At 30.9% G+C, this 57671-nt stretch carries 56 protein-coding genes, 1 tRNA gene, 2 other RNA genes and 1 riboswitch (2 of these 60 cut by a window edge); of the genes, 54 read left to right on the plus strand and 5 right to left on the minus strand.

Annotated features, from left to right (window positions below; genetic code table 11):
• The 21 genes from ACCQ42_RS04070 to ACCQ42_RS04170 form a co-directional block, all read left to right on the plus strand.
• On the plus strand, positions 1-657 hold the 3' end of the coding sequence (locus tag ACCQ42_RS04070) for a catalase (protein WP_410035469.1). Its footprint begins 1473 nt before the window's first position; 657 of the gene's 2130 nt are visible here — the last part of the coding sequence; its start codon lies beyond the left edge, outside the window; its stop codon occupies positions 655-657.
• A gap of 88 nt (positions 658-745) precedes the next feature.
• Positions 746-1390: a hypothetical protein gene (locus ACCQ42_RS04075; protein ID WP_410035470.1), complete on the plus strand. Its 645-nt coding sequence runs from the start codon at positions 746-748 to the stop codon at positions 1388-1390.
• A gap of 24 nt (positions 1391-1414) precedes the next feature.
• Entirely contained in the window at positions 1415-2263 is an 849-nt protein-coding gene (locus tag ACCQ42_RS04080; protein WP_410035471.1) for a hypothetical protein, read from the plus strand.
• A gap of 32 nt (positions 2264-2295) precedes the next feature.
• Positions 2296-2375, plus strand: a riboswitch (Fluoride riboswitch).
• 43 nt (positions 2376-2418) lie between these two features.
• Entirely contained in the window at positions 2419-3615 is a 1197-nt protein-coding gene (locus ACCQ42_RS04085) for a cation:proton antiporter (protein WP_410035472.1), read from the plus strand.
• Positions 3616-3671: 56 nt separating this feature from the next.
• Positions 3672-4445: an FAD-dependent thymidylate synthase gene (thyX, locus tag ACCQ42_RS04090; protein WP_410035473.1), complete on the plus strand. Its 774-nt coding sequence runs from the start codon at positions 3672-3674 to the stop codon at positions 4443-4445.
• Between the two features lie 74 nt (positions 4446-4519).
• Positions 4520-5221, plus strand: coding sequence for an ABC transporter ATP-binding protein (locus ACCQ42_RS04095; protein ID WP_106460102.1), 702 nt, complete (start codon positions 4520-4522; stop codon positions 5219-5221).
• A gap of 1 nt (position 5222) precedes the next feature.
• Positions 5223-8519: an FtsX-like permease family protein gene (locus ACCQ42_RS04100; RefSeq protein ID WP_106460103.1), complete on the plus strand. Its 3297-nt coding sequence runs from the start codon at positions 5223-5225 to the stop codon at positions 8517-8519.
• A 76-nt stretch (positions 8520-8595) separates the two neighbouring features.
• Complete coding sequence (locus ACCQ42_RS04105; RefSeq protein ID WP_106460104.1) at positions 8596-9165, plus strand: histidine phosphatase family protein; 570 nt, start codon at positions 8596-8598, stop codon at positions 9163-9165.
• Positions 9162-10172: a metallophosphoesterase family protein gene (locus tag ACCQ42_RS04110; protein WP_265212386.1), complete on the plus strand. Its 1011-nt coding sequence runs from the start codon at positions 9162-9164 to the stop codon at positions 10170-10172. The genes ACCQ42_RS04105 and ACCQ42_RS04110 overlap by 4 nt, the downstream gene beginning before the upstream one ends.
• Complete coding sequence (locus ACCQ42_RS04115; RefSeq protein WP_410035474.1) at positions 10165-12021, plus strand: ATP-binding protein; 1857 nt, start codon at positions 10165-10167, stop codon at positions 12019-12021. The genes ACCQ42_RS04110 and ACCQ42_RS04115 overlap by 8 nt, the downstream gene beginning before the upstream one ends.
• Positions 12018-12698, plus strand: a complete 681-nt coding sequence (locus tag ACCQ42_RS04120) for a metallophosphoesterase (protein ID WP_410035475.1) — start codon at positions 12018-12020, stop codon at positions 12696-12698. Before ACCQ42_RS04115 ends, ACCQ42_RS04120 begins: the two co-directional genes overlap by 4 nt.
• A complete protein-coding gene (locus ACCQ42_RS04125; protein ID WP_265212382.1) occupies positions 12698-13225 on the plus strand; it encodes a class IV adenylate cyclase in 528 nt (175 codons plus the stop codon). The genes ACCQ42_RS04120 and ACCQ42_RS04125 overlap by 1 nt, the downstream gene beginning before the upstream one ends.
• 54 nt (positions 13226-13279) lie before the next feature.
• Positions 13280-14206: an aspartate carbamoyltransferase gene (gene pyrB / locus ACCQ42_RS04130; protein WP_410035476.1), complete on the plus strand. Its 927-nt coding sequence runs from the start codon at positions 13280-13282 to the stop codon at positions 14204-14206.
• Complete coding sequence (locus ACCQ42_RS04135) at positions 14199-14627, plus strand: aspartate carbamoyltransferase regulatory subunit (RefSeq protein WP_410035477.1); 429 nt, start codon at positions 14199-14201, stop codon at positions 14625-14627. Before pyrB ends, ACCQ42_RS04135 begins: the two co-directional genes overlap by 8 nt.
• Position 14628: 1 nt before the next feature.
• Positions 14629-15819, plus strand: coding sequence for a dihydroorotase (locus ACCQ42_RS04140; RefSeq protein ID WP_410035478.1), 1191 nt, complete (start codon positions 14629-14631; stop codon positions 15817-15819).
• Positions 15806-16669 carry an orotidine-5'-phosphate decarboxylase gene (gene pyrF / locus ACCQ42_RS04145; protein ID WP_410035479.1) on the plus strand — a complete coding sequence of 288 codons (864 nt, stop codon included), beginning with the start codon at positions 15806-15808 and terminating at the stop codon, positions 16667-16669. Before ACCQ42_RS04140 ends, pyrF begins: the two co-directional genes overlap by 14 nt.
• Complete coding sequence (locus tag ACCQ42_RS04150; protein WP_410035480.1) at positions 16656-17375, plus strand: dihydroorotate dehydrogenase electron transfer subunit; 720 nt, start codon at positions 16656-16658, stop codon at positions 17373-17375. Before pyrF ends, ACCQ42_RS04150 begins: the two co-directional genes overlap by 14 nt.
• Positions 17372-18271 carry a dihydroorotate dehydrogenase gene (locus tag ACCQ42_RS04155; protein ID WP_410035481.1) on the plus strand — a complete coding sequence of 300 codons (900 nt, stop codon included), beginning with the start codon at positions 17372-17374 and terminating at the stop codon, positions 18269-18271. The genes ACCQ42_RS04150 and ACCQ42_RS04155 overlap by 4 nt, the downstream gene beginning before the upstream one ends.
• A 9-nt stretch (positions 18272-18280) precedes the next feature.
• Positions 18281-18853 carry an orotate phosphoribosyltransferase gene (gene pyrE, locus ACCQ42_RS04160; RefSeq protein ID WP_106460115.1) on the plus strand — a complete coding sequence of 191 codons (573 nt, stop codon included), beginning with the start codon at positions 18281-18283 and terminating at the stop codon, positions 18851-18853.
• A 60-nt stretch (positions 18854-18913) separates the two neighbouring features.
• Complete coding sequence (locus tag ACCQ42_RS04165) at positions 18914-19624, plus strand: glucosaminidase domain-containing protein (protein WP_106460116.1); 711 nt, start codon at positions 18914-18916, stop codon at positions 19622-19624.
• Between the two features lie 20 nt (positions 19625-19644).
• The gene (locus ACCQ42_RS04170; RefSeq protein ID WP_410035482.1) at positions 19645-21306 is read left to right on the plus strand and encodes a GlgB N-terminal domain-containing protein; all 1662 of its coding nucleotides are present in this window, start codon (positions 19645-19647) and stop codon (positions 21304-21306) included.
• Between the two features lie 51 nt (positions 21307-21357).
• On the opposite strand, the gene cbpB is transcribed toward ACCQ42_RS04170, so the two are convergent.
• The 3 genes from cbpB to ACCQ42_RS04185 form a co-directional block, all read right to left on the minus strand.
• Positions 21358-21828, minus strand: a complete 471-nt coding sequence (cbpB, locus tag ACCQ42_RS04175) for a cyclic-di-AMP-binding protein CbpB (protein WP_265212370.1) — start codon at positions 21826-21828, stop codon at positions 21358-21360.
• Positions 21829-21924: 96 nt separating this feature from the next.
• Positions 21925-22191: signal recognition particle sRNA large type (ffs, locus tag ACCQ42_RS04180), an RNA gene on the minus strand.
• Positions 22191-22281: transfer RNA gene (locus ACCQ42_RS04185), tRNA-Ser, on the minus strand. The genes ffs and ACCQ42_RS04185 overlap by 1 nt, the downstream gene beginning before the upstream one ends.
• 106 nt (positions 22282-22387) lie before the next feature.
• On the opposite strand from ACCQ42_RS04185, the gene dnaX reads away from it, so the two are divergent.
• From dnaX to ACCQ42_RS04205, 4 genes are read left to right on the plus strand one after another with little or no spacing between them, the layout of a single operon-like run.
• On the plus strand, positions 22388-24025 hold the full coding sequence (gene dnaX / locus ACCQ42_RS04190; protein ID WP_410035483.1) for a DNA polymerase III subunit gamma/tau: 1638 nt from the start codon (positions 22388-22390) through the stop codon (positions 24023-24025).
• Positions 24026-24035: 10 nt separating this feature from the next.
• Complete coding sequence (locus ACCQ42_RS04195) at positions 24036-24371, plus strand: YbaB/EbfC family nucleoid-associated protein (RefSeq protein WP_106460119.1); 336 nt, start codon at positions 24036-24038, stop codon at positions 24369-24371.
• Positions 24371-24976: a recombination mediator RecR gene (gene recR / locus ACCQ42_RS04200; protein ID WP_410035484.1), complete on the plus strand. Its 606-nt coding sequence runs from the start codon at positions 24371-24373 to the stop codon at positions 24974-24976. Before ACCQ42_RS04195 ends, recR begins: the two co-directional genes overlap by 1 nt.
• Positions 24969-25955, plus strand: coding sequence for a substrate-binding domain-containing protein (locus ACCQ42_RS04205; protein WP_410035485.1), 987 nt, complete (start codon positions 24969-24971; stop codon positions 25953-25955). The genes recR and ACCQ42_RS04205 overlap by 8 nt, the downstream gene beginning before the upstream one ends.
• A gap of 115 nt (positions 25956-26070) precedes the next feature.
• On the opposite strand, the gene ssrA is transcribed toward ACCQ42_RS04205, so the two are convergent.
• Positions 26071-26426: a transfer-messenger RNA gene (ssrA, locus tag ACCQ42_RS04210) on the minus strand.
• 147 nt (positions 26427-26573) lie between these two features.
• Between ssrA and ACCQ42_RS04215 the strand changes: the two genes are divergently transcribed.
• The 9 genes from ACCQ42_RS04215 (at position 26574) to ACCQ42_RS04255 (ending at position 39480) form a co-directional block, all read left to right on the plus strand.
• Positions 26574-27707: a glucose-1-phosphate adenylyltransferase gene (locus tag ACCQ42_RS04215; protein ID WP_265236564.1), complete on the plus strand. Its 1134-nt coding sequence runs from the start codon at positions 26574-26576 to the stop codon at positions 27705-27707.
• A gap of 1 nt (position 27708) precedes the next feature.
• Positions 27709-28833 (plus strand): glucose-1-phosphate adenylyltransferase subunit GlgD, encoded by a 1125-nt coding sequence (gene glgD, locus ACCQ42_RS04220; RefSeq protein WP_311530665.1) that lies wholly within the window; start codon positions 27709-27711, stop codon positions 28831-28833.
• A gap of 2 nt (positions 28834-28835) precedes the next feature.
• A complete protein-coding gene (glgA, locus tag ACCQ42_RS04225; RefSeq protein ID WP_410035486.1) occupies positions 28836-30266 on the plus strand; it encodes a glycogen synthase GlgA in 1431 nt (476 codons plus the stop codon).
• Positions 30267-30274: 8 nt separating this feature from the next.
• A complete protein-coding gene (locus tag ACCQ42_RS04230; RefSeq protein WP_410035487.1) occupies positions 30275-32554 on the plus strand; it encodes a glycogen/starch/alpha-glucan phosphorylase in 2280 nt (759 codons plus the stop codon).
• On the plus strand, positions 32517-34424 hold the full coding sequence (gene pulA, locus ACCQ42_RS04235; RefSeq protein ID WP_410035488.1) for a type I pullulanase: 1908 nt from the start codon (positions 32517-32519) through the stop codon (positions 34422-34424). Before ACCQ42_RS04230 ends, pulA begins: the two co-directional genes overlap by 38 nt.
• Positions 34414-36108 carry a phospho-sugar mutase gene (locus tag ACCQ42_RS04240; RefSeq protein WP_265236573.1) on the plus strand — a complete coding sequence of 565 codons (1695 nt, stop codon included), beginning with the start codon at positions 34414-34416 and terminating at the stop codon, positions 36106-36108. Before pulA ends, ACCQ42_RS04240 begins: the two co-directional genes overlap by 11 nt.
• A 94-nt stretch (positions 36109-36202) precedes the next feature.
• Positions 36203-36706, plus strand: a complete 504-nt coding sequence (locus ACCQ42_RS04245; RefSeq protein ID WP_106460185.1) for an FHA domain-containing protein — start codon at positions 36203-36205, stop codon at positions 36704-36706.
• The gene (locus ACCQ42_RS04250) at positions 36699-37967 is read left to right on the plus strand and encodes an FtsW/RodA/SpoVE family cell cycle protein (protein WP_106460186.1); all 1269 of its coding nucleotides are present in this window, start codon (positions 36699-36701) and stop codon (positions 37965-37967) included. The genes ACCQ42_RS04245 and ACCQ42_RS04250 overlap by 8 nt, the downstream gene beginning before the upstream one ends.
• The gene (locus ACCQ42_RS04255; protein ID WP_265236577.1) at positions 37957-39480 is read left to right on the plus strand and encodes a peptidoglycan D,D-transpeptidase FtsI family protein; all 1524 of its coding nucleotides are present in this window, start codon (positions 37957-37959) and stop codon (positions 39478-39480) included. Before ACCQ42_RS04250 ends, ACCQ42_RS04255 begins: the two co-directional genes overlap by 11 nt.
• Here ACCQ42_RS04255 and ACCQ42_RS04260 read toward each other — a convergent pair whose 3' ends face one another.
• The gene (locus tag ACCQ42_RS04260) at positions 39481-40266 is read right to left on the minus strand and encodes an NAD(+)/NADH kinase (protein WP_106460188.1); all 786 of its coding nucleotides are present in this window, start codon (positions 40264-40266) and stop codon (positions 39481-39483) included.
• Between the two features lie 40 nt (positions 40267-40306).
• Here ACCQ42_RS04260 and ACCQ42_RS04265 point away from each other — a divergent pair, with 40 nt between their 5' ends.
• The 20 genes from ACCQ42_RS04265 to ACCQ42_RS04360 all read left to right on the plus strand — a co-directional run.
• The gene (locus tag ACCQ42_RS04265) at positions 40307-41149 is read left to right on the plus strand and encodes an RluA family pseudouridine synthase (RefSeq protein WP_410035489.1); all 843 of its coding nucleotides are present in this window, start codon (positions 40307-40309) and stop codon (positions 41147-41149) included.
• A gap of 274 nt (positions 41150-41423) precedes the next feature.
• Positions 41424-42029 carry a YtxH domain-containing protein gene (locus tag ACCQ42_RS04270; RefSeq protein WP_106460190.1) on the plus strand — a complete coding sequence of 202 codons (606 nt, stop codon included), beginning with the start codon at positions 41424-41426 and terminating at the stop codon, positions 42027-42029.
• Between the two features lie 19 nt (positions 42030-42048).
• Complete coding sequence (locus tag ACCQ42_RS04275; protein ID WP_106460191.1) at positions 42049-42492, plus strand: DUF948 domain-containing protein; 444 nt, start codon at positions 42049-42051, stop codon at positions 42490-42492.
• Between the two features lie 47 nt (positions 42493-42539).
• Positions 42540-43544, plus strand: a complete 1005-nt coding sequence (locus ACCQ42_RS04280) for a LacI family DNA-binding transcriptional regulator (RefSeq protein WP_410035490.1) — start codon at positions 42540-42542, stop codon at positions 43542-43544.
• Positions 43545-43608: 64 nt separating this feature from the next.
• Positions 43609-43869 carry an HPr family phosphocarrier protein gene (locus ACCQ42_RS04285; RefSeq protein ID WP_265212348.1) on the plus strand — a complete coding sequence of 87 codons (261 nt, stop codon included), beginning with the start codon at positions 43609-43611 and terminating at the stop codon, positions 43867-43869.
• 68 nt (positions 43870-43937) lie between these two features.
• Positions 43938-45644: a phosphoenolpyruvate--protein phosphotransferase gene (gene ptsP, locus ACCQ42_RS04290; RefSeq protein ID WP_106460194.1), complete on the plus strand. Its 1707-nt coding sequence runs from the start codon at positions 43938-43940 to the stop codon at positions 45642-45644.
• Between the two features lie 26 nt (positions 45645-45670).
• Entirely contained in the window at positions 45671-46564 is an 894-nt protein-coding gene (locus ACCQ42_RS04295; RefSeq protein ID WP_410035491.1) for a kanamycin kinase, read from the plus strand.
• Between the two features lie 206 nt (positions 46565-46770).
• Complete coding sequence (locus tag ACCQ42_RS04300) at positions 46771-47610, plus strand: YitT family protein (protein WP_106460196.1); 840 nt, start codon at positions 46771-46773, stop codon at positions 47608-47610.
• A 9-nt stretch (positions 47611-47619) separates the two neighbouring features.
• Positions 47620-48417: a S1-like domain-containing RNA-binding protein gene (locus tag ACCQ42_RS04305; protein ID WP_410035595.1), complete on the plus strand. Its 798-nt coding sequence runs from the start codon at positions 47620-47622 to the stop codon at positions 48415-48417.
• Between the two features lie 2 nt (positions 48418-48419).
• Entirely contained in the window at positions 48420-49166 is a 747-nt protein-coding gene (locus tag ACCQ42_RS04310; protein ID WP_106460198.1) for a peptidylprolyl isomerase, read from the plus strand.
• A 9-nt stretch (positions 49167-49175) separates the two neighbouring features.
• On the plus strand, positions 49176-50564 hold the full coding sequence (locus ACCQ42_RS04315; RefSeq protein WP_106460199.1) for a zinc-binding metallopeptidase family protein: 1389 nt from the start codon (positions 49176-49178) through the stop codon (positions 50562-50564).
• On the plus strand, positions 50561-50914 hold the full coding sequence (locus tag ACCQ42_RS04320; protein ID WP_106460200.1) for a DUF1292 domain-containing protein: 354 nt from the start codon (positions 50561-50563) through the stop codon (positions 50912-50914). The genes ACCQ42_RS04315 and ACCQ42_RS04320 overlap by 4 nt, the downstream gene beginning before the upstream one ends.
• Positions 50914-51900 carry a tRNA modification radical SAM protein MnmL/YtqA gene (mnmL, locus tag ACCQ42_RS04325; RefSeq protein WP_106460201.1) on the plus strand — a complete coding sequence of 329 codons (987 nt, stop codon included), beginning with the start codon at positions 50914-50916 and terminating at the stop codon, positions 51898-51900. The genes ACCQ42_RS04320 and mnmL overlap by 1 nt, the downstream gene beginning before the upstream one ends.
• On the plus strand, positions 51863-52291 hold the full coding sequence (locus ACCQ42_RS04330) for a hypothetical protein (protein ID WP_106460202.1): 429 nt from the start codon (positions 51863-51865) through the stop codon (positions 52289-52291). Before mnmL ends, ACCQ42_RS04330 begins: the two co-directional genes overlap by 38 nt.
• Positions 52292-52323: 32 nt before the next feature.
• Complete coding sequence (locus ACCQ42_RS04335) at positions 52324-52869, plus strand: DUF6648 family protein (protein ID WP_106460203.1); 546 nt, start codon at positions 52324-52326, stop codon at positions 52867-52869.
• 1 nt (position 52870) lies between these two features.
• Positions 52871-53827: an RluA family pseudouridine synthase gene (locus ACCQ42_RS04340; RefSeq protein WP_106460204.1), complete on the plus strand. Its 957-nt coding sequence runs from the start codon at positions 52871-52873 to the stop codon at positions 53825-53827.
• An 8-nt stretch (positions 53828-53835) separates the two neighbouring features.
• A complete protein-coding gene (locus ACCQ42_RS04345) occupies positions 53836-54735 on the plus strand; it encodes an ROK family protein (RefSeq protein WP_106460205.1) in 900 nt (299 codons plus the stop codon).
• Complete coding sequence (locus ACCQ42_RS04350; protein WP_106460206.1) at positions 54728-55423, plus strand: response regulator transcription factor; 696 nt, start codon at positions 54728-54730, stop codon at positions 55421-55423. The genes ACCQ42_RS04345 and ACCQ42_RS04350 overlap by 8 nt, the downstream gene beginning before the upstream one ends.
• Entirely contained in the window at positions 55414-56880 is a 1467-nt protein-coding gene (locus ACCQ42_RS04355) for a sensor histidine kinase (protein ID WP_106460207.1), read from the plus strand. Before ACCQ42_RS04350 ends, ACCQ42_RS04355 begins: the two co-directional genes overlap by 10 nt.
• Positions 56864-57671: the 5' portion of a hypothetical protein gene (locus ACCQ42_RS04360; RefSeq protein ID WP_265236593.1), read on the plus strand. Its footprint extends 677 nt past the window's final position; the window shows 808 of its 1485 coding nt (coding positions 1-808); its start codon is at positions 56864-56866; its stop codon lies off the right edge, out of view. Before ACCQ42_RS04355 ends, ACCQ42_RS04360 begins: the two co-directional genes overlap by 17 nt.

The following is a 57671-nucleotide window of genomic DNA, read 5'->3' on the forward strand; positions in this document are numbered from 1 at the left end:
AATGCCTTTTCTTTTGAACTATCAAAGGTCCAAAGGGAAGAAATTAGGCAAAATGTTGTAGATATGTTTGCAAACGTTGATATGAAAATGGCAGAAGAAATTGCTAAAAATATTGGTGCAGATAAGCCAGACGCTGATCGTGGCTTTGATCCTATTGGCCTTAAGCCAAGTAAGGAAGCTAAGAAAGTAAAGATGCCAGAATTTGCTCAAGCTAACACAATCTTTAAGCCAGATACCTTAAAAGTTGGTATTTATTCTGATGATGATGATGATGATTTTGACTTTAAATCTCTTGTAAAGAAGATAAAAGATAATAAGGCTAAGGCAGAAATTATCCAAGGCAATCTTAAGGATACTAAAGATGGACAAAAGGTAGACCATAGGTATGAGACAATCCATCCAGTTTTAGAAGATGCTCTCATAGTTGTAGTTCCTGAAAAACCTTCTAAAGATTTTAGTAAAAATGTTGGTGAATTTGTAGATGAAACTTTCAAACACTATAAACCAATATGGTTAATAGGAGATCCTGAGGCAATCTTAGATAAGGAGCAACAGAAGGCTCCTGGAGTCATTGTAAGTAAGGACATGAAGGAAATTGATAAGTTTATAGAAAACTTAACTAAGCAAAGATTCTGGGATAGGGATGGTTCAATATAGGTTATAGGGCTTGGGATTTCCCAAGCTCTTTACATATTTAAATTTTACAAATTATATTAAGATAAGCTGGACAATTAGAAAGGGTAGTATGTTTTTTAAGAATACAGTTAGGAAATTTTTTATAGAAGATGGTAGTCATGACCTTTTTTGCTTTATATTTGGCTTGGTATTTTTATTTATTTTTACATTTTTAATGATGCCTAAATGGATATTCTGTCTGGGAATTGGAGTTCTTACAGGTTCAATTTTTAGATATATTACAACAGATGGTCTTTTTTATAAAGAATTTAAAAATTTAGACAATAGAAATAAAAGATTTGATTACATACTTAGTAAAAATATTTTCACCATTTTATTTCTTGCGGGTTTTATTTTGATATTATATTTTTTATTATATGTAGGAGCTAAATTTGCCTTTATAAGTTTTAGTGATTTTGACTTTAAATTAATTTTTAAATTTATCATATATATACTTGCTAGCGAAAATTTAATTTTAATTTTTAGTCATAGGATGATTCCTAATTATAAATCAGGATATATAAGAAATATTAATAAAGATATAGAAGTTGGAATGAAAAATTTAAAAGCTATGATACCTTCTTTGTTTGTAAATATAATCTTACTTGTTTTGATTTTTATATACAGAATGAACTTAAATATTGTTGCAGGAATATTATATTTATTTGTTTCTACAGTTTTATTCAGTATCAATAAAGAATTGAGTTTTTATTAAATTGATAGTAGGGATATGATAATTATGGATAAAATTATTAATAAAAAGATAATACTAGAAATGATTTTCTATATACTATCATTTCCTCTTATATTTTTTGTATTTGTAATATTTGCTAAGCTTGAATTTATACCTATATTTAACAACCTACTTTTGATTTTATCTTGTCTTGGATTTTTTGCTTATCAGATTATTTTTATATACAAATTCACTAATATTAAAATAAACTTTTATGTAAAGATGTTTATAAGTCTAGTTTTGATTGGCATAATGCTTTTGTCGGCATACTTTATACTAATAATGAGCATTTTTGCTTTTAAGGATAATGAGCCTTTTACATATCAAGAGGAAAAATATTATATACTAAATGAAGGCTGGCTTGATGATGATTATGAAATTTATATGAAAAAATTCATCACAATGGATAAGCTTGATTTTGAAGATTCAAAGAAAATTTTTAAGGATATCATTAATATTTCAAATGATCAAGTAAAAGATAAGTTTGAAATCTATTTTGATAAGGACAAGCAAATTATCAAAGGCCAAAAATCATTAGCATATGACAGGTCCGGGTCTGAACTAAGTGAAAAAGAAATTTTAAAAGATTTTAGCCTAAGAAATGCAAAATTAATAGCAAATTCAGCTTATGGCCTTATTGAAGTAGATAGGGCAGGAGCGAGGTCAAGGTGGTTTTTCATTGAAGTTATAGATAATAAATTAAATTTTATTTCGGAAATTCCAGATACTAGTCCTGAAATTAGCGGGGAAATTTCTGAGGATGGTCTTATTTTACTTAGGTGTGAAGATGTTAATGGAAATATAAATTTTTATAAGTCAGATGACTTAGGCAAAACTTTTAAACTTACTGATTAAAAATATTTGATTTTAAGTTAAATTTGCATATAATTATTTTAGGGAATGAAGTTCTCCCGTGATTATAATCTAAAGAATCTAAAACGCGAAAGCTGATGACTTCTACTTGATTGTAGGGGTGTCAGCTTTTTTTGTTAGGAAATTAAGGAGGTATTATGATTTTATCTTTAGGACTTATCCTACTAGTGGGAATGAGTCTTGCTAGTATTTTTAAGAAAATAGGCTTGCCTGCCATTATTGGTATGCTTTTAACTGGAATTATCCTTGGGCCAGAGCTTTTAAACTTGATTGACCCTAATACATTAGCAATTTCATCAGATTTAAGGACAATTGCCCTTATTGTTATCTTGCTTAAGGCGGGCCTTTCACTAGATATTTCTGACCTTAAGAGGGTTGGTACATCTGCAGTTCTTTTGTCATTTTTGCCAGCATCATTTGAAATATTGGCCTACGCAATATTTGCACCTATGGTTTTAGGCTTGAATCTTATTGATGGACTCCTTATGGGGGCTGTGATGGGAGCTGTTTCTCCTGCCATAGTCGTACCTAGGATGGTTAAGTTGATTGATGAGGGCTATGGTAAAGATAAATCTATCCCTCAGATGATCCTTGCTGGAGCATCTTGTGATGATGTCTTTGTCCTTGTTCTTTTTTCATCATTTTTATCTATGGCTAAGGGTGGAAGTTTTTCAGCTGGATCTCTTATAAAGGTACCTATATCAATAATACTTGGCATAGGAGTCGGAATTTTAATTGGTTTTTTGCTTTATTATTTCTTTGAAATGAAATTTAAAAAAGGAGCCTACATCAGAAATTCTACTAAGGTCATTATTATTTTGGGTATCTCATTTTTGCTCGTAAGTATGGAAGGCTTATTAAAAAAACTTGTCCCAATTTCGGGACTACTTGCAGTTATTGCTATGGCCAGTTCTTATAAAATAAAGGCTAGTGATGACCTAGTTAGCAGACTTTCAGATAAATTTGCTAAGTTGTGGATATTTGCAGAAGTACTTTTGTTTGTCCTAGTTGGCGCTGAGGTTGATATAAAATATATGACTGAAGTTGGATTTTATGGGATAATTTTAATATTTTTAGGCCTAATAATTAGGGCTATTGGAGTCTTTATTGCTGTAGGATTTTCTGATCTTAATAAGAAAGAAAAGTTATTTACTATTTTTTCTTATATGCCAAAGGCTACTGTCCAAGCTGCAATTGGATCGGTTGCCCTTGCTAATGGCTTATCATCTGGCCTTGCAATTTTATCTGTAGCAGTGCTTGGGATTTTAATTACAGCACCACTTGGAGCAATCTTGATAGATAATTCCTACAAAAAACTTTTAGTTAGAGGATAAAATACTGAGTTTTTAAAATGGTATAATAGAATTAGATTAGAAAAGAAAGGTATTTTATGACAGAAGCTAAGTTAAAAGTTAAATTATTAAATTATACACCAAATGGAGAAGAGACAATAGCTCAGGCTGGTAAGCTTTGCTATTCTTCAGTTGGGGTGGATGAAATTTCTAAAAAGCAAGATGAAGAAGCTATCGCCAAATATGTAAAGATGCTTGCAAGCATGGGTCATATGTCTCCAATTGAGCATATTTCCTTTACCTTTGCAGTTGAGGGAGTATCTAGGACTTTAACCCACCAACTCGTCCGCCATAGGCTTGCTTCCTATTCTCAGCAATCTCAAAGATATGTCAAATTAGATGGTTTTGAATACATAATCCCACCCCACATAAAGGAAAACCCTGAAGCAACTGAAATTTATATAAAGGCTATGGAAGAAGATCAAAAAGCCTATGATAAGCTTACAGATATCTTATTTGATAAGCATTTTAAAGATTTTATATCAGAAGGACTGGATGAAAAGACAGCAAAAAGACAAGCTAGCAAGAAGGCTATAGAAGATGCAAGGTATGTATTTCCAAATGCTTGCGAGACTAAAATTGTCTTTACAATGAATGCTAGAACCCTTCTTCATTTTTTCTCCTTAAGGTCATGTAACAGGGCACAGTGGGAGATACGAGAGCTTTCTGATCAGATGATTAAGCTTGTCAAAGGGATTTATCCAAATATCTTTGCCAATGCAGGTCCATCATGCATTGGAGGACCTTGTCCAGAAGGTAAGATGACTTGCGGGAAAATCAATGAAGTTAGAGAAAAATATAAAAATATTTAAGGGCCACATGGCTCTTTTATATTTGCTAAAAATGGGTATAAATACATATATGATATAGACAGGAAGGAATAATTATGTCTTATATAAGTTTAAAAAATGTGAGCAAAAAATACAAGTCTGGTACCAGCGAGATAGTTGCTAACGACAATATAAGTTTTGACCTTGATGAAGGGAAACTTCTTATAATTGTTGGGGCATCAGGTGCTGGTAAGACTACTCTACTAAATATAATAGGCGGAATGGAGCAAGCAAGTTCCGGAGATATATTAATTGATGGTAAAAACCTATCGAAATTAAATGATAAAGACCTTACCACCTATAGGCGTGATGACGTTGGTTTTGTATTCCAACATTATAATCTTATACCAAATCTCACAGCCCTTGAAAATGTTGAATTAGCTAGCGAATTATCAAAAGATTCCCTAGTGGCAGAAGAGGTCTTAGATGAAGTAGGTCTTAATTCTAGGTATGAAAATTTTCCATCCCAATTATCTGGAGGTGAGCAGCAAAGAGTTGCAATTGCAAGGGCTCTTGCTAAAAATCCTAAGCTTTTATTATGCGATGAGCCTACAGGTGCTCTTGATTATAAAACGGGAAAAAACATCCTAAAACTCTTACAAGATGCTTCAAGAAGGCTTGGAGCAACAGTTATAATAATAACCCACAATTCCCTTATTAAGCCAATGGCTGATGAGGTAATAGAACTAAAAGATGGGAAAATCCTGAAAGCATATAGCAATGAAAACCCAAGACCAGTTGGAGAACTGGAGTGGTAAGATGAATACTTTTTATAAAAATATAATAAGGGATATGAAAACAACCCTAGGAAAGGTATTTTCAATTGGAGTCATGGTTGGTCTTGCAACGATGATAATTGTAGGACTAAACCTAACAGGCCCATCTATGAGAAAAAGCCTTGACGAGTCACTTAATATCTATAAACACCCTGATATAATAGTAAGGTCAACCTATCCAATGGATTATGAAGATCAGATTCTTTTAGAAAATGATGATGATATCAAAGATATTTCCTTTATAAAAATTATAGACTTAGAAAATCAGGATAATATTATAAGAATAAAATCTTTTGATAAGAATTTTGAAAAAATAGATATGGTCGATGGTCAAAAGTTAAAGGCAAAGAACGAAATAATTCTAGATAAGGCCTTAAAATCTACTTATAAGATTGGCGACTATGTAGATTTTTCCTATATAAATGACAAGCAGAAGGATACTAATAAGCTTAAAAATACAAAATATAAAGTTGTTGGATTTTTTAATACCAGTCAGAGATTTCTTGAAGATATGAAAGAAATATCTCCAGTAGGCAAAAAAGAGATAGCTGGCCTTGCCTTTATTTCAGAAGAAAATTTTGAAAAAGAAGAATTTGATGAAGTAAATATTTCTTATAAAACTACTGAAGAATTAAATAAAACAAGTAATGAATACAAGAAAATTGTAAAAGATAAGAAGGATACGATAGATAAGGCCATCCTCTCTAGACCAAAGGAAGTATTAGAGAAGATAAAAACTGAAGCTAATGATAAGATAAATAAGGCCGAGGGCGACTTATCTGATGCTAGAGAAAAAATATCTGATACAGAAAAAGATTTAAAAGATGCTAAGATAAAAATTGATGATGGATTTAGTAAATACGAGACAGAAAAAGCAAAGTATCATAGAGAAATTGAAAATGCTAAGTCTAAGCTAACTAAGGCAAGAAATGACTTAATTACAGGTCAAGCAGAGCTTGATAAGGCCAAGCTTGAATTAGAAAATTCAAGAAATAAATATGATGAAGAGATTAAAATAAATGAAGAAAAGTTAAATGAATCTTATCAACAGATTAAGGCAGGCCAAGATGAAATTTCAAGCAAAAGGCAAGAAATAGAAAATGGTCTAAGTCAGATAGATGCTTCTTTTAAGGAATCTTTACAAGTTAATGGTCAATTACCAGATTCTAATGAAAATCAGACTGAATTAGGACTTGATACATTAGGCCTGGCTAATTCTGATGATTTTGAAGAAGAAATAGCTAAGCAAAAGGCACCCCTACTAGCTGGCCTTGAAGAAATCAAGAAAAAGGAAGCTGAATTGAATAGGTCCCTTGCTACTTACAACCAAGGAAAAGCTAAGTTTGAAGAAGAGAAAAAATCAGGAGCAGCAAAACTTGACCAGGCTCAAAAAACAGTAAATAGTAAGCAAACAGAAATCAACAGAGGATGGACATCATATTATCAGGGCCTAGATGAGCTTGAAAAAAATAGGGTAAAGGGCGCAAATGAATTAGAAAAAGCCTATAAGGACCTTATAAAATCAAAAGCTGATTATGAAAAGGGTCTTAAGGAATTTGAAGATAAAAAAGCAGAGTCCTTAGATGATATAGAAGAAGGCGAAGAAAAGATAAAAGATCAAAAGGAAACCCTTCTAAAGCTTACAGATCCTGAATATAAGGTGAGTACAATCTTTGATAACGAGGGTATAGATACTTATTATCAAAACTCCCTAAATATGGACAAATTATCCCTAGTATTTCCTGTATTTTTCTACATGGTAGCCATGCTTGTTACCCTTACAACCATGAAAAGATATATAGAGGAGCAAAGGCTAATAAATGGTAGTCTAAAATCCTTGGGCTATTCAAATAAATTAATAGCCAGGAGATTCTATATTTATGGTTTGATACCTACTTTGATAGGGTCAATAATAGGTGGGATTTTGGCAAGGTATCTGATAGCGGGGATAATATTTAAGGCATATTCAACAGGTTTTTCTATAATAAATATGAGCTTCACATCATCGCTTCTTTTGATTATAGGGTCTGTAATTCTTTCAGCAAGTTTAGTAGCCTTAACAGTATTTTTCACCTCTAAGGAAACTGTAAATGAGTCCCCAGCAAGACTACTTCAGGCAAAGGCACCGGAAAAAGGATCTAAAATCCTTTTAGAAAAGATAAGGCCAATTTGGAAAAGCCTATCCTTTATGCAAAAAATCACAGCTAGAAACCTATTTAGGTATAAGTCAAGGATGTTTATGACCCTCTTTGGAGTAGCAGGCTGCACAGCCCTAATATTTTTCGGCTTTGCAATGATTGATTCCTTAAAGGATACATCAGCTATTCAACAAAATGAACTCTTTCACTACCAGTCAATAGCAATCCTAGATCAAAAGTCAGATAGGAAAGCTTTCGATGATTTGATAGAAAAAGATAAGAGGCTTGAGATTAGAAATGAAAGTGCAAGTCTAAATAGAACTGGTACAGACCTTGACCTATCAATTATAATACCTAAGGATATAGCTAGGTTTAATGATTTCGTATCTTTAAGAAAAAATAAAAGTAATCCTATAAATTTAAAAGAAGCTAAGGCTGTAATTACAAAAAATGCTAGCAAAAAGCTTAAATTGAAGGAAAATGACAAGATAAAGGTAGAAGTTGATAAGAAATTAATAGAAATTGAGATAGGAGCAATTACAGAAAATTATGTAGGAGATTATCTATATATTTCCAAGGACTATTATGAAGATTTGACCTCTAATAAACTAAGCGTAAATGCAGATTATATAAAGGGTGATCCCGATAAAATTACCCAGAAATTAGAAGATATTGACGATATTCTTGCAGTAATAAATACAAGCAGAGCCTATGAATCAATGGATGCCTTGCTTGCTAATTTAAACTTAGTAATAGTTGTAATAACCCTAGTTTCATCAGTGCTTGCAAGTGTCGTTTTATATAATATAACCGATATAAATGTAAGCGAGAGGAAAAGAGAGCTTGCAACAATAAAAGTTCTAGGCTTTTATCCAAAAGAAGTTACAGCCTATATTTATAGGGAAATATTTATCCTAAGCCTTATAGGCATAGGAGGTGGATATTTGTTAGGTTATCTAATGTTTAGGTATATAATTGACCTGGTTGCTCCAAGAGATATTATGCTTTCCTATAAGCTTCACCCTATAAGCTTCATAGTAAGTGCGGCCATAACCCTTATCCTATCAATGATTATGCTTATATATGTACACAATAAACTTAAAAATATCGACATGGCTGAGGCCATGAGCAGTGGAGAATAAGGCGGATTTTCCGTCTTTTTTCTTTTTATTCCTAGATAAAATTTGAATCTTTGCTATAATTATAGGGAGGTGAATTATGAAAATTATTTTAGTAAGACACGGATTAACAGAAGCTAATATGAAGATGGTCTACTCTATTGATGAGACAAAATTAGAACAAAGTGGCCTATACATATTAGATAGGACAAAAGAATTACTTAAAAATTATCAAATAGATGAAGTTTACACATCAAACCTTTATAGGGCAAAAGAAACTGCGGACTACCTGGGCTATAAAGATTACAAAAGCGATGGACGCTTAAATGAGATGAACTTTGGCGACTTTAAGGGCAGAAGCCTTGTTGATGTAAGAGAAAATGAAAAGGAATTTTTTATAAAGGAAAAGTCAGACTATTTTGGCCTAAAATATCCAAATGGAGAATCAAGGCTTGATGTAATAAAAAGAGTAGGAGATTTTCTTGAAGAAAAATCCAAGGAAGATAAGACAATCTTAATAATAAGCCACGGGATTGCCATAAGATCATCACTATTTTGGATATTAAAAGATCTTGATAATTGGCCATCATTTTGGATAGATAATGGATCACTTACAGTTTATAAGATTGAAGATGGCAAAAGACTTATAGAAAGTGTCAACCTAATATGAAATTTATCCATCTAGCAGATGTTCATCTGGCAGATAATTTAAATTTTAAATCAGACCTATCTTCTCTCATCAGAAAGAAAAATAAAGAATCTTTTTATAAAATCTTAGAAGAGAACCAAGATGCTGATTTTATTTTAATTGCCGGAGACCTTTACGAGAGGGATTATTTTACCCTAAATGATTACAAAGACCTATTTGAAAAAATTGGTGCTTTTAAAAAAGATGTCTTTTATGTTGCAGGAAATCACGATTATATAGGAAGGGATAATTATCTTTATCTAAAAAATAAACCAGATAATTTACACATTTTTTGGGACGATGATCTTTCTTATTTTGAGATCGATAATATAAGAGTTTATGGACTTTCATACGTGGATAGGATTTATAATAAGGATTTTCCTTATGATATAGATTTAGAAGATTCATATTTTAATATTTTACTTGTCCACGGGGATGTCTATAATAAAAACTCATCATACTTAAATTTAGATATAGGAAAGCTTAAAAATCTTGGCTTTGACTATGTAGCCTTAGGTCACATTCACAAGAGAGATAAGCTTTATGATAATATTTATTATGCAGGAGCAATCGAGCCTATGGATTATAGCGACCTTTATGACTTTGGTTATATTAAATATGATGAGGGAAAGGTTTCTTATGTAGATTCATCGCTAATGAAATTTTATGATTTAAATATAGACCCAAGTGATTTTAATAATCAAGATGACTTGGTTGATTATATTAATTCTAAGTTAGAAGATAAGATAAATTTTTTAAGACTAAGGACAGACAAGAACATCTCTCTAAATTCTTTTAGAAAAAATGTTAATGCTTACGATATAGATTTAAAAATAAATGAGCAAATTGATTATAAAAAACTTGCAAGTCTTTATCCTAATTCAATTCTTTCAAAATTTTTAGAGAAATTTGAGGGCAAAGATGATGAAATATCTAGTAGAGCCTTAGATTTAGGCCTAGAAGCCTTATTTAGGAGCCAAAATGACTGACTTATATATAAAGGAATTAAATATAAAGGCCTTTGGTAAATTTATAAATAAGAAAATTACATTAGACAAGGAATTTAATCTTATTTATGGCCTAAATGAGTCGGGTAAGTCTACTATTAAAAATTTCATTGAGGGGATGTTTTATGGTTTCGATGAGGGCAAGCAGAGAATTAGTTTTTCATCAAAAAGAGAAATATATAGGCCCAAAGAAGCCTATATCTATGCTGGTAGCTTAATTATTTATAAGGATTGGGAGAATTTCAGACTTGATAGGGATTTTGATAGTGGTGCCTACAAGATTTATAACCTTAGCAAAGGATTAGAGCTTGACACTAAAGCCAGTGACCTAGCTTATCCTGGCAAATATTTCTTAAATTTGGATTATGATCTCTATCAAAATTTTATATCTTCCTACCAGATGCAAGTTACATCTGCTGATAGCAAGAAAAAAGTAATAGAAAAGCTAGCAAGCAAGGATATTGACTATAATTTTTCTATTAAAAGCGCTATAGAAATCCTAGATAAAAAGCAAGCTGACCTTGGTACAGAAAGGGCCTACACCAAGCCTTATTATAAAATTAAAGAAAAAATCACAGAGATTAAAGATATCTTAAATGAAATAGAAAGTCTTAAGGCAAAATTTAGAAAAGAATTTCAAAGTTTAGACATAAATAGGGAAAAACTTCAAAAGCTTGAAGTAAAATATAAAAATTTAAAAGATGAGAATGAAATATTCAATTCGCTAAGGTCTGACCAAAACTACAAGGATTATAAAAAATGGGTAGATAAGTTATATGAACTTGATCAAGATCTAAAAAAATATGAAGATCTAAAATCCTACAGGAGTGAGGATTTTGAAGATATAAAAATTGATCACAAAGACCAAGCGTCTATTAGGTATATCTATGTATTTTATATTTTTCTATTATTAATAATCGGTCTTAGTATTTTTACAAGAAAGCTCTATTTGCTTTTGCTTATAATTCCTACTTTATTTTTCTTATTTAAGGATAGAAAAGAGAAGGACGAGCCTGATTTTATACGACTTGGAGTAAATAACTTAGCTGAGTATAATAGGCTAAGGATGAGATTTTTAAAATACAAGTCCTTATTAGAAGAAAAAGAAAAAATAGAAGAAGTTGTATCAATTATAAAAAAACAAGACCTAACAGCTCTAGACCATGACTTAGAATATGATTTTGATTTTGAATCTTATGATAATATAAAAGCTCAGGAAGAGATTGATAGCTTAGATAAAGAGATTAAAAACTTAAAAACATTTCTTAACGCTAGGGAGAAAGAACTTTTATTAATTGATGATAAGCTAAGAAAAGAAGTTGATTATAAGGATGAGCTTAAATATTTAGAGGGAAAATTTCAAGAAATTGTAAGAGAAAAAGAAGCAATCGACCTTGCCAAAACTACTATTTTAGCTATAGCTGATGAAAACAAAAATGATATGGCAAAATTAAATAGAAAAATTAATTCTTTAATTACAAGCATTAGCAGGAATAATTTTAAGGTTTCCTATGATTCTGACCTAAATATTGATATTAGAGATAAAAATTTTAATTCTTTTGATCTAAATCAATTATCTCAGGGCTTTTTTGACCAATTAAATCTTGCCCTAAAGCTTAACCTAGTTAACGAGAGCTTTGGACAAGTTTTTATGATATTTGATGATGCCTTTATTAATTATGACATTGAAAGATTGATCAGATTTTTATTCGTTCTTCTTGACATGGCAAGGGATAAGCAAATAGTCTATTTTACCTGCCATAGGAGAGAGGAAGAATTTTTCTTAAGTGAAAATATTGAAGTAAAAGTAATAAATTTGGAGGATAGATGATATATGCTATCGCAGACTTGCATCTAGACTACACAGAAGAAAAATCTATGGAAGTCTTTGGCGATGCTTGGAAAAATTATCAAGAGAAAATTTTTAATAATTGGAATAAGCTAATAAAAGATGGAGATACAGTCTTAATTCCTGGCGATATTTCTTGGGCAATGGATATTGATCATGCAAAAATTGACCTTGAAAAATTAGAAAAGCTTCCTGGAAGGAAAATTTTAATGAAGGGCAACCACGATTATTGGTGGTCTACCTTAAATAAGCTCAAACAGCTTGGTTTTTCAACTATCGAATTTTTGCAAAACAATTCCTTTGAAATAGAAGACTATATAATATGTGGTACTAGGGGCTGGATATCAAGAGATTCTAGAGATTTTGATGACCATGATGAGAAGATATTTGCTAGAGAATTATTAAGGCTTCAAAATTCCATAGAATCTTCCAGACAAGATAAAAAGTTAATCATTAACTTTCATTACCCACCAATCAATGGCGATGGAAGTCTTAATGAATTTTTTGATTTGGCAAAAAATTACAATACTGATACAATTATCTATGGACACCTCCATGGAAGTGGTCATAGACTTATAAGAGAAGGGAATATAGATGGCATTAATCTTGTGTGTGCTTCGGGCGATTACATAGATTTTAAGCCAGTGAGGATTAAATAATGCAAAGAGAAATAGAAATAAAGGTATTAGATATAATACCAGAAAAACTTGAACAAGAACTGATTGAATTAGGGGCGGAAAAGATTGTTGAAGAAAAACAAGTAAATTACACTTTTGCTCCAAAAAATTCTGAAGACTTTGACACAGGCTATCTTAGGATAAGGGAAACTTATATTGAAGGAAAGAGAGAATCAATTGAGCTTACCTTCAAAGAGATGAAAAATTCCGAAGATGTAAGGATTAACAACGAATTTACAACAAGAATTGATTCTGTAACTATGATGACCCAAATCCTAGATAGGATTGGCGTGAAGATAAAATATAAGGGCCAAAAGCAAAGAATATCCTATAGATATAAGGGTCAAAGATTTGATATTGACACTTGGGATAAGGCAACCTATCCTCATCCATATCTAGAGATTGAATTTACTAACCAATCAAAAATCGATGAAATACTCGATGATTTAGGCATTGATAGGGATAAGGTCACTACAAAATCAATTTCTGATCTAATAAGCGAGTTATAATTTTGACAGATAAAAATTTCCTGGTATAGTTTTAAAAAATCTAAGGAGATGAATATGATTTCTATAAAAAATTTATTAAATTCGCACGATTTGTCAAAAGAAGATTTGCTTGAAATTATAGAACTAGGAAATGATATTTATAAGAGTCCTACCGATTTTTCTCATTATGCAGATGGGAAGATATTGGGGACTCTTTTTTTTGAGCCTTCAACAAGGACAAGACTATCATTTGAATCAGCAATGCTAAGATTAGGTGGTTCTGTAATAGGTTTTTCAGACTCTAGCAATTCTTCAACAACTAAGGGAGAAAGTTTACAAGATACAGTTAGAACTGTAAGCCAATATGCAGATATAATAGCCATGCGCCACCCTCAAGAAGGTGCAGCATATCTTGCTAGTCTTGCTGCTGATTGTCCAATAATAAATGCAGGTGATGGGGGCCACCAACATCCAACTCAAACCCTTACAGACATCCTAACAATTTCAAATTATAAGGAGAGTCTTGATAACCATGTAATAGGCATATGCGGTGACCTTAAATATGGCAGGACTGTTCACTCACTTATCAAGGTCTTAAACCTATTTTCAAATAATAAATTCATCCTTATATCACCTGATGAATTAAAACTTCCTCAATATGTAAAAGAAGAAGTTTTTGATGAAAACAATGAATATGAAGAAGTCAGATCTCTTGATGCAGTAATTGATAAGATTGATATATTGTACATGACAAGAATCCAAAAGGAAAGATTCTATTCAGATGCCCAATATACAAGGCTTAAGGACTCATATCTTTTAAATAAGGAAAAAATGAGCCAAGCAAGAGAAGATATGATAGTCCTTCACCCACTACCAAGGGTTAATGAAATTGCAAAAGAAGTAGATAGGGACCCAAGAGCAGTATATTTTCAACAAGTTAAATTTGGTATGTATGTAAGAATGGCACTAATTATAAAACTTTTGGAGGCAAACAATGCTTGAGATTACTAGTATAAAAGACGGAATTGTAATAGACCATATAAGAGCAGGTCTAGGTATGAAAATCTACGAACTATTAGATTTAGAAGACCTAGATAGCGAAATAGCAATAATATTAAATGCAAGCTCAACCAGATTTGGTAAAAAAGATATTTTAAAGATTGCAAATAATATCAAAATAAATTTAGATGCTGTATCAATAATAGATCCTACAGCCACAGTTAATATCATAAAAGATGAAAAAGTTGTTGAAAAACTTGAATTAAAACTTCCTGAAAAAGCTGTTGATATCTTAACATGCCAGAATCCAAAATGTGTATCAACTAGCGAAAGAGAAGTGTCTAGTGAGTTTATTTTGATAAATAGAGAAGATAAAACATATAAATGTGCCTTCTGTGGACACATTTACGATGTGGAAGAATAAAATGAAGCAAATTTTTACAAATTTTTATGGATTTGATGATGTAAAGATTACACGTGAAGAAATCTTTGTGGAAGATGGGGTAATCGTAGAAGAATTTTCTAGGGATGAGGCAGATGAAATAATTGACTGCCAAAACCTAGCTCTTATGCCATCTTTTACAGACCTTCACGTACACTTTAGAGATCCAGGTTTTACCTACAAAGAAGACCTAAAAACAGGATCTCTTGCTGCCCTAAAAGGAGGAGTTACAAATGTCCTTCTTATGGGCAATACCAAGCCTACTGTATCATCAGTTGAAATCTATGAAGATATAATAAAAAGAGCAGTAGAACTTGATTTAATTGGGATAGATCAAGTTTATACCATAACCAAAAATTTTGATGGTAAAAGCTTAGACCATCTTGAAACCATGCCTCACTCAGTTAAGTTTATCTCTGATGATGGCCACGGGGTAGATGATGGGGAAGTTATGTATAAGGCCATGCTTAAGGCAAGAGAGCTTGGAGTAAACATGACCCTTCATGAAGAAGTGGCAGGCGTATCAGCTATAGATTATGAAGTTGCTGAAGATGCCATGACCCTTAGGGATTGCTACTATGCTTATAAGCTTGATATGCCAGTTCATTTTTCCCACGTTTCAACAAAGGGAGCAATGACAGCAATAAAATATTTTAAGGACCTGGGGGCTAAAATAACTTGTGAAGTAACACCCCACCACTTATACTTTAGCGAAAAAGCCAGAGATGAAATGAAGGTTAATCCTCCAATTAGAAAAGAGGAGGATAGGCTATTTTTACTAGAAATGATAAAAGAAGGCTATGTGGATGCAATTGCGACAGACCATGCCCCTCATTCAAAAGAAGAAAAGGAAAAGGGAGCTCCAGGCTTTATAGGGATAGAAACATCCTTTTCAACTTGCCATGAAGTTTTGGTAAAATCTGGTCTTATTTCTCTAAACCAACTGATAAAAATTATGTCCACAAAGCCTTCAGAAATTTTGGGTATTAAAAAAGGAAAATTAGACCCAGGCTATCTTGCTGATTTTAATCTAATTGATCTTGATAAATCCTATATTTATAAAGAAGAGGATATTAGGTCAAAATCTAAAAATTCACTTATGATTGATAAAAAACTATATGGACAAATTCAAAAAGTCTACAGAAAGGGTATTTTAAAATATGAACATAATTGATAAACTATATGAAAGAATCGACAAATTAGGCTTTGTTTGCGTAGGACTTGACACATCTCTTGATTATATACCTGATGAGATTAAGGAAGGAAAATCAACATCTGATGCCTTGTTTGCCTATAATAAGAAAATTATAGATGCAACAAAAGATGTGTGTGCTATCTATAAGCTTCAAATTGCTTATTATGAATCATATGGCTTAGAAGGAATGCTAGCTTATAAAAATACCCTTGATTACCTAAGGGATAATGATTTGCTTAGCATAGGGGATGTTAAAAGATCAGACATAGCAGCCTCTGCAACAATGTATGCTAAAGCTCACTTTGAAGGAGACTTTGAGGTTGACTTTATAACCTTAAATCCATATATGGGTATGGATTCAATTGAGCCTTACGAAAAATATTTAGCATCCGGCAAAAAGGGAGTTTTTGTTTTACTTAGAACTTCAAATCCAGGAGCCAATGACTTTGAAGTCCTAGATGTAAATGGTGAGGAACTATTTTATACAATTGGCGATAGGCTAAAAGAAATTAATGACAAATATATAGGAGAAAATGGCTACGGACCTGTAGGCCTTGTAGTAGGTGCTACCCATAGCCAAGAGGTAGAAAAAATCAGAGAAAGATATAAAAATATGTTCTTTTTAATACCTGGTTTTGGAGCCCAAGCAGCTGATTCTATGAATGTGTATAAGCTTTTAAATGATTTAAATGCAGGAGTTGTAAATTCATCACGTGCCATCCTCAAAAACTGGATGAATTATGATGATGGCAAAACAAATGTAGGCAAATACGCTAGAGAAAAAACAATAGAAACTTATAAGGAAATATCTAAAAATGCAAACATATAGACCATGCAAAGTTATTGAAAATATTGAGATTGCACCAGGTATTTTACAAATTAGCCTAGATGTAAATCTTAAGGGTAAGCCTGGCCAATTTTTTATGTTAAGGGCAGATTCTTTTAGAGATGACCCTATTCTTGCCAGACCCTTTGGCATATGCGACCAAAGGGAAGATAGGCTGGTTTTCCTATGCCAAGTCGTAGGTAAGGCAACTAAGCTTATAGGCCGACTAAAAAAGGGTGATGATGTATCAGTTCTAGGCCCACTGGGAAATGGATTTTCTTTAAGTAGTGAAAAGAAAATCGCCATAGTAGCTGGTGGAATTGGTATTGCGCCACTATTGGAACTTGCTAAAAATCTTGATACTAAAGCAGATTTTTATGCCGGTTTTGCCGATGACCAATATTTCGTAGAAAATTTTAAACCTTTTGTAAAAAAAATAGTAACAAGTTCTGAAAGGGATGAAAATAAGTTTATCTTAGAAAAGATAGATTTAGATGAATATGACATGATTTATGCTTGTGGTCCAAATCCAATGCTCAAGGCCCTTTGGGATCAAAATACAAGGGCTAAAGTCGAAATATCAATGGAAGCTCATATGGCCTGTGGGATTGGGGCCTGCTTAGGCTGTACAGTAGAAAACAGTGAGGGAGAATTTGTAAGAGTTTGTAAAGATGGGCCAGTATTTGATGCAGAAAGGATATATGGATGAGTTTAAAAGTAAATATAGCTGGAGTAGACTTTAAAAATCCTGTAATAGCAGCAAGTGGTACCTTTGGTTTTGGAGAAGAATTTTCTAATTACATAGATATAAATAAGCTTGGCGGCATATCTTCTAAAGGCCTAACTCTTAAGAAAAATCCAGGCAATCCTGGCATAAGAATATATGAAACACCTGCCGGAATTATGAATTCCATAGGCCTTCAAAATCCTGGTGTAGATCATTTTATAGAAAATGAACTTATTTTTATGAGAAAATACCAACCTGTTGTAATTGCTAATCTTGGAGGCCATTCTTATGATGATTATAGAATTGGGGCAAGCAAATTAGAAGATAGCGATGTCGATATGATTGAGCTTAATATCTCATGCCCCAACCTAAAAGAAGGTGGCATGGCCTTTGGAACAGATCCTCACAAAGCAAAAGAAGTCATAAAACAGGTAAGAAAGGCTACAAAAAAGCCTCTAATTGTAAAATTATCACCAAATGTAACAAGCATAGGTGAATTTGCAAAAATTGCTGAAAGTGAGGGAGCTGACAGCATATCCTTAGTAAATACCTTTAATGCAATGGCTGTTGACATAAAAAGGAAAAAATTTGTTTTTAATAACAAAACAGCAGGCCTATCAGGTCCTGCAATTAAACCAATAGCCCTAAGGATGACTTATGAAGTAGTAAATGCTGTAAAACTTCCTGTTATCGCCATGGGTGGAATAATGAATGTAGAAGATGCTCTTGAATTTTTGATGGTCGGAGCCAAGGCCATCCAAGTGGGAACAGCTAATTTTAAAAGACTTGAAACAATGATTGATATAGTAGATGGTTTAGAAAAATATCTTGAAGATAATAAAATATCTGATATAAATGAGATTATAGGAATATTATAGGAGTAAATTATGGATAGAACAGTAGAATTATTAAAAAAATCTGATGCACTTTTAGAAGGACATTTTATTTTATCAAGCGGTAAGCACTCTGATAAATATGTTCAATGTGCAAAACTTATACAAAATCCTGTTTATTGTCAAGAAGTGGCTGAAATAATTGCAGGAAAAATAAAAGAAGCTGGAATTAATGTAGACTTATGTGTAGGTCCAGCTATGGGCGGAATAATTATAGCCTATGAACTAGCTAGAGCACTAGGGGTAGATGCTATATTTACAGAAAGAGAAAACAACGTGATGACTCTTAGACGTGGTTTTGACATCAAAAAAGGCCAAAAAGTAATCATCGTGGAGGATGTAATAACTACAGGTAAGTCTTCTTTTGAAACCGTAGATGTAATAAACAAGTGTGGGGGAGAAGTAGTAGCTCTAACATCCATTGTAAATAGGTCAAATAAGGATGAAATAAATGGACTTGCCTTAATATCAGCTACAAAAATTGAAGTAAATGCATGGGATCCTGATAATATTCCAGAAAATTTAAAGGATATACCAGCTGTAAAACCAGGCTCAAGAAAGTTCTAATCTTGATAATTAGGTCATTAAGGATATAATTTTATTATAATGATATATTAAAGGAGACTTATGATATATAAAAAGAGTATATTTAATAGTTTTATATTTTTAATGGCAATAGTCATATCCTTTATAAATTTTGCAAAAATTTCTTATGCTGATAAGGCTAAAAAGCCTACAAAAGATTCTCTGCTTGATGGTCTTAGGCAAATTTCAGCAGAAACTTACAATCTAAAAGATATGAGAGATATAAGATTTAATAAATTAAAAAAAGACCTTGAAGAATTTAGAGACAAGGGATCAGCAAAAATATCAGAAAAAAATTATTTCTATCTCTTAAATCCTACTAATTTTACAGCCGAAGAATTAGAGTGGGGCCTTGCAGGTACAAACCTAAAATCCTTAGGCAAGGATTTTAAAGAAGTAAGTGAAGATGTAGAAATAAATCCAATACTACTTATGGCCATGGCTAAGCATGAAACTGGAAATGGTACAAGTGAGCTTTACAAGAATAAGAAAAATCTTTTTGGATTCAATGCCTATGATTATGATCCATACAATCAAGCTACAGACTTTGAAAATGAGAGAGCATCTATTGATACAGTAGCAAAACATTTAAAAAACGAATACCTCAATAAAGAAGGTAAGTTTTATAATGGTGTTTCTACCTCTGGAATTGGTACACTTTATGCAACTGACAAAGATTGGTCTAAAAAGGTAGATTGGATGATGATAGAAGTAGCCCAGGCTATGATTAAAGCTTATGAAGCTTATGACTGATTATTAAGAAAGGAATAATAATGAATACTAGAGATTATTTAAATGGAATATCTACGGATGGATATGAATTTTTTGGAGCTCATAAGAGAAAATCAAATGATTATATTTTTAGACTTCTAGCACCGAATGCAAAAGAAGCTTATATTGCTGGAGACTTCAATAAGTGGGAGAAGACTCCTATGCGTAAATATAGCACGGGAGTCTTTTCTGTAACAATTGAAAATGCTAAAAATCTTGATGAATATGAATATGAAATTATTGATAAGGATGGTAATTCTTACAAAAAACTAGATCCTTATTCCAAAAAAATCAATCTAGATGAGGGTACATCCTTTATTCTTGATGAAGGCTATAAATTTAAATATAAGAAATCTAAAAATGAAGCTAAAAATATATACCAAATTCATCTAGGAGCTATGTTCAGATCTAACAAGGACAAATCCAAAATCTATGATCAAATAGTTAAACATGCCAAAGAAAATAATTTTTCTCATGTTCAGCTTATGCCAATAAGTGAATATAAAAATTATAAGCAAATGGGATATTCTTCTATAGGGCATTTTGCATTTTCCTCTAGATATGGGGATTTAAATGACTTTAAAGAATTTATAGATAAATTACACAAAGAAAAAATCGGAATAATTGTTGAGCTTGATATAGCTGAGTTTGATCCAGACTTTCTTTATCTAGATAGATTTGATGGAACAAACTCATACAACTATGATTATGATAATATCAAATATAATTATTTTGGAGCTATAAATTTTGACCCTACAAAAGAATTGGTAAGATCTTATATTTTATCTTTAGTTGAATATTATACTAAGGTACTAAATATTGACGGAATTTTCTTCCCATCAGCTGAAAATATGATTTTTTGGCAAGGGGACAGGAATAGGGGAATAAATCAAGAGTGGTTAGACCTTATTAACCAAATAAATGATTTAATTAAAGCAAATAAGTCCTTTTCAATAGGTGGAATTAATGGAAGTTATGATGGTTTAGATTTAAGTTTTGATTATATTTTTGATAGTAGATTTAAAAATATGATTGAATTATTTAAAACAGAGCCTATAAATCGAGCAAATTTTCAAGCTTATGTTAGAGCTTTGATAGCAAATGATACTTATAAGATTATCCATGGTTTTTCATATGTAGATAGCATTGTAAATGAAGCTAGTCTTGCAATGAAGATGTATTCTCATGATAGAAAATTTGAACAGCTAAAGACTCTTTTAACCTTCTTATACAGCTTAAAATCCACCAAGACTATCTTTATGGGGGATGAATTAGCAGATTTTGATACTTTTTCAATATATGATGAATTTACTTATGAAAAATTTGACCAATACCAAATCAAATTCAATGATTTTTATAAGGATTTAACACAATTATTTATAAATAATAAATCTTTAAGTAATACAGATTCAGATGTTAATATATTAGATATAGAAGGTTACAGCTTATATGCCTTTGAGAGAACTTATAAGAATGAAAAATTACTAGTCATAACAAACTTTACAGATATTGAATATAAGATTAATGCTCCATATGATTTAGAAGAATTGATAAATACTGATGATTTAAAATATATGGGAGATGGCAATACAAATGGGCTTATAAAAAGAGGAGAGGATATCAGGTTAGCTCCTTATAACTCTGCAATTTTCAAAATTAAATAAATTCAAAAACTCCAAATCTTTTTTATTTATATAGAGATTTGGAGTTTATTTTTATAACTTTCTTTCAACTAATTCATATTCTCTTTCTATATTATGAGCAACTTGAGTAAATCTCTCGAGTACAGTTTTTCTAGATATAATTCCTAAAAAATATCCATTTTTAAGGGTCACACATACAAAGTTATTATCTATTAAAAGCGAGATTACATCTTCAAGCTTATAATTATCAAAAACGATTGGTACCTTTTGATTCATAACTTGACTTACCTTAAGTTTATTAAGTTTATCTTCATCAAAAAGAGATAAGTTATCAAAACTAGTTACTATATTTGATATTGAAATAAGACCCCTTACGCAGTTATCATCATCTACAACCGGTATTATTTGGTAACCTGAGTTAGATAAAACAAGAACAGCATGAAGCAAAGTATCTTCTTGATTAACTACTGCTACAAGGGATGAATCTATCATTAAGTTAGGCGTAGGTCTATTAAATAGCTTTTCAAAATTTTTTCCTATCAATTTTCCCTCCTTAGTTTCTTATATAATTATTATATCACTTTTTACGCAAATAAAAAAACTTCAGACCAATCATAAAGTTTGGTCTGAAGTATATGTAAGCACACCTAGCATCGAACAATTAACATAATATAGTGTCAAATATATCCGACTCATGATAGGTTGCCTTACGGCACACAGAAGTGGCTGCTTAATGCTGCTAGGTTCCCCTCCTGACATGGTTCGCAGTCTCCTGTTGCGTAAGATCTATCAATCAACACCGCATATATTAGTCTTTTAATCTGCTAAAAGCCCTCCACTAGGAATTAAACCCTGCTGTAGCGGATTGCAGGTTACAAGGCACCGCTAGTTCCCCGTCTAGTGCATGGCGGAGAGCATGGGATTTGAACCCATGATACAAATAAACTGTATACACGATTTCCAATCGTGCTCCTTCAACCACTCGGACAGCTCTCCATACTACAATAACTTACTATACCCCAAAGATCCTACATTGCAAAGTGAAAATATTACCATAAATATAAGAATCTATGGTATAATAAATAAGATAGAAAGGAAAGGTATGGCAAAAGCTTTATATAGACAATATAGACCAAAGACCTTCGATGAAGTTCTTGGTCAAGATAAAGTCGTAAATGTTTTAAGAAATCAGCTAATAAACAATAACTTTTCTCACGCTTATCTTTTTGCTGGAGAAAGGGGTTGCGGAAAAACTTCAGCAGCCAAAATCTTTGCAAAGGCCATAAATTGCCTTCATCCCAAAGATGGTTCTCCCTGCCTAGAATGCGAAAATTGTAAGGCTATAGAAGATGAATCAACACTCGATGTAGTAGAAATGGATGCTGCTAGTAATAGAAGAATAGATGATATTAGAAATCTAAAAGATAATGTGATTTATCCACCTTCTAAACTAAAGTATAAAGTCTACATAATAGATGAGGCCCATATGATTACCAGAGAGGCTTTTAATGCCCTTCTTAAAATTATGGAAGAGCCACCAAAACATTTAGTTTTTATTCTTGCTACCACAGAAATTGATAAGATTCCAAAAACAATTTTGTCGAGGGTACAGAAGTTTGAATTTAACAAGATTGATTCTGTAAAAATAAAAGAACAGATAAATATTATTTTAAAAGATAAAGATATAGAAATGGAAAATGAGGCCATCGACTTAATTATAAGAAAGGCGAAAGGAGCTATGAGGGATGCTTTAAGCATCTTAGACCAGGTCTTATCTTTTAATAATAAAATATTTAAACTAAAAGATGTTGAATTCATTCTAGGGTCTGTAGATTTTAAAAAAATTGATAAGCTGATAAATGAAATTATCATAAAAGATCAAAAATCAAGTTTAAAAACTCTGACACTTATAAGAGAAGATGGAAAATCTAATCTTGATATTATAGAAGCTCTAATAAACTTCTATAGGGATATGATGATTCTAAAGACTACAGAAGATGAATCTATATTTGAAAATGAAGAAAGGCTTAAATTAATACAGGAAAAGATTGATAAGATTGATTTATCAAGAATTTTAACAAGTTTAGATATCTTAAACGAATATGCTAATAAACTTAGACTTTCATCTAATACTGATATTCTCTTAGATGTGCTTATTTTAAGGCTAATAGATACAGTAGACACTAATAATATAGAAAGCAGAGTGTCAAAACTAGAAAGAAATAGAGAATCAAATATAATAGATTTGGTAAATAATATAATAGAAAATAAATTAAAGAATTATAAACCTGTTATAAAATCTATTGAATCTAGCATAGAAAAACCTACTCTAGATTCTAAAGACGAAGAAAATATTCCTATAACTAATGAAAAAACAGAAGAAAAATCTAATTCCAAATCATATATTAGGCTTTCTAAAGATCAGGAAAATGCTCTGATTGATATAATAGTTGCAAGTTCAGGGACTATGTTAAATACTTTATTTAATCAAGAAGGTCTTAATTATTTGTATACAGGTGAAAAGTTAAGTCTTAATATTAAAGATGAGTTTTATTTTTTCTTTTTAGATAGCAAAAGAGAAGAGATTGAGGAAAAATTAAAAGATTTATTAGAAAAAGATATAAGTTTTAATATTGAAGTAGTTAGTGAACATATTAGCGAAAAAACACAATCTAAAAATCAAGATAAGACTATAGAGAAATTGCAAAATATATTTAATAATGAATTAATAATAAAATAGGAGGAAAATAATGGCAAGAAATTTTAGAGGCGGCATGCCAAATATGAATAACATGATGAAACAAGTTAAGAAGATGCAAGAGGAAATGGAAAAAGCCCAACAAGAATTAGAAGAAAAAGAATTTACTGCAAGCGCAGGGGGCGGTGTAGTAGAAGCTACAGTGACTGGCAAGAAAGTAGTTACATCAATAAAAATTAATCCTGATGTTGTAGATCCAGAAGATGTGGATATGCTCCAAGATTTAATCATGGTTGCTATCAATGATGCAAACAACCAAGCGGATAAATTCAATGAAGAAAACATGGGCAGATTAACAGGTGGCATAAATATACCTGGTTTAATGTAATGGCCATCCTACCCGAATCATTAAACAACTTAATAGAGCAATTTCAAAGATTACCCACAATTGGTAGAAAAAGTGCGGAAAGACTTGCCATGAGTATAGTCGATGAAGATATAAAAAGTGTAAAAGACTTCTCAGACAGCCTTATGGAAGTTAAAAATAGGATTCATCATTGCAAGATTTGCGGAAATTTAACAGAAGATGATGTGTGCTCAATTTGCAAGGATTTTACAAGAGATGAAGAATACTTATGCATAGTAGAAGATGTAAGAAACCTAATAGCAATTGAAAAATCCGGAGCCTATAGGGGAAAATACCATGTTTTAGGAGGACTTATATCGCCATCAGATGATATAGGCCCAGATAAGTTAAACATAGATAAGCTTCTAGAAAGGCTTGATAATGAAGATATTAGAGAGATAATCCTTGCAATTTCTTCAACAATAGAAGGTGAGACAACTATCCTTTTTATCACTAATTTACTTAAAGGTAGAGATATTAAGATAAGTAAGATAGCACAAGGAATTCCAGTCGGTTCGCAATTAGAATATTTTGACCAACTGACCCTTGAAAGAGCTCTAGAAGATAGGAGAAATATAAGTGAATAGCTTTAAAAAAATAATAGCACTAATAATTCCTCTTCTAATATTAACATCGTGTTTAAAAAAAGATAAGATAGACGAGCAAACAAAAAAAGAGATCATAAATGTAGAAAAAAAACCAGTATCAAGCAAGATTGACGTAAAAACCACTAGTTTTGCAGCATCAATAATTTTGGATGACTTGTCAAAGAAAGATAATAACGACTATGCCATTGATCTAGTCAAAGATTATTCATCAATAGAAACACTCGACTTTGATGTAGCAGTCATACCAGCTTATGAACTTGTAAACTTATACAAAAAAACAGATCATTCAATAAAGCTTGCAGCAATTACTTTACTAAATGATATATATATTATAGGTGATAGGCAGGTAAATGGCCCTGCTGATCTTAAAAATTCTACAATAATGATGCCAAATATGAACGAGTCAATGAATAAGATGGTTGAGTCAAAACTTAGTCTAGCGAAGACTTTTTTGAAGGTAAGTGTTGAAACTTACCCAAGTCAGAAAGAGGTACTCAGCAATCTAAAACAAATGGACAAGGTCTTTGCATTCTTATCTGAGCCCTATTATTCAAAGGCTATAGAAGAAAAGAATTATTATCTTTACGATCTAAGACAGATTTTATCTTTCTTACCTAATTCAGATATTGAATCAAGTGGAGATTATTTATCTGAGGTCATTGTTGTAAATAATAATTTCCTAAAAGATAATAAAGAAAGCTTTGATAATTTTCTAAAACAATTTAAGGAAAGTCAAGAAAATATTAGCCAGTCAACAGTTATATCAAAAAATATAATAGACAATTATGATATTACAAATGCTGATGCCATTGATATTTATAATAAAATGGAAAATGTATTTATCACTTCTGATACAATGAAAGGTGTATTCCAGTTATATATGGATAGGCTAGAGGGCCTTGATAAAAATATATTTTCTGGAAATAGACCATCAGATGATATTTATTACTTAAATTAAGACTGCTAGGGATGTAGCTCATCCTTAGCAGTTTTTTAGTTTGAAAATTCCTAAAATAGTGCTTGGAAAGATTTTCCCATAAAAATAAACCTTGAAATTCAAGGTTTAAAATCTTTGGTGGAGATGACGAGAATCGAACTCGTGTCCGTGATAGCCTCACTTAAGACATCTACAAGCTTATTAAGTTTTAAGATTTCGCATAAAAAATAAAAAACTTACAAAAAGCTTTTATGCTAGCTTCATAGTACTAAATATAACTCAAAGCTTTGTTATATCAGTTGTCGTTTAATTATGAAACGAATATTAAACCAACGACAAGCCTAATATTCATTGCTATCCTATTGACTAGGCAGCTAGTGCGAAGTTTGCTTCGCTATTGTTATTTGCGTTTATATTTAATTATCAATTTACGTTTTGATTTACGACTTGCAATCAAAAGCTCTTCAATCACGTCGAAACCAAGGCATCCCCATGTAATACAATTATACTAATAATATAAGTCTTGTCAAAAACAGGGATTTTATGTAAAATATAAGTAGAGAAAAGGTTTTCTAGTTATAATCTTAAAAATTGGGTATAAATAGAAAAAGAACTTAAATCATAAATCTAGGAGGTCTTATGAGAAACGCAAATAATACCGCAGCAATGCTTTTAGCTGGTGGTCAAGGTTCAAGGCTTAAAGCTTTGACAAGGGAAATGGCAAAACCTGTTGTACCTTTTGGTGGTAAATACAGAATTATTGACTTTGCACTTAGTAATTCAACCAATAGTGAGATTAAGGATATCGGTGTTTTAACCCAATATAAACCTCAACTACTTAACGAGCACCTAGGAATCGGTACAGCCTGGGATTATGATAGAAATTTCGGTGGTTTAAGAATCCTAACACCTTACTATACAGAAGAAGGCGGTAGATGGTTTGAAGGAACTGCTTCAGCTATTTATGAAAATATAAATTATCTTGATCAAGTAAATCCGGAATACGTACTTATTTTATCAGGTGACCATATTTATAAGATGGACTATAGAAAACTTCTTGATGTTCACAAAAAGAAGGGTGCAGATGCAACTATAGCTGTAATGGAAGTTGATTGGGATGAGGCTAGCAGATTTGGTATTATGAATACCGATGAAAATGATAAAATTGTTGAATTTGAAGAAAAACCAGAAAATCCAAAATCTAACTTGGCTTCAATGGGTATTTATATTTTCAATTGGAAAGTATTAAGAAAAGAATTAATTGAAGATTACGAAAATAAAGAATCTACAAATGACTTCGGCCATGATATTATACCTAAAATGTTAAACCAAGGATCTCCTCTATATGTTTATAAATTTGACGGATACTGGAAAGATGTAGGTACTGTAAGAAGTTACTGGCAAGCAAACCTAGATCTTATTGACCCAAATAACGAACTAGATATATATGATGATAATTGGAGAATATATACCAAGTCTCAAAACCTTCCACCTCATAGAGTTGGGTTAAAGGCAGAACTAACAGATACACTTGTAAATGAAGCATGTATTATAGACGGAAAGGTTAATCACTCTGTATTATTCTCAGATGTTGTTATAGAAGAAGGTGCAGAAGTTTATAACTCTGTGTTACTTAATGGTGTAAAGGTAAAATCTGGAGTTAAAATATATAATGCTGTTGTAGCGGAAGATATGGAGATTTCTGAAGACATAGGCAAAGAAAACGATGATAAAGTTTATCTAGTCAGCAGTGAAGGCATAGAGGAGGAATAATATGGGAAGCGTTGTAGCATTAGTATATAGTTCAGATTTTAATGAACAAAATTATGGACAGTTGTGTAAATATAGACCTGATTATATGCTACCATTTGGTGGTAGATATAGAATAATTGACTTTGCTTTATCAAACTTAGCAAATTATGATGTAAATAGGGTTGTTCTTTATGCTGGAAGTAAATTAAGAAGTCCTCTAGACCATATAGGCAATGGTAAAAGCTGGGAATTAAATAGGAGAAATGGCGGTTTGATGCTAAATCCAGTAAATCCTGATGCTAAACATCCTTGCAGTGAAGTTGAGACATATTATGACACTATTAAATATTTCCAAGACCATGAGTTTGATTATGTATACATTAAAAATCCTATGTATATATCAAAACCAGATATAAATGATGCAAAGGAAAAGATGGAAGAAGAGAATTTGGATTGTTTAATCTTTTCAAACAAGACAATAGATAAAAATGGTGAGTATTTAAATCAAGCTATTATAAATTCTGACACCGAAGGAAAACCTGAAAATGTGGGTGTGAATTTAGGAATAACCGACGAAATAGATTTATTTTTAGGCTCTATAATGATGAAAAAAGATAGCTTCCTAAGAGTATTAAGACATTCTATGCAAAATAACAGTACAAATTCAATGCTTGCAGCTATCTTTGATTATCCAGGAAAATTAAATATTGATTTCTATAGACAAGAAAAAGAATTTGAAATAATAAAAGATATAAATTCATTCTACGAAGCGAATATGAAATTGCTAAATAAAGAAATTTTTGATAAACTATTCTATGAAGACGGTCTTGTATACACCAAGTCTAAAGATGAGCCATCAACATCTTACACTAAAAATTGCGAAGTTAAAAATTCGTTAGTAGCAAATGGAGCTATAATTGAAGGTGAAGTTGAAAACTCCATCATCTTTAGAGGGGCCAAGGTTGGTAAAGGAGCGATAATTAGAAATTCTATTATTTTCCAAGATACAACTATAGAAGATGGTGCTATCCTAAACTTTGTAATAACTGATAAGGGAACAGAAATTGGACACGATGTAAGGTTATTTGGTAATAGATCAAATCCTTACCTAACAAATAAAAACGAATCACTTGAACTAAGGAGCTAAAAATGAATATACTTTTTCTTACTAGTGAATCAGTACCATTCATAAAAACAGGGGGCCTAGCAGATGTTGCTGGTGCCCTTCCTAAAGAACTTAAGAAAAAAGGCGTAGATATTAGAGTGGTTTTACCTCTCTATAAGAAAATCTCTGAAAGCTACAGAGAAAAGATGGAAAAAATAACTGAATTCTATGTAGATTTAGATTGGAAACACCAGTATGCAGGTGTTTATCAACTTGAATGGGATGGTGTAACATATTACTTTATAGATAATCTTGAATATTTTGATAGGTATGGGCTCTATGGTTTTGGAGATGATGCTGAAAGATTTATATTCTTCTCAAAAGCATGTACCTTATTGCCTAAAGAAATAAACTTCAAACCAGATATTATTCATTCAAATGATTGGCACACAGCCATGGTGAATGTATTTGTAAACGATTATAGAATTGGTGATCCTTATTACGATGATATAAGAACCCTATTTACAATCCACAACCTTAAATACCAAGGTGTATTTGATTCTGAAAACCTAAGATTAGCAGGTCTTGATGGTAGATACTTCAATGAAAATGACCTTAAATTTTATGATGCAATAAACTTTATTAAGGGAGGTATAATCCATGCCACCCATGTAAATACAGTATCTGAAAATTATGCAAGAGAAATCCAATATCCATTCTATGGTGAGGGCCTAGACGGGGTCATAAGACAATATAATTACAAACTAGATGGTATCGTAAATGGAATAGACTTTGATGTTTGGAATCCAAAAACTGACCAAAATCTTGCTAAAAATTATGATGTAGATTCAATTGATGATAAATACGCTAATAAAGCCTATCTACAAGAGCTCTACGGCCTTCCAGTAAGAGAAGACGTTCCAGTTTTAGGGATTGTATCAAGACTTAACGAAATGAAGGGTCTAGACTTAGTAAGGTATATATTAGATGAGTTATTGCAAGAAGATATTCAGCTAGTAGTATTAGGTACAGGTGATTATACTTATGAAGAGATGTTTAAATACTTTGAATGGAAATATCCTGACAAGGTAGCAGCAAGAATATATTATTCTGATAAGGAATCACATGATATTTATGCAGGTTGTGACTTCTACTTGATGCCATCAGTATCTGAACCATGCGGTATTAGCCAGCTCATAGCTATGAGATACGGTACTTTACCAATTGTTAGAGAAGCAGGTGGATTAAAAGATACAGTTATACCTTATAATGAATATACTGGTGAAGGAACAGGATACTCCTTTGAAAATATAAATGCTCATGAGCTATTATTTTCTATTAAAAATGCTATAAATGTTTATAATACAAATAAAGATGCACATAGAAAATTAATAACAAATGCTATGAATCAGAGAAATGATTGGGAGATGTCCTCAGAAAAATACTTAAAACTATACGAAGAGATAAAAGCTTAAGAGAAAAGATGAAAACGAATAAGGAATTAATTATAAAGAGGATACAAAGTTTTTTGTATTCTCTTTATGCGAAAAACATTGAAAATGCAAGAGTTAATGAGGTCTATGATTGCTTATGTAGGTATATGATGGAAGTAATCGGAAAAACTTGGGTTAAATCTAAAAAAATCCAAAAGGATTTAGATTATTATATCCTAAGTTTTGAATACCTACCTGGCAAATTAATCGATAGAAACATTCATAGATTAAAAATTAAAGATGAAATTGTTAAAGCCCTTGATGAAATGGGATTTGATTTTGATGAGGTTCTTGCATGTGAAAAGGAAGCGGATTTAGGTATAGGTGATATAGGAATAGGATCCTCTGCCTTGATAAATGAATTAGCCAACCACAATAAAAGAGCTGTGGCTTATGCACTAAGATATGAAAATGGCAATTTGAAGCAAAAAATTGTAGATGGAAGACAGGTTGAGTATTCTGATTTTTGGCTTGAACAAGGGTCAAACTGGGAACATAAGAAATCTTTCTCCTACATATTAGATATAGATGGTAGAAAGAACAAAACTATTGCTTATGATATGCCAATCTTAAGTGACGATGCAAGTTTTGTAAACACTCTTAGACTTTTTAAGTCAGAGGCGATAGATGCTATAAACATCGAAGATTTTTCTAGAGGTGATTTTTTAAAAGCCTATGATGATTACGTAAATATTAACTCTATAAATAAATTTCTATATATAGATGATTCCACTTATGAAGGAAAACTTCTTAGATTGAAGCAAGAATACTTTTACTCTGTAAGTGCGATTAGAGATATATTTAGAAGGCAAATTAAAAAACACGGTTCTGTTGAAAATATCGAAAAGAATATAAAGATATTTTCGCATGATATACACCCAACTCTTGCTTTGGTAGAATTTATAAGGCTACTTGTAAAAGAATATGACTATTCTTTGGATAAAGCTATAAATATGTCTAGAATAGTTTTTGATCACGTTGCCTTCTCAATTACAGATGATGGGGTTGAAAATTATGATGTAGAAATGCTTAGAAGGGTAAATCCTGAAATAATGGAAATGATTTTTGAGATACAAAAATACCTTCAAATAAAAGATAATGAGGCTAGCATCATAAAGGATGGCAGTGTTAGTTTTAGAAATATTAATAAATATCTATCAAATAAATACAATTACCTTTCAAAAATAATATCTGATAGTAGGAAAAATGATATAAATCATTCTTACCTAAATTATGGGACAGATAGGATATTATATAGTGAGTCCGGCAATACAGACCTTTTATATACATTGAAAGAGTACGGTATTAACTCGCTTTCTTATGAAGAAATCAAGAAAATAAATAAACTTAAAAACAATGAGGACTTCATTAGGTCTTTGGATAAAGTAAAGTATAGTAATAAAGGTAAGCTTGCGAAAATTGCAAAAGAATCAACTTCTGATCTAATTAATCCATACTCTATGGTAGATGTTCAGATATCTCTAATGCATGAAAGTAAAAGACAAATACTAAATTGTTTAGCAATAGCCTACAAGTATTACATGCTAAAATATAATAGCAATTTAAGACTTACACCTACGACCTATGTGTTTTCAGGCAAGGCCAATGAAGGTTATTTCATAGCAAAAGAAACTATAAAATTCATCCTAGCCCTTAAGAAGATGATTGATAAAGATAAATTCATTAGGGAAAAGATAAAGATTGTATTCTTTGAAGATTTGGACGTTGAGAAAGTTAAATTTCTGCTAGCAAGCGCAGATATTTATACTAATCTAACATTAGCAAATCTAGACAATCAGAATTTTCATATATTAAATGCTATATTTAATATGTCAAATATCTTAACTTCAAAGGGAGGCATAGTAGATAATCTTAAACAGAAGAATTCATTTTATCAGTTTGGACCAGAATTTAAAGATTTGGAAAAAATGAATAAAGAAAATTCTTACAATGCAAATGAATTTTATTATAATAGTGAAGTTGTTAAATTTACAATAGATAATCTTCTAAATGAGGACTATTCTAATTTCCCTTATAACTTCAAATTGATCTATGATCAACTTCTTATGTATAATGATTCTTTTAAAATATTTTATGATTTGGAAGAGTTAATAAATACAAGAAAAATCATAGAAAAAGATTATTTGAATGTAAATAAGTGGGTTAATAATGAGCTGGAAAACATATTATGGGCGAATAATTTTAGATTGGATGATGTAATTAATAAAGCCTATGACTTTAACACAAGAAAAAATAAATTTAACTTATGAAGATATAAAAGATATAAAATTAGGAGCAAATTATAATAAATCATACACAGAGTTTAGGGTCTTTGCTCCAAATAGAAACAAGATTGACCTAGTATTAACTGATGATTATAAAAAAGTTAGAAGAGACATTTACCCCTTAAAAAAAGATGATATGGGTGTATTTTCTCTAAGGCTTGAAGGTGATTTTAATGGATATTTCTATAATTATATAATAGAAGATGAATTTGAAGTAACAGATCCATATTCATATTCGGCATCAATAAATTCACTTTATTCAGCTGTGGTTGATTTAAAAGAAACAGATCCCGAAGGATTTAGAAATCTTGATATACCAAATATTGAAGAAAATGATGCTATCATTTATGAGATGAGCATAAAAAACTATACAGCAGATAAGTCAAGTGGAGTTTTTAATAGGGGTAAATATTTAGGACTTACTGAGAGAAGCACTAGCTATAAAAATATTAAAACAGGTCTTGATAATATTCTTGAACTTGGTATAAGTCACGTTCAGATTTTACCTTTTTATGACTTCATAACAGTTGATGAGAGAAGCGATGCATTTTTTGATGACGATAATTACAATTGGGGATATGATCCAGAATTATATTTCGTGCCAGAAGGGTCTTTTGCATCTGACCCATATGATCCAAAATCAAGAATAAGGGAAGCAAAAAATATGGTTAAATCTTTCCATGAAAATGGAATAGGAGTAATCATGGATGTAGTTTTTAACCACACCTACAAAACCGTAGACTCAAATTTAAATACCCTTGCTCCTAGCTACTACCATAGGGCAAATCCCGATGGATCATTTTCAAATGGATCAGGATGTGGTAATGAAGTTGCAAGTGAGAAACCATTTGTAAGAAAGCTAATAATAGATTCTTTACTTTATTGGGCCAAGGAATATAAGATTGATGGTTTTAGATTTGATTTGATGGCCTTAATTGATTTAGATACAATTAAACTTGCCATTAAAGAACTTAGGAAGATTAATCCAAATATACTAATATATGGTGAGCCTTGGATGGCTTTAGGAACTACTTTAAGCCCTGATTTACAAATCTGGAAGGGGGCACAAAGGTCAAATAAATTTGGTGTTTTTAACGATACTTTTAGGGATGCTATAAAGGGAGATGCAAACTCATACGGTAGAGGCTATATTCAAGGTATCTATTCACTAAAAAAGGAAATTGAATTAGGAATAGCAGGATCAATAAACTATTCAGAAGATAGGATAGGCTTTGCAGATGACGCTAGTGAGACAATTAACTACTTTAACTGTCATGATAATTTAATCCTATTTGATAAATTATCGATATCGCTAGATAGCACAGAAAATATTGATTCTTATGTCAAATTAGCAATGGCTATAGTCATGCTATCTTTTGGCAAACCATTTTTATACGAAGGTAATGAGTTTAATCACAGCAAGAAAAATGATTCAAACTCATATAATTCACCTCTATCTATAAATGCTATCAACTGGCAAGAGAAGGAAGCCAATTACGACGTATTTAATTACACAAAAGAACTAATAAACTTAAGGAAGTCAATAGATGTATTCTCTCATACAAGTGAGGAATTCATAAGGAAGAAATTAAAGTTCATTGATGATTTAGACGACTCAATTGTTGGCTACCTACTAGATAGTGAGTATTTAATTTTCATTAATGCCAATTGTAATGACATGTATATAAGTGCAGAAACTTTAAAGTCATCTATAGAAGATATAAATTCTAAAAAAATTGAAAAAGTTTTTGATAAAGAGGGTAAGAATAATATAGGTATTGATATAGAAAGTGGACTAAGTTTAGATTCACTATCAGTAAATGTATATAAAATAGGAGAAGCAGATGGACTATAAGAAAAATTTTGAAACTTGGTACAAGGATGATAGGTTTGATGAAGAAACTAGAAAAGAGCTAGAATCAATCAAAGATAATGATGAAGAAATCAAAGATAGGTTTTATCAATCTTTAAAATTTGGTACAGCAGGTCTTAGGGGAAAACTAGGTGCTGGCACTAACAGGATGAATAATTATATGGTAGCTCAAGCAACCCAAGCTTTTGCAGATACAATCTCAGAAGGTGGGGAAGAAGCCAAAAAACGTGGTGTAGCAATTGCTTATGACGTTAGACATATGTCAAAAGAATTTGCGAAGATTACTGCTGAAGTATTTGCTGCTAATGGAATAAAAGTTTATATCCACAAAGAAATTCAACCAACACCAGTATGCTCATTTACTATAAGAGAGCTTAATTGTGTTGCAGGTGTAATGGTAACAGCATCACATAACCCTAGAGAATACAACGGTTATAAGGCTTATAATGAAGAAGGCAGCCAAATAATGGATGAGACGGCTAACAAAATTTTAGGCTATATCGCAGATCACCAAGACTTTTTTGAAATAAAAAGACTAGACTTTGAAAAGGGTCTTGAAGATGGAATAATCGAATATGTAAGTGATGAACTTATAGAAAAATATGTATCACTAATCAAAGATTGTACAATCCATGATGAAGGCATAGATAAAAATATCAGTGTTGTTTATTCTCCATTAAATGGAACTGGAAATAAGCTAGTTAGAAGAATACTTAAGGAAAGAGGATTTACAAATATTCACGTAGTAAAAGAACAAGAAAATCCTGACCCTGACTTTACTACAGTTGGTTATCCAAACCCTGAAGATCCAAAAGCTTTCAAATATTCAGAAAAATTAGGAGTAGAAACTAAGGCAGAATTATTACTTGCCACAGACCCGGATGCAGATAGGTGTGCTGTAGAAGTATTAGATAAAGATGGAAGCTATAAGTTCCTAACTGGTAACCTTATAGGCTCACTACTTACAAATTATGTCTTATCAGGCCTATCTGAAAAAGGCGAACTTCCAGAAAATCCTGCAGTTGTAAAATCAATAGTTACCACAGATTTAGTAGCACCGATTGCTAATAAATATGGAGTTGCTAAATATGATGTTCTAACAGGCTTTAAAAACATTTATGATAAGGCTAACGAACTAGAAAGAGAAAATACAGGTAAATATGTATTTGGTTTTGAAGAATCAATTGGATATAACTACAAAGATTTTGTAAGAGACAAAGATGCTGTTAACTCTGCTATGTTGATAACAGAAATGGCAGCTTACTATAAGAGCCAAGGTAAATCTTTAATTGACGTAATTAATGAAATTTATGAAGAACATGGATATTATTCAAACGAAGTTGTATCAATCACACTTGAAGGTGTAGATGGTCAAGAAAGAATAGCTAGAATAATGTCTGAAGTTAGAGAAAATCCTATCAAAGAAATTGGTGGAGATAAGATTGATAGCCTAATTGATTATCAAAACGATGATACTGGACTACCAAAATCTAACGTATTAAAATACTTCTTCGAAGATGGATCTTGGGTAACACTTAGACCATCAGGTACAGAACCAAAAATCAAAATCTATGTTAACTCTATAGCTTCAAGTATGGATAAGGCAAAAGCTAAAAAAGATACTATTATTAAATTCATGGAAGATATAATAGATTCTATCCATTAAATATAAGGCCTCAGGTTTATCCTGAGGTTTTTTTATTTTATACTTGAAATTAAGATTAAAATATCATAATATATAGCCAAGGAGTATTAAATATATGGAAAACTTTTTTAATCTTATTGATAAAATATTTTCAATAAATGTATTTGGAAATTTAACTTTATATCAATTATTATCAACAATATTAAAGTATCTCTTTGTTTTTGTTGTTTTTTATTTCATATATTCTATTATCAGAATTATATATTACGATGTAAGAACAACACTTAAGAAAGAACAGGAACATGATGCTTATCTAAACCTAATAAATAAATATGATGGCTTTAATTTTGAAGTTCAAGAATATTATTTTTTGGGAGAAAATAACACAATAGGGCGTGATAAGAAAAATACAATAGAAATAAATGATAAATATCTTTCTAAGTTTCACGCTAGAATCTTGCAAGATGAGGATATGTATTTTTTAGAAGATTTAAAATCTGCTAATGGAACATATTTAAATGATGAGAGAATTGAAGATGCCATAGAACTAAAATCGGGAGATGTAATCAGACTTGGCTCCTTAAAATTCTTATTTGAACAGGATGAAAAAGATGTTTAAGAAATTAGATAATCCAGAAAAATCAATGGTACACTCCAGAGCTAAGGCAAACATCTTATTATTTATATTTGAGTTTTTGAGTTTATCCTTGGCTATGATTTTTAATATAGAAAACTTGACAAATATTGATTTTTATACCTATATAGCCATATTGATAGTTACCTTGCTGGTATCATTTTTAGTAGATAAGTTCACCAAGTCTGATAATATTTTACTATTGATAGTAAATATGTTATTTTCTATAGGTGTTGCTATAATTTATAGGCTTGATCCAAAGCTTGGAAGAAGGCAGTTACAATTTTATTTAGCTGGAGTAGTTTTATTTTTCCTCACCTACTTTATCTTAAAATCATTTAAGTTTTGGGATAAATTGATTTTGTTTTATGCTGGCGTGTCAATAGTCTTGTTTATTCTAACTCTTGTATTTGGTACTTATTTAGGTGGGGCAAAGAACTGGATTGTTATTAAAAATATAATTACAATACAACCATCAGAGTTTATAAAAGTACCTTTGGCCTTTTTCATAGCTAGTTTTTATGCAAATTTCAATAAAATTAGCTTAAAACCATTTGGAAGATACTTTATGAATTTTATAATTTATGTTTTTATAGGATTTTTATTTCTTCAAAAAGACTTGGGAACTGCGCTTATATTTTTTGGTACACTTATAGTAAGTCAGTTTGTATATGAAAAAGATAGAAGATTAATATTTATCAATATGTTCTTTATGATAATAGGTTCAATAGTGGCTTATTTTCTATTTGGCCATGTTAGGATAAGAGTAAGCACTTGGCTTGATCCTTGGTCAGATATAAATGTTACAGGCTATCAGATTACTCAGGCCCTCTTTGCAACAGCAAGTGGTGGCTTATTTGGCACAGGTATAGGCCTAGGTCATCCTGACTATGTTCCAGTTGCTGAGTCTGATTTCATTTTCTCTGCGATTTGTGAAGAGATGGGTATTTTTATGGGGATTGGTGTTGTCTTATTATTTATGATCCTAGTATATAGGGCCTTAAAAATATCCTTAACCCAACAGGTAAAGTTCTACTCGGTCTTAGCTTTTTGCATAGGGGTTTTATTTGCCTTGCAAACCCTAATAATCCTAGGCGGAGTACTTAAGATAATTCCACTTACAGGCGTAACCCTACCGTTTATTAGTCAAGGTGGATCTTCAATGCTTGCAGGTTTTATTCTTTTAGGATGTTTGCAGTATTGTGGGGAAGAAGTAAACATTGGAGGGTCTAAGAATGTCAAATAATAAAAATAATAAGAAAAAAAGATCTTCTAATATATCATTCATTGATAAAATCAAAAAAATAGAGCAAGATCAAAGGATAAAGGATAACTCAAGGTTAAAAGTTTTGTCAAAATCAACCTTAAATAAGAGACTTATTTTTATAATGGTCGTATTTGTCCTATTGTTTATGCTACTGGCCTTATATTTGGTTTATTTTCAGCTGTTTAAGGCGAAAAAAATCGCGGATAATTCTAATAATAGAAGGTTATGGCTAAATGAAGATTTGATTCATAGGGGAAGTATATTTGATAGAAATGAAAATCTTATGGTTTATAGCCAGGATGATGGGCAAGGAAAGCAAGTAAGAATTTATAACTATCCTTTAGCAAGCGCAAGTGTAACCGGCTATTCGTCTAAAACCTATGGAAAGACTGGTATAGAAAAATCATATAATAGACAGTTACTTGCCTTATCTGATGAAAACTTCAGTCAATTTAGAAAAATGGTTGTAAAAAATGACACGGGAAACGACCTTCATTTAAGTTTAGATCAACATATTCAAAATATAGTTTATGCCTATCTTTCAAATTATAAGGCTGCATGTGTAATAATGAAACCTAATACTGGAGAAGTATTAGCAATGGTTTCAACGCCTACTTTTAATCCTAATTCTGTTGATACTGATTGGAATAATTTGATACAAACAGACGATGGTAGACTTATAAATAGGACAACACAGGGCTTATATAGGCCAGGTTCTGCTTATAAAATTATAACCGCAACCTCTATTGTAGATAATAATATAAATCAAGAATATAAAGACACTGGTAGCCAAGAGATTCAAGGCTATGAAATTAAAAACTATGGTGATCAAATATTTGGCAATCTTAATCTAAGAAGTGCTTTTATAAACTCTGCAAATACATATTTTGCTGCTAAAGCACATGATTTAGGTAAAGATAAACTTGCAAAGACGAGTGAAAAATTTATGTTTAATAAACAGTATGACTTTGATATAGACGTAAGCAAATCTATTATACCATTTGATGAACTTAATCAAGCTGACCTAGCTATGACTGGCTTTGGATATGGAAAAACGCAGATGACACCACTTCATATGGCTATGATTACATCTGCTATTGCAAACAATGGGATAATGCAAAAGCCAAGACTTGTGAACCAAATAACAAATAAAGATAAAAAAATAATATTTCAAGCGGAAAACGAAGTTTTATCTAAGGTAACTAGCAAAGATACAGCCGAAAAAATTAGAGATATGATGGTAGGAGTAGTAAATGAAGGAACAGGAACGGCAGCCTATTTAGATTCAATTCAAATCGCTGGCAAGACAGGAACTGCAGATAAGAGCGATGGCAATGTAGATGCTTGGTTTGTAGGTTTCGCTCCAGCATATGACCCAAAGCTTGCTATAGCTCTCTTAATAGAAGATAGCAAGGGCACTGGTGGGGAGACTGCAGCACCCATAGCTAGAAATATCATAAGAGATATTATAAATACAATATCATTTGATTGATCACATAAGCTTATTTTTAATATTAGTCCAATAGTGGTTTTTATTAAGAATAAGCTTGTTTATTTTTTTTGAAGAAACTTTTATCCTAATTTTGTAGTCTTTGGTATTTAATTCCCTACCATCAAAGATAAATATTGTATGGTAGTTGTCTCTTTTAGAAACCACAATATCAATGCTCGCATCATTAGGTAAGACTACTGGACATTTTAGGGAATTGTTAAGATTAGAATATACAGGCGCTACAGGTGTTAGCTGAAAACCATTTAAGGATTGGTGTAATATAGCACCGTTACTAGATAGGTTATAGGCTGTAGACCCATGAGGAGTAGAAATTATTAGACCATCACCTGCATAAGATTCTATAAAATTACCATCTATAAAGACCTTAAGTCTTACAATCTGATTTTTATTTGATTTGACAACTACTTCATTAATTGCTTTAAAAGATCTATTGTTTACCTTAGATTCTAGAACAGTAAGCTCTTCGATTAAAAAGTCATTTTTGGTATATCTCTTAACAAAATCTTCAATCATGTCTACTTCAATTTCTTGATAGAAACCTAAATGACCAGTATTAATACCAATAAAAGGTATTTCAGAAAATTCTGATTGATGTACAGCACTTAAAAATGTTCCGTCTCCACCGATAACCAAATTTAGAACAGCCCTATCATCGTATGAAGTGCTTACACTATAGCCATATTTTTGAAAAATCTTTTTAGTTTTGTGGAAAATTGCATTACTATATTTTGATTTGTTTTTAAAAATGTTTATAATATTTGTCATATGATGTCCTCTCATATATCATTATAACATAGGAGTAGCCATGATATATATAGAAATTAAGAATATTAACGAAAAAACAATAAAAACCTTATTAAAAAATAATCATTTTTCAAAAAGGGCTATTGATAAGTTGCTAAAAAACGGATTATTACTTAATAATCAAGATATAAAATCAAATGTTAAAATAAAAAAGAATGACCTTATAAAAGTACCGGTTGATAATGAAGAACTCGACTATAAGGCAGTGACAGGAAAACTGAATATAAAATATGAAGATGACAATCTAATAATAATTTCAAAAGACTCTAACATAACGGTAAACTCAAATGGACAAGTAAGTCTTGCAAATTATATTGCTTATTATTTTAAGGAAAATAATATAAAATCAAAAGTAAGATTTATAAATAGACTTGATATGAATACATCGGGTCTAATAATGATAGCAAAAAATTCTTATGCCCAATCCTTTTACCAAAAAGAAATTGAAGATAACAATCTTATAAAAAAATATATTGCTTATGTTGAAGGAGAACTTAATATTAATAAACTCTATAAAATAAAGCTAGCTTATGATGAGGGCTCAAAAAGACATGACAAAGCCAAAGATGGAAAACTTGCTATTACTCATTTTAAAACTTTAGAAACAAATGAAAAATATTCAATTATAGAATGCGATATAAAGACAGGTAAGACACATCAAATTAGGTCATCTCTTAGATACTTAGGTCACCCAATAATAGGTGATAAATTATATGGTTCAAATTTTGATTATGAAAGATTTTTATTACATTCTTATTATTTAAAATTTAATGTTTTTTTAAAAAAGGAAAGTATTACCATAAAAGATTATCCTGATTTTGAGGGATTTGTTAATAAAATGTGAAAATATTTTTCTTGCAAAAAAATTAAAAATATATTATAATAGGGTTATCCTAAGGACTAGGTCCAATTTAAACCTACAGCTTTTATAAGGGATTGCGGAGTTCTAACTTCTATGACAAGCCTCCTTAGAGTGGAAGTCAGATGATTTTAGACAGCTTGCCCACCTTCACATACGGGAAGGTCTTAAAGTAAGGGCCACCTTAGGATAATTTTTTGTTTTAAAAAACTTATATTTGGGTAATAAGTAATAAGACTAAAATACAAAGGAGAATTATATGTCAATAGCAGATTATATTGAAAGCAGAGCGAAAGCTAAACAAAGAGAAATAAAATATGAAATTTGGAAAGCAAAAAACCGTGATAGCAGAATGAGAGGCCAAGGAGCCTTAGCGGGATTATTGGTAGGTGCTGCAGCTGGTTTATTACTCGCTCCAAAATCTGGTAAAGAAACTAGAGAGGATATCAAGGAAGCTTTTAATGATACAGTAGATACTGTAAAAGAAACTACCAGTGATGTTATAGATCAAGCAAAAGATGGATATGAAGATTTAAAATATAGAGCATATACTGATCTTCAACCAATCAAAGATGGTATAGAATATAGCGCAGAAGTAGCTAAAGATACTGGTAGACAAATTAAAGATGCTTCTAAGAATGTGAAAAATTCACTTGCAGAAGGCGCAAAAGATGTTAAAGAAATAGTAAAAGAAAGCGCCGGAGAAATATCAAAAGTTGCTGATGAAAAGAAAGATGAAATCTCTAAAGAAGCATCAGAAACAAAAGAAGTAGTTAAAGAAGACGCTAAAGAAGTAAAAGATGAAGCTAAAGAAACAGCACAAAAGGTAAAAGAAAACGATAAAAAAGCAAGCCAAAACAAGTAAAAAGTCAAGGAGATCATAAATGCAAGTAACGATAGATTTTAATCTTCTCGGCAATATTATCATAACAATCTTAGCTATACTAGCTCTAGTTTTCTTAGTATTAGTACTAGTTAAAGTGAATAAATTGTTAGGAAGCGCTCAAAAAGTTTTAGATAAAAACTCAAATAACATAGATCAAGTAATTGAAAAATTACCTGATTTAACTAACCAAGCACACGATTTAGTAAATAATGTAAATGGCATTGTTACAGATCCTAATCTAAAAATGGCAATAGCAAAAGTAAATGAAACTATGACAAGTGTAAATAGCATAACAGATGATATAAAAGATACCGTCAATTATGTTGGAATAACTGCTGTTGATAGTGTCGATACTTTTGGAGCAGGTGTCGCATCAATTACTGATTATTCATCATTGATAATGGATGTTATCGATATCGTAAGAAACGTAATTGCAGGTTAAGATTTAAGCCATCAAAATTGATGGCTTTTGTGCTGAATGGAGGAGTTATGGGACAACCAACAATTAAAGACGTTGCTAAGCTTGCGGGAGTGTCAATTTCGACAGTCTCAAGAGTAATGAACAATTCAAAACCAGTAAGTCCTGAGGCTAGAAGAAAAGTTGTTGACGCTATTAACAAATTAGACTTTAAACCTAATGAGTTAGCCAGATCTTTAGTAATGAGAAAATCTAATCTAGTAGGCGTGATTGTAAAAGACATCGGTATCGAGTATATGGCCCAACTTATTAGAGGTATTGAAGAAATAGGTAGAGTATATAAGTACGATATTATCTTATCATCTTCATATGGAGAGGATAAACAGCTTGAAAACTCTATAGATTTTTTAGCTACTAAACAAGTTGAAGGTTTAGTTATTATAACAGAAGATATATCTACAGAAGTTTTAGTCAAACTTAGGGAAACAAAAATTCCTTTTGTACTTCTAGATAAGTATCATTCTTATAAAAACATAAAAACAGTAAAAATTGATTTTGAATCTGAAGAAAATAGACTAGTACAGTCATTGACTCAACAAGGTCATAAGAAAATATTATTTGTTGCAGATAAGGAACAAAATGTAATTAACGATTCAATGGTAAAAGGTTACGAAAGTGCAGTAGGAGCTGATAATTCTTATATTTTAAGGATTGATGGTATAACAAGCGATGATGGTTATAGAATGGCTGATCAGGCTATAGAATTAATTAGAAAGGAATCTATAACCGCTGTTGCCTGCGTAAATGATGAAATAGCTATTGGATTTATGAACTACTGTGTTGATAATGGAATAAAAGTTCCAGATGACCTATCAGTAGTTGGATTTGGAGACAGTAAAATAGCAAGCGTCTATAGACCAAAGCTTACTACAGTTTCAATTCCTTATTACGATATTGGAGCTATATCTATCAGAGCTCTTATAAAAAGGATAAAGCAAGAAGGTGAGATTCTTGTTGATGATTGGGTAATAGATGCTCAAATACATCAAAGAGAATCATCTAAAGTTATAAATTAATTAATTGTTAAAGTCATAAAATAAAGTACAATATAAATATGAAAAACATTTTAGGAGGATTTTAATGGCAGAAAGAACAGTAGTAGTTACAAATGAAACAGGTTTACACGCAAGACCAGCAGCATCATTAGTACAATTCGTAAAAAACTATCCAGGAGAAGTAACAATCATAAAAGAAGATAAAGAAGCAAATGCAAAGAGTATCTTCAACGTTATGAGCCTAGGCATTGCTAAAGGTACAGAAATCAAACTTGTAGTTGATGGCGATGATGATGAAAAATTCGCTGATGAACTTGTTGAATTTGTAGAAAACTTAGCTGAATAATATAAAATCTATAAAAGGATACTTTCGTAGTATCCTTTTTTTAGAATACGATAAAGGAGAAATAGCATATGACTAAGACATATGAAGGTCTAAAAGCCAGTACAGGCTATGCAATTGGTAATATATACTTATTTACCAGAGAAGAAATTGAAATTGACAAAAGTACTATTAGTGAAGAATTAAAAGCCTCTGAATTTGAAAAGGTTAAGGATGCTATTAATTCATATGTGGAAGAGCTAAGCAATTTAGAAAACCCGACAGAAGCACAAATAAATATAGCAAATGCCCACAAAGAATTACTTCAAGATCCATATTTTTCAGATACAATAGAATCCAAGATAAAAAATGAATTAAAAAATAAAGAACAAGCTCTTGATGAAACCATTAGAGAAATGGTTGAAATAATGAGCGCCTTAGATGATGAATATCTAAAGGAAAGAGCAAGCGATTACCAAGATATTGGATACCAAGTTATGTATAAATTAAAAGGTATAAAACCTAAAGATTTATCTAAGCTTGAAAAACAATCAATAATTATTTCTAAAGAACTAACTCCAAGTGATACAGCTAATATGGATAAAGAAGCAGTGGTAGGTTTTGCAACAGATTTAGGTGGTAAAACAAGTCATACTTCAATAATCGCCCAAACTTTAGACATGCCAGCCTTAGTAGGTATGGGAGATGTTTCTACAAAAGTTGCAGGTGGAGAAAAAGCTATATTAGATGGCAATAAGGGAATTCTTATAGTTGATCCAAGTGATGAAGAGTTGGAAAAATATGAAAGTCTAATTAAAGAACAAGTTGAAAAGAAAGAAAGACTAAAAACTATAAAAGATAAGAAAGCTATCACAAAAGATGGAAAGCATATAGAGGTTTCTGCTAATATCGGAAATATAGAAGATTTGAAACTTGCTATAGAAAATGGTTGTGATGGTGTTGGATTATTTAGAACTGAATTCTTATATATGGAAAATACTAATTTCCCAACTGAAGAAGAACAGTTTGAAGTCTATAAAGAAGCTACTGAAATGCTTGGAGAAAAACCGCTTATAATTAGGACTCTAGACATAGGTGGCGATAAGGGACTTGACTATTTTAAATTCCCTGTTGAAGAAAATCCGTTCTTGGGTTATAGAGCTATTAGACTTTGCTTAGATAAAGAAGATATTTTTAAAACCCAACTAAGGGCTCTAGTTAGAGCTTCTGCATATGGAAATCTAAAGATAATGATTCCATTTGTAGTCAATATAGATGAACTTAAGTCATCAATTGAATTAATTGAAGAAATTAAAAAAGACCTAGATAAAGAAGGTACTTCTTATAATAAAGACCTAGATGTCGGAATAATGGTAGAAACATCTGCATCTATAATCATGGCAGATAAATTTATAAAATATGCTGATTTCTTCTCAATTGGTACTAATGACTTAACCCAATATACCCTAGCAGTAGATAGAGGAAATGAAAATATTGCTCATATGTACTCAAACTATAATCCTGCAGTTTTAAGAGCTATAAAACATGTTATAGATGTATCGCATGAAGCAGGAAAATGGACAGGTATGTGTGGAGCCTTTGCTGGTGATACAGAAGCAACAAAATTACTACTAGGTCTAGGTCTAGATGAGTTTTCTGGATCTTCTGCAAAGATTGCAGAAATTAAAGATACTATATTAAAATCAAGTTTATCTGAAGAAGAAGAATTTGCTAAGAAAGCAATTGATCAAGAACTAACAAGCGATGTAGAAAAGATGGTTATTGAACATAATAAATAAATTGAATTAAATGAAGGTGATTTCTCATGCCTAATGATATAAAAAAGATATTAGGGCACACTAATATTTTTAAAGATATAAACAAAGTTGATTATATAGAACAAATAGGATCTAGTAAATATAAAATTATTATAGATGAAAAAGCATATGTATTTTCTCTATATGATTTAGCTGAGTATGACGATATAAATAACGAAACCTTTGTCAATGAAATTTTAGAAAGTGCTGGTTTAAATCCTCTTGATATCTATGAAAAAGGGATTATGCCTGATATTGAAAGATCGTATAAAATATATGAATTTAGGGATGAGGTAGCCCTTAGGGATGTTCTTCAGAATGCAAATAAAGAGTTTAAAGAAGAACTTGGAGAAAAATTTGGAAAGGCCTTAAAAAGGCTACACTCTTTAAAACCTGATCAAAAGATAGATTGGAAGAAGAAGTTTCTAATAAAATCTAACCAAATATTTTATAAGCATGGTCTTGGAGAGATAAAAGATGATGATTATATTCTAACAGATTTTATAAGTGCGAATAGGCATCTTACTGAAAATACAGCCGTTAATTTGCTTTACAAAGATATTAGTGATAAAAATATTAGAGTATACAATAAAGATAATTTAGATTTAAGAGCAATCAAATCTCTAGAATACGGGGATGGAATAGTAGATTTTATTGAAATAAATAAAATTGCAATTAGTCATCCTGAATTTGCAAAAGCTACCTTATATTCATATCACGATTCTAATAAACCACCAAGAAAATTTTTTAGGCTACTAAGTCTATATCAAGCGACTGCTCTTTTAGAAGATTTATTAAACATTAGAAATAATAAAGAATCAAAATTAAAAGATAAAGAGATAGAAGCAATATTCGCTATGTATGATAATTTTAATAATATAGTCCCAAATTGGGCTGTATAAGATAGGTGCTATTGCAAAAAAGAAATAAATAATATCTATAGCAGAAATTTCTAAAAAAGCTTGCTATAAACGATTAAAGTTTAGCAAAGTAAAATGAAAAATGCTTTTAGTCTATTTATTTATCTTGCAGTAGCGCTTTTTCTTATTATTAATTGAATAATTCTTCAATTTGTGATACGATTTTAGTATAATAAATGGAGTTAGAAATGAAAAAATACTTATTAATTTTATTGGGATCATTTTTGATTGCTAGTGGTCTTTATTTCTTTTTATTAAGTAATGATATAGCTGCAGGTGGTTTATCTGGGTTTGCTCTTGTCATATCAACTGCTTTTCCAGTTCTTAACCTTGGTCTAGTCAACTTAATTTTGAATGTCATAGTTTTGATAGCAGGAGTAATATTTATTAGTTTTGACTTTGCTAAAAGATCACTGATTTCATCGCTATCTGTTTCAGGATTCATAATAATTTTTGAAATGTTTATGCCGGATATTTCTTTGAGTGATGACATAATTATTAATATCATATTTGGATCAATAATAGTATCTTTAGGATTGGGTATAGTTTTTCATCACGAAGCATCTTCTGGTGGAACAGATTTAATAGCAGCAATCCTAAATAGAAAATTCGGGTTGGCCTTACATGCATGTTTATTTATGTCGGATTTTGTAGTTGTGTCACTTTCAGCAGTGATATTTGGCACAGAGAGGGCACTATATGCAACTTTGGCAATAATGATTCAATCTGTTGGCCTTGATTATTTTATACAAGGATTCGGAAGAAAAATTGCAATTGTCGTAATTTCTGAAAAATATGATGAAATTAATAATTGTTTAATTAACAAACATGAAAGAGGAGTAACCATATTAAAGGGAGAAGGTGGATTTTCTCATAGAAATCAGGAAGTTATAATGACTGTTACTAATGTCAGACGATTCCCTTCAATTAAAGACGATATATTAACTATTGATGATAGGGCCTTTATATTTACTTATTCAGTTTCTGAAGTACTAGGTGAGGGCTTTACATTTGATTCACTAACATAGGAGAATAATATAAAACAATTTAAAATAAAAAGATTTACAAAAAATAAAGCATATCTTCAGACCAGAAAGGGAGATGCCGTTATTGATAAAGAACAAGTGAAGGGGTTAAAACAAAACGATTCAGTAGAAGCTTTTCTTTATTACGATTTAAATAATGTACTCAGAGCAACAAGAGGTTTAGCCTACAAAATTGATCATATATATTCTTTAAAAGCAGTAGAAATTGATAAAAAAGGGGTCTACTTCGAAATAAAAGGAGGCCACATATTCTTACCATTTGAGGAAAGAACATATAAAATAAATAAGGATATGACTTATCCAGTAGCTTTTAAGGAAAAAGATGGCTATGTTTTTCTGACAAGCAAAATAAGAGACTTATTATCAACCGACCACAATTTTAAAGAAAATGACACAGTGACAGGAAGAATTTACTCAATAAATAAATCAATAGGTGCTTTTGTAGCTATAGATGAAAAATATGATAGTCTCATAAGGATTAAAGAATTATCAGGGGTCTATATAGAAGGTGAGCTTGTTAAAGCTAGGGTAAAAGAAGTAAAAAGTGATGGCAAAATTGAATTATCCTTAAGAAAACGCGCCTATCTAGAAATTGACAATGATAGCGATAAGATATTAGACTATCTGTATGAAAATAAATATGTCTCACTTTCAGATAAGTCATCACCCGAAAAGATTTACTCATATTTTGCTATGAGCAAGTCTTCATTTAAAAGAGCTATAGGTAGGCTTTATAAAAACAAAGATATAATAATATACAAGGATAGGATTGAACTAAACGAAAGGTAAATATGGATAATAATAACAAATTGTTAGCTGAAGTTAATGGCAAAAAGATATATGAGCAAGACGTTTATAACTTCATGGCTAATATCGAACAAAATCAAAGATTTCAAAATGAAGAAGGCATCAAAATTTTAACTGACGAAATGGTTAATCAGGAAATACTATTAGTCGATGCTTATGAAAACAAATTTGAAGAAGATGAAGAATTTAAAAAAGAATTGAACTTAGTAAAAGATAATATGTTAAAAAACTATGCTATGCACAAAATTTTTAGTGATATTAGTGTAGATGAAGAAGAAGTCAAAAAATACTATGAAGATAATAAAAAATTATTTTCTCCCAAAAAGCTATACCAAGCAAGTCATATTTTGATTGATTCTGAGGATAAGGCCAACGACATCTATAGTGAAATCGTAGAAGGTCTTGATTTTAAAGAAGCTGCTAAAAAGTATTCAAAAGATCCTTCAGCAGCTAGTGGTGGCTCATTAGGAAAATTTCCTGAGGGAGTTATGGTTAAGGAATTTCAAGATGGTCTTGATTCATTAGAAGTAGGTGAGATTTCTAAGCCAGTTAAATCTCAATTTGGATATCATATTATAAAACTTGAAGATTTAGAAAATGAAAAAGAAAAATCTTTTGATGAATTAAAAGACCAAGTTTATCAAACATATACTATGATGAAAAGACAAGAAAAATACCTCGAGAAAATAGCAGACCTTGCGAAAAAAGTTGAGGTAAAAAAATATTACTAGGAAGTTCTTATGGGAAACGAAAGTGGAAATTCTAATTTAAAAAATTATATAGATCAATTAAAGGTTGAGATTAAAAACAAAGAAGAACTTCCAAACGTCGTAGATGCAATAATAAAAACGGCTACTGAAAAATTTTGCTCTATTGAAAAAATTGAGGATTCTTATTATATAAAAAAAGGGAATAATCCTCTCGTATTATTGCATCTAAATATAGATAGTTTATCAAAGGTATATTTTGATATTTTTGATGTCGATGATGAGGAATCAATAGTTAGCAAGTCTAATATCAATATAATTACCTCCGCTATATTAATTAATTATTTGCTAATGTATTCAGATGAATCTTTTGATGTCTTAATTACAAAGAATAATATTCAAGATAAGACGTCAGATTATTCTTTGATTAGGAGGTACTTAAGGTGTGATAATATTATAAACCTTAATTTGAGACAGGATGATTGCTTAGCAGATGAATTTTCATCTTTAATTTTATCGGTAATTAAGGTTCCTATAAAAAGATTTAGACCAAGCTATGGATTTATAAGTTATAGATTATCTATAAGTAAGCTCATTGGCGGTAGATCGGGAGAAAACATTAATAAGCTTAGACTTAATTCTATAAAGCTCATTATGAGTATTCTTAGGAAGATGAAGGCGAAAGTTGATCTTGAGATGGTCTCTATATCGGCGGGAGATAGGTATGATAATATCCCATCATATGCAGATATAGATTTTATTATAAATTCTGACTATGAAAATGAGCTGGAAAATATCTTTGATATAATAAAAAATGAAGTTATAGAAAAAAATTTAAGATATGAACCAGATATGCATATAGAGTGTCAAAAAATTGATGATAAAAATATCGATCCTATTACAACAGAATCTTTTAATCATTTAGCTTCATTAATTGAACTATTACCATCAGGAACTTTTGCTGTAAATAGTATAGATAATCAAACTATATCATCATCAAACTTAGCTACAACTAAATCTTTGAGGCATTCAATAAATATTATTTTGGTATTGAGATCACTTACAGAAGAAAGTATGAATCAGATGCTTGAAAAAACAATTTTAGCCACTAAGATATCAGGATCGAAGTTTAATGAAAAATTGTTAATACCAAGATGGAAAAACTCTAATCACGAACTTAGAGATTGTTTTAAAGAGTCTTACAATGAGCTTTTTGATCAATCATTAGAAGTTGTTAAGACTCAGTATTCGTTAGATTCAAGCATGATATTTGACAAAGTGAATGTGAACATTGTCTCATTAGGGGTAAAATATAAACAAGATGATGAATGTTTTCATAGTCGTATTAATGATATAGAAAAAATCATAGACTTAATTGGAAAAGTGTTATCTAATATGAGAAAAAGTAAGGAGAATGTATGACTGAGGTATTGAATCTTCATGGTCATGAAGTAATCTTTAATAAGAACAAGGGTAAAGCAGTAATTGAAATCGATTTAGGCGATTCTACTGATGAGTGTCTTTTAATAGATATTTTTAGCGTAGATCAAAAAGAATATATAGCTTTATTGTCAGGAGAATCTTCAGATATCTATATATTTAATTATACTGATATATATGATAGCGAGGATATTGATTTATCAATGATTGAAGATGATGATGAAATGGATGAGGTTTATCATTTATTCTCACATTATTGGACAGATGAAATGATTGATGATTTGATTGATGAATATAATGAGGAAATTAACCAAGAAGACGAAGAAAACTAATGGCGAACATTCCTTATTATTCAGTTAGTACTTATTATAAGGATACCTATGGACAAAAAGTATATAAGCTTCCAATTAAGTTATCCTTAACTTGTCCAAATAGAGATGGTGCATGTGGTTTTGGTGGTTGTATCTATTGCTCCGAAAGTGGAGGTTCTTTTGAAAATTTACCCTCATCCATGACTGTAGATGAGCAACTTGAAAAAAACTACAAGTATATAAAAAATAAGTACAAAGCAAACAAATTTATTGCTTATTTTCAAAACTTTTCAAATACTTATATGAGTATTTTAGTGTTTAAAGATATGATTAAGGCTTGCAAAAAAGATTATATCGTAGGAATATCGATAGCTACTAGAAGTGATTGTATAAGTGAAGATAAGCTAAAATTTTTGAAAAGTTTTCACGATGAAACAGGCATTGATATAACATTTGAGTTAGGCTTACAAACAGCAAATTATAGAACTTTAAAAATATTAAATAGGGGTGAGTCCCTGGCAGATTTCATAAGTGCCTGTAAACTGATAGATAAGTACAAATTTAGGATATCAACTCATGTGATTTTGGCAATGCCTTGGGATGATATAGATGATACTATAGAAACTGCCAGAATTTTAAATGCTTTAAATGTTAAAGAAGTAAAAATTCATTCACTTTTTATTATCAAGAATACGAAATTGGCTAAGATGTATGAAAATAATGAAATAAATTTGAAAACAAAAGAAGAATATCAAAAAAACGTAGTTGAGTTTTTAAGATATATTAGCCCTGATTGTGCTATAGCAAGGCTTGTTGGTAGAGCACCTAAAGAAGACTCTATATTTTGTAACTGGGATAGGTCTCGGTGGTTAATAAGAGATGAGATCGTTACTTACATGCAAGATAACAATATTAATCAGGGCGATAAAAGCCAAAAAGAAATTTATAGAAAAATCAAGGAGGAAAATTATGATTTATTTAGTAGTAGGACAACAAGGAATAGGTAAGACAAAATATCTAGTTGAAGAAGCAAACTTAGAAAAAGAAAAAGGTAATTCAAATATAGTATTTGTTGATACTGAAGACAACCAAGTTAGAATACTTGATCATAAAATAAGACTAATTAATGCTAAATCTTACAAGATTAGATCAGTTGATTCTTTAGTTGGATTTATATCAGGTATTTTAGCAAGAGACTATGATATTGGAAAAATTTATATCGATGGTATATATGATATAGTTGATATTAATAATGATAACATTAACGATCTAATTGAAAGATTAAGTAGTCTTTCAGAATATTCTAAATCAGATATTTATCTAGGACTAGATTGGAAAAAAGAAGACGTTCCTCAAGCAGGCCAATCAGAAATCATTGAATTGAAATTAGAGGATTAATTTAGACCGTCTCTTTGAGACGGTTTTTTATTATGTTATTAGAAAAAAACAAATTAGATTTATTTGAAAATTGGAGATTAGACTCAATAGGTTTATTGACAGAAGAAAAAATTGATAAAGACGAGTTTTTAGATAGGAATTATGAATTTATAGTAAAATTAGGTTTAAAGCCTTTTTCTAATATAGTATCACTAGAAGAAGCCGTATATAATTATCAGTACTATAATATAATGGCTAAAATAGCCAACTCCAAGGCTTTTAAATGTCAAAATTCAACTAAAAAGAAAAAAGTATATTCAAAGTTAATTAATGATAGAGAAAATTATTATTATCTCAAAGATCTGGCTACATGTGCTCTACTAGAAATAGTAGGTTATGAAAATATAGATTCTTATTTTATTAATTTAAAATCCAAGAGACTAACAGGTCAAATTTTTGAGATTTCAGTTAAGTGCTGTAAGAATTTAATCCTCCATTCAAAAAGTAAAAAAATACTAGAAGAACTTAGGCGTAATAATGCCTTTGATGAAGAAATTAGGGAATCTTTAATAGATTCTTATGTAAATAAGAGTTATTAGTATGATAGAAATTATTATTAGTAAAAATCAAGGCAATCAAAGGTTTGACAGGTTTTTAAGAAAATATTTTGAAAATGCTCCTTTATCGGTTATATCTAAAAATATTAGAAAGAGAAATTTCAAAATAAATGGCAAAAGAGCGAAGAATAATGATTTTGTATATGAAGGCGATAAGGTTTTAATGTACATTAGCGATGAAAATTATAAAAAATGGCTAAGTAAAACCGATTTTATACCTCAAGATTTTAATTTAGATATAATTTATGAGGATGATAATATAGTGGTTATGGATAAAGAAGCAGGACAATTGACTCACTCTGCTTCTAAGAAAGATTATGGAAATAATCTTGTTGATAATATGCTATCATATCTTTACAAGACAAAATCATTTGATATGTCCGATAAAACATTTAAACCAGCGGTTGTTAATAGACTTGATAGAAATACTGCTGGTCTAGTAATTGGAGCGAAGAATTCAAATGCTTTGAGATTATTAAACAAAGCTATTAAAGAAAATAAATTAGATAAATACTATCTAACAATAGTGGCTGGTGAAGTTAATAAAGATTTTAAAATTGATACAAAAATTTCTAAAAATGAAGATAAAAATAAGGTTAAAAAGTCTTCAGAAGGAAAGGAAATACTTACATATTTTAAGCCGATAAAGTCTAATGGTACTTACTCTCTTCTTGAATGTAAATTAATTACAGGAAGAACTCATCAAATTAGGTTTTCACTTAAAGAAAATAATACACCTATAATTGGAGATCGTAAATATGGAAATCCATCTGTAAATAAGATTTTAAAAGAGAGGTTAAATATAAATAATCAAATTTTATTAGCTTATAAAATAGTATTTCCTAAGATAAAAGGTTTAGAATATTTAGAAGGTTTAGAAGTTGTTTCAAAAAAATATCAAGATATAAAAAAATTATCAGAAAAAATTATGACAATGTGAGGAGAATTATGACAAAAGTAATAGGAATAGATATCGGTGGAACAAAGATAAATACATGCCTTGTTAACGAAGAAGGGATTATTTTAGACATGTATACTACAGATACCCAAGCATCTGAAGGCAGAGAAGTTGTTCTAAATAATATAAAAAAATCAATTTTTGCTATAGACTATAAGCAAGCTAGTGCAATAGGAATTGGCACGCCAGGATTTATTGATTCTGAAAATGGTATCGTAACATTTGCTGGAAATATAACTGGTTGGACAGGTCTTAATCTAAAATCAGCTATAGAAGAATTTGTAGATATACCGGTATTTGTAGAAAACGATGCAAATATTGCCTTGATTGCAGAAAAATGGATTGGTTCGTGTCAATCCTATGATAATGTCGTAATGATTACCTTAGGTACTGGTTTAGGAGGAGCTATTTATACAAAAGAAGGTGGACTACTCTCAGGAGCTCATTTCCAAGGAGCAGAACTAGGCCATATTATGCTTCATCCAGGTGGAAATTACTGTACATGCGGACAATATGGATGTGCAGAAAGTTATTGTGCAGGACCTGCTATAAGTGAGGATTATTTCAGACTTACAGGAAAAAGATTAGATGGTAAAGAGATTTTTTCAAGAATTGAGACGGATGATAAAGCTATGGAAGTTCTTAAAAACTATCAATCAAATCTCGCATATCTGTTAACCTCCTTAAGAAATATTTTTGACCCTGATGCAATAGTAATTGGTGGAGGAATCATCCACTCCAAAGATATTTGGTGGGATGGTATGATAGAGAATTTCAAAAATTACTGCAATAAGCCTTACAACATTGAAATACTCCCAGCTAAGTTTTTAAATGATGCTGGTGTAATTGGTGCAGCAAAAATTGCCTTTGAAAGGATGACAAATGAATAATAAGATACTAATTCTAGATGATGAAGATCCTATTAGACAATTTATGAAAATAAACCTTGATTACCAAGGTTATCAAACTATCGAAGCTTCAAGCGGTGAAGAAGCCTTAAGGTTAGTGGACGAAGAACAACCAGCTGTAGCTATACTAGATATAATGTTACCTGGTATAAGTGGTCTTGAAGTATGTGAAAAAATCAGAGATAAATATCCAATGACTGGAATAATAATGGTATCAGCTAAAAGTCAAGATATAGATAAAATACTTGGCTTAGAAAAGGGAGCAGATGATTATATTATAAAACCTTTTAATCCTCAAGAGCTAATCCTTAGAGTGAAATCCTTAATGAGAAGGGTAAATTTAAATCCAGTTTCAACTGGAAACGAAGATGTCAAAAGTTTAAAGGATGGTCCATTTACTCTTGATATATATTCTAAAACATTTTACAAAGATGACATTGAAATAGATGTTACTCCGACAGAATTTACTATTTTAGAATATTTTATTAAAAATAAAGGAAAAGCAATGACCAGGGATGAAATAATGAAAGAAACCTGGGGGGATAATTACAGCAATGACACTAAAATTGTAGATGTTAATATTAGAAGAATAAGAGCAAAAATAGAAGAAAACCCTGCTAAGCCAGAATATATTGAGACTGTTTGGGGCACTGGATATAGATGGAAATAGGAAGAAAATTAAAATCAACTAAAGATACAACCAAAGATCTAATTGAATCAAAAAGTATTAAATATACTTTCATAAAGATAATCATGCTTTTTGTCTTAACAACTGTAATAGGATTTGAAATATTTGCCTATAATTCGGTAAAGAATTTTTACGAGTCTTCATTGATTTCATCTATGAAAAATCAAGCTAGGATAAGTCAATTGCAGTATTCATCTTATATGTCAAGATACGATCTTGAGGAAGTAATCATAGGTGATAAAAATCTATTTTATAGACAAAATGACTGCCAAGTACAAATACTAGATAATTCAGGAGTAGTACTATTTGATTCTATAGCATCGTCAATGATTGGCAAAGTTATTGAAAATGAAGACGTAATCGAGGCTAAGGAAGGGTCAACTGGTACTTTTAAAGGGGTAAATGTAGACTCAAAAGAGCAAGTTTTATCTGTTTCTTATCCGCTAAAGGCATCAGATCAGCAAGTAGGCATCCTAAGACTAACAAGTACCATGAATAAAGTAAATAGGCAAATAAATCAGGATATATTGTTTTATTTCTTATTCGGAGTATTCATCAGTGCAGCAGCTTTATTATTGTCATTTTTAGCTGCTAATAGCTTTGTTAAGCCTTTAAAGAAATTAATAGGTGTCTCAGAAGTTTTGGCTCAGGGTGATTACTCTATAAAGGCTGATGATTCTAGTAAAGATGAAATTGGTGAATTAGCCCAAACCCTAAATCTATTAAGTGAAAATATAGTAAAAAGAGAGGATATGAAAAATGAATTTATATCCTCAGTCTCTCACGAACTTAGAACACCTTTAACTTCTATCAAGGGTTGGGCAGTTACCTTACAATCTGAAACTATTCAGAAAGATGCAGACATGGTAAGTCAAGGACTTAAAATTATCGAATCAGAGGGAGATAGGCTTTCAATGATGGTTGAAGATTTATTAGATTTTTCAAGATTATCTTCAAGTAATTTTAAGTATGACAAAGAGAAGATAGACATAGTAGAATTAGTAAAACAAGTCCACACTCAACTATACCCAAGGACACAATCTGAAGGCATTAAATTTACGTTTACCAGTATATACAAGGTCTTATTTGTATACGCTGATAAGAATAGAATGAAAGAAGTTTTTATAAATATAATTGATAATGCTATTAAATTTACAGATTTAGCAGGAAATATTGATATAGTTATCGACCTTAATGGTGATGAAATTGAAATTAGCATAAAAGATGATGGTGAAGGAATCAAGGAAGATGAAATAGCCTTTGTAGCTAGTAAGTTCTTTAAGGGATCCTCATCAAAGTCCCAAACAGGTTTAGGACTTTCAATTTGTGAAGAAATTGTTAAGGCGCATGATGGTAGATTAATTATTAAGTCTAAATATGGAGTGGGTACTGTTGTAACTGTTGTACTACCGAGGGCAGAAGATGAAAAGAATATTTAAATTTTTATTATTAAGTCTAAGTATGATTTTGCTAAGTTCATGTATAAATTCCAATAAAAATGACCTTTCAGATTTGATTCAAACTCCAAAACAGGATTCACCAATTATTGAAGGAACTTGGCAGGTAGTGGAAATTGCTGGTGAAATATCTGATGATAGTTCGGGAAAAATCAATTTGGGTGATAATTTATATATCAACAAAAACTTAGTTGCTATAAATGGTTCTTATGCTTTTCCACCTAGTTTTAGTTCTAAATTCGTAAAATTATCAGATTATTTAAAAAATAGGGGGATACAAACTAGGCCAGAATTTAAAGATAGGAATGTAATAGTTATAAATGCATCCCAGGGTCAATTATTCTCAAGAGATTTAATAATTACTGATAAAAATAATTTATTTATGATAAAAGATGAAAATCTAATCTCATTAAAGAAAATATCAGATAAAGTAGACTCTAAAGTAGTCGATTCTTACGCTAAATTGGCTTCTAAAGAACGAACCACAACTGAGACAGGGGAAGATATAGCTGAAGATTTATCCTTGCTTCTAGGAGTAAGAGAAAGGATAGATCCAGAAAGTGATAAACCATTATATAAGTATTACACTTATTTAATAAGAGTAGAACCAGATGAAACAATAAAATACATGAAGTGTGAGGATATTTTTATCAAAAACCAAGATGAATATTGGACAGTAAGCTCTGATATAAATAATTTTACTGATTTATACGATGAGATAAAATCTTATCCTATTAAGTTAGAAAAAAACGAAAATGTTGATGATGTTTTAA

Origin of the sequence: Anaerococcus kampingae (assembly GCF_046365475.1) — a bacterium.
GTDB lineage: Bacteria > Bacillota > Clostridia > Tissierellales > Peptoniphilaceae > Anaerococcus > Anaerococcus kampingae.

Excerpts from the sequence above, each read along its gene's own strand:
- ACCQ42_RS04280 (WP_410035490.1), top strand. The coding sequence starts at position 42,540 with ATGGGACAACCAACAATTAAAGACGTTGCTAAGCTTGCGGGAGTGTCA.
- ACCQ42_RS04100 (WP_106460103.1), top strand. The coding sequence starts at position 5,223 with ATGAATACTTTTTATAAAAATATAATAAGGGATATGAAAACAACCCTA.
- ACCQ42_RS04155 (WP_410035481.1), top strand. The coding sequence starts at position 17,372 with ATGAGTTTAAAAGTAAATATAGCTGGAGTAGACTTTAAAAATCCTGTA.
- ACCQ42_RS04295 (WP_410035491.1), top strand. The coding sequence starts at position 45,671 with ATGCCTAATGATATAAAAAAGATATTAGGGCACACTAATATTTTTAAA.
- ACCQ42_RS04125 (WP_265212382.1), top strand. The coding sequence starts at position 12,698 with ATGCAAAGAGAAATAGAAATAAAGGTATTAGATATAATACCAGAAAAA.
- pyrE (WP_106460115.1), top strand. The coding sequence starts at position 18,281 with ATGGATAGAACAGTAGAATTATTAAAAAAATCTGATGCACTTTTAGAA.
- ACCQ42_RS04140 (WP_410035478.1), top strand. The coding sequence starts at position 14,629 with ATGAAGCAAATTTTTACAAATTTTTATGGATTTGATGATGTAAAGATT.
- ACCQ42_RS04340 (WP_106460204.1), top strand. The coding sequence starts at position 52,871 with ATGATAGAAATTATTATTAGTAAAAATCAAGGCAATCAAAGGTTTGAC.
- ACCQ42_RS04315 (WP_106460199.1), top strand. The coding sequence starts at position 49,176 with ATGGGAAACGAAAGTGGAAATTCTAATTTAAAAAATTATATAGATCAA.
- recR (WP_410035484.1), top strand. The coding sequence starts at position 24,371 with ATGGCCATCCTACCCGAATCATTAAACAACTTAATAGAGCAATTTCAA.
- mnmL (WP_106460201.1), top strand. The coding sequence starts at position 50,914 with ATGGCGAACATTCCTTATTATTCAGTTAGTACTTATTATAAGGATACC.
- thyX (WP_410035473.1), top strand. The coding sequence starts at position 3,672 with ATGACAGAAGCTAAGTTAAAAGTTAAATTATTAAATTATACACCAAAT.
- ACCQ42_RS04255 (WP_265236577.1), top strand. The coding sequence starts at position 37,957 with ATGTCAAATAATAAAAATAATAAGAAAAAAAGATCTTCTAATATATCA.
- ACCQ42_RS04265 (WP_410035489.1), top strand. The coding sequence starts at position 40,307 with ATGATATATATAGAAATTAAGAATATTAACGAAAAAACAATAAAAACC.
- ACCQ42_RS04195 (WP_106460119.1), top strand. The coding sequence starts at position 24,036 with ATGGCAAGAAATTTTAGAGGCGGCATGCCAAATATGAATAACATGATG.
- ACCQ42_RS04135 (WP_410035477.1), top strand. The coding sequence starts at position 14,199 with ATGCTTGAGATTACTAGTATAAAAGACGGAATTGTAATAGACCATATA.
- ACCQ42_RS04285 (WP_265212348.1), top strand. The coding sequence starts at position 43,609 with ATGGCAGAAAGAACAGTAGTAGTTACAAATGAAACAGGTTTACACGCA.
- ACCQ42_RS04085 (WP_410035472.1), top strand. The coding sequence starts at position 2,419 with ATGATTTTATCTTTAGGACTTATCCTACTAGTGGGAATGAGTCTTGCT.
- ACCQ42_RS04240 (WP_265236573.1), top strand. The coding sequence starts at position 34,414 with ATGGACTATAAGAAAAATTTTGAAACTTGGTACAAGGATGATAGGTTT.
- ACCQ42_RS04310 (WP_106460198.1), top strand. The coding sequence starts at position 48,420 with ATGGATAATAATAACAAATTGTTAGCTGAAGTTAATGGCAAAAAGATA.
- ACCQ42_RS04300 (WP_106460196.1), top strand. The coding sequence starts at position 46,771 with ATGAAAAAATACTTATTAATTTTATTGGGATCATTTTTGATTGCTAGT.
- ACCQ42_RS04110 (WP_265212386.1), top strand. The coding sequence starts at position 9,162 with ATGAAATTTATCCATCTAGCAGATGTTCATCTGGCAGATAATTTAAAT.
- ACCQ42_RS04120 (WP_410035475.1), top strand. The coding sequence starts at position 12,018 with ATGATATATGCTATCGCAGACTTGCATCTAGACTACACAGAAGAAAAA.
- ACCQ42_RS04105 (WP_106460104.1), top strand. The coding sequence starts at position 8,596 with ATGAAAATTATTTTAGTAAGACACGGATTAACAGAAGCTAATATGAAG.
- ACCQ42_RS04095 (WP_106460102.1), top strand. The coding sequence starts at position 4,520 with ATGTCTTATATAAGTTTAAAAAATGTGAGCAAAAAATACAAGTCTGGT.
- glgA (WP_410035486.1), top strand. The coding sequence starts at position 28,836 with ATGAATATACTTTTTCTTACTAGTGAATCAGTACCATTCATAAAAACA.
- ACCQ42_RS04250 (WP_106460186.1), top strand. The coding sequence starts at position 36,699 with ATGTTTAAGAAATTAGATAATCCAGAAAAATCAATGGTACACTCCAGA.
- ACCQ42_RS04355 (WP_106460207.1), top strand. The coding sequence starts at position 55,414 with ATGGAAATAGGAAGAAAATTAAAATCAACTAAAGATACAACCAAAGAT.
- ACCQ42_RS04245 (WP_106460185.1), top strand. The coding sequence starts at position 36,203 with ATGGAAAACTTTTTTAATCTTATTGATAAAATATTTTCAATAAATGTA.
- ACCQ42_RS04330 (WP_106460202.1), top strand. The coding sequence starts at position 51,863 with ATGATTTATTTAGTAGTAGGACAACAAGGAATAGGTAAGACAAAATAT.
- ACCQ42_RS04075 (WP_410035470.1), top strand. The coding sequence starts at position 746 with ATGTTTTTTAAGAATACAGTTAGGAAATTTTTTATAGAAGATGGTAGT.
- ACCQ42_RS04080 (WP_410035471.1), top strand. The coding sequence starts at position 1,415 with ATGGATAAAATTATTAATAAAAAGATAATACTAGAAATGATTTTCTAT.
- ACCQ42_RS04320 (WP_106460200.1), top strand. The coding sequence starts at position 50,561 with ATGACTGAGGTATTGAATCTTCATGGTCATGAAGTAATCTTTAATAAG.
- glgD (WP_311530665.1), top strand. The coding sequence starts at position 27,709 with ATGGGAAGCGTTGTAGCATTAGTATATAGTTCAGATTTTAATGAACAA.
- dnaX (WP_410035483.1), top strand. The coding sequence starts at position 22,388 with ATGGCAAAAGCTTTATATAGACAATATAGACCAAAGACCTTCGATGAA.
- ACCQ42_RS04230 (WP_410035487.1), top strand. The coding sequence starts at position 30,275 with ATGAAAACGAATAAGGAATTAATTATAAAGAGGATACAAAGTTTTTTG.
- ptsP (WP_106460194.1), top strand. The coding sequence starts at position 43,938 with ATGACTAAGACATATGAAGGTCTAAAAGCCAGTACAGGCTATGCAATT.
- pulA (WP_410035488.1), top strand. The coding sequence starts at position 32,517 with ATGACTTTAACACAAGAAAAAATAAATTTAACTTATGAAGATATAAAA.
- ACCQ42_RS04270 (WP_106460190.1), top strand. The coding sequence starts at position 41,424 with ATGTCAATAGCAGATTATATTGAAAGCAGAGCGAAAGCTAAACAAAGA.
- ACCQ42_RS04170 (WP_410035482.1), top strand. The coding sequence starts at position 19,645 with ATGAATACTAGAGATTATTTAAATGGAATATCTACGGATGGATATGAA.
- ACCQ42_RS04260 (WP_106460188.1), bottom strand. The coding sequence starts at position 40,266 with ATGACAAATATTATAAACATTTTTAAAAACAAATCAAAATATAGTAAT.
- pyrF (WP_410035479.1), top strand. The coding sequence starts at position 15,806 with ATGAACATAATTGATAAACTATATGAAAGAATCGACAAATTAGGCTTT.
- ACCQ42_RS04115 (WP_410035474.1), top strand. The coding sequence starts at position 10,165 with ATGACTGACTTATATATAAAGGAATTAAATATAAAGGCCTTTGGTAAA.
- ACCQ42_RS04275 (WP_106460191.1), top strand. The coding sequence starts at position 42,049 with ATGCAAGTAACGATAGATTTTAATCTTCTCGGCAATATTATCATAACA.
- ACCQ42_RS04165 (WP_106460116.1), top strand. The coding sequence starts at position 18,914 with ATGATATATAAAAAGAGTATATTTAATAGTTTTATATTTTTAATGGCA.
- pyrB (WP_410035476.1), top strand. The coding sequence starts at position 13,280 with ATGATTTCTATAAAAAATTTATTAAATTCGCACGATTTGTCAAAAGAA.
- ACCQ42_RS04345 (WP_106460205.1), top strand. The coding sequence starts at position 53,836 with ATGACAAAAGTAATAGGAATAGATATCGGTGGAACAAAGATAAATACA.
- ACCQ42_RS04215 (WP_265236564.1), top strand. The coding sequence starts at position 26,574 with ATGAGAAACGCAAATAATACCGCAGCAATGCTTTTAGCTGGTGGTCAA.
- ACCQ42_RS04335 (WP_106460203.1), top strand. The coding sequence starts at position 52,324 with ATGTTATTAGAAAAAAACAAATTAGATTTATTTGAAAATTGGAGATTA.
- ACCQ42_RS04150 (WP_410035480.1), top strand. The coding sequence starts at position 16,656 with ATGCAAACATATAGACCATGCAAAGTTATTGAAAATATTGAGATTGCA.
- ACCQ42_RS04350 (WP_106460206.1), top strand. The coding sequence starts at position 54,728 with ATGAATAATAAGATACTAATTCTAGATGATGAAGATCCTATTAGACAA.